The organism is Synergistaceae bacterium (assembly GCA_012728235.1).
Classification (GTDB): domain Bacteria; phylum Synergistota; class Synergistia; order Synergistales; family Synergistaceae; genus JAAYFL01.
The window spans coordinates 1-57,671 of the sequence record JAAYFL010000028.1 but is presented as its reverse complement, the minus strand read 5'-3'; the positions used below and the strand labels follow the sequence as shown (position 1 = coordinate 57,671).

General features: G+C 36.0%; 55 protein-coding genes and 1 tRNA gene. 15 read left to right on the top strand and 41 right to left on the bottom strand.

Features of this window, described 5'->3' with window-relative positions; all coding sequences use genetic code 11:
- Positions 1 to 61: 61 nt before the first annotated feature.
- From mltG to GXZ13_02100, 3 genes are all read left to right on the top strand, one after another.
- The gene (gene mltG, locus GXZ13_02110) at positions 62 to 1,081 is read left to right on the top strand and encodes an endolytic transglycosylase MltG (GenBank protein ID NLX74634.1); all 1,020 of its coding nucleotides are present in this window, start codon (positions 62 to 64) and stop codon (positions 1,079 to 1,081) included.
- Between the two features lie 176 nt (positions 1,082 to 1,257).
- Positions 1,258 to 2,628, top strand: coding sequence for a TldD/PmbA family protein (locus GXZ13_02105; GenBank protein ID NLX74633.1), 1,371 nt, complete (start codon positions 1,258 to 1,260; stop codon positions 2,626 to 2,628).
- Entirely contained in the window at positions 2,629 to 4,890 is a 2,262-nt protein-coding gene (locus tag GXZ13_02100) for a DNA translocase FtsK (protein ID NLX74632.1), read from the top strand.
- Between the two features lie 26 nt (positions 4,891 to 4,916).
- Here the strand turns inward: GXZ13_02100 and GXZ13_02095 are convergent, their stop codons facing one another.
- The gene (locus GXZ13_02095; protein ID NLX74631.1) at positions 4,917 to 5,111 is read right to left on the bottom strand and encodes a 50S ribosomal protein L28; all 195 of its coding nucleotides are present in this window, start codon (positions 5,109 to 5,111) and stop codon (positions 4,917 to 4,919) included.
- Positions 5,112 to 5,208: 97 nt separating this feature from the next.
- Between GXZ13_02095 and xseB the strand changes: the two genes are divergently transcribed.
- The 12 genes from xseB (at position 5,209) to rsfS (ending at position 16,373) form a co-directional block, all read left to right on the top strand.
- Positions 5,209 to 5,415, top strand: a complete 207-nt coding sequence (xseB, locus tag GXZ13_02090; protein NLX74630.1) for an exodeoxyribonuclease VII small subunit — start codon at positions 5,209 to 5,211, stop codon at positions 5,413 to 5,415.
- A gap of 10 nt (positions 5,416 to 5,425) precedes the next feature.
- On the top strand, positions 5,426 to 6,319 hold the full coding sequence (locus tag GXZ13_02085) for a polyprenyl synthetase family protein (GenBank protein ID NLX74629.1): 894 nt from the start codon (positions 5,426 to 5,428) through the stop codon (positions 6,317 to 6,319).
- A 33-nt stretch (positions 6,320 to 6,352) separates the two neighbouring features.
- Positions 6,353 to 8,224 (top strand): 1-deoxy-D-xylulose-5-phosphate synthase, encoded by a 1,872-nt coding sequence (locus GXZ13_02080; protein NLX74628.1) that lies wholly within the window; start codon positions 6,353 to 6,355, stop codon positions 8,222 to 8,224.
- Entirely contained in the window at positions 8,217 to 9,029 is an 813-nt protein-coding gene (locus GXZ13_02075; GenBank protein NLX74627.1) for a TlyA family RNA methyltransferase, read from the top strand. The genes GXZ13_02080 and GXZ13_02075 overlap by 8 nt, the downstream gene beginning before the upstream one ends.
- 27 nt (positions 9,030 to 9,056) lie before the next feature.
- The gene (locus GXZ13_02070) at positions 9,057 to 9,950 is read left to right on the top strand and encodes an NAD(+)/NADH kinase (protein ID NLX74626.1); all 894 of its coding nucleotides are present in this window, start codon (positions 9,057 to 9,059) and stop codon (positions 9,948 to 9,950) included.
- Positions 9,947 to 11,602, top strand: coding sequence for an AAA family ATPase (locus tag GXZ13_02065; GenBank protein NLX74625.1), 1,656 nt, complete (start codon positions 9,947 to 9,949; stop codon positions 11,600 to 11,602). The genes GXZ13_02070 and GXZ13_02065 overlap by 4 nt, the downstream gene beginning before the upstream one ends.
- Positions 11,603 to 11,807: 205 nt before the next feature.
- Positions 11,808 to 12,119: a 50S ribosomal protein L21 gene (gene rplU / locus GXZ13_02060; protein ID NLX74624.1), complete on the top strand. Its 312-nt coding sequence runs from the start codon at positions 11,808 to 11,810 to the stop codon at positions 12,117 to 12,119.
- A gap of 15 nt (positions 12,120 to 12,134) precedes the next feature.
- Positions 12,135 to 12,392 (top strand): 50S ribosomal protein L27, encoded by a 258-nt coding sequence (gene rpmA, locus GXZ13_02055; GenBank protein NLX74623.1) that lies wholly within the window; start codon positions 12,135 to 12,137, stop codon positions 12,390 to 12,392.
- 93 nt (positions 12,393 to 12,485) lie between these two features.
- Complete coding sequence (obgE, locus tag GXZ13_02050; GenBank protein NLX74622.1) at positions 12,486 to 13,844, top strand: GTPase ObgE; 1,359 nt, start codon at positions 12,486 to 12,488, stop codon at positions 13,842 to 13,844.
- 64 nt (positions 13,845 to 13,908) lie between these two features.
- The gene (locus tag GXZ13_02045) at positions 13,909 to 14,526 is read left to right on the top strand and encodes a nicotinate-nucleotide adenylyltransferase (protein ID NLX74621.1); all 618 of its coding nucleotides are present in this window, start codon (positions 13,909 to 13,911) and stop codon (positions 14,524 to 14,526) included.
- Entirely contained in the window at positions 14,527 to 15,948 is a 1,422-nt protein-coding gene (locus GXZ13_02040; protein ID NLX74620.1) for an LCP family protein, read from the top strand.
- 47 nt (positions 15,949 to 15,995) lie between these two features.
- A complete protein-coding gene (gene rsfS, locus GXZ13_02035) occupies positions 15,996 to 16,373 on the top strand; it encodes a ribosome silencing factor (GenBank protein ID NLX74619.1) in 378 nt (125 codons plus the stop codon).
- A 228-nt stretch (positions 16,374 to 16,601) separates the two neighbouring features.
- Here rsfS and GXZ13_02030 read toward each other — a convergent pair whose 3' ends face one another.
- The 40 genes from GXZ13_02030 to GXZ13_01835 form a co-directional block, all read right to left on the bottom strand.
- Positions 16,602 to 17,399, bottom strand: a complete 798-nt coding sequence (locus GXZ13_02030; protein ID NLX74618.1) for a triose-phosphate isomerase — start codon at positions 17,397 to 17,399, stop codon at positions 16,602 to 16,604.
- 27 nt (positions 17,400 to 17,426) lie between these two features.
- Positions 17,427 to 18,626 (bottom strand): phosphoglycerate kinase, encoded by a 1,200-nt coding sequence (locus GXZ13_02025; GenBank protein ID NLX74617.1) that lies wholly within the window; start codon positions 18,624 to 18,626, stop codon positions 17,427 to 17,429.
- A 2-nt stretch (positions 18,627 to 18,628) separates the two neighbouring features.
- Entirely contained in the window at positions 18,629 to 19,651 is a 1,023-nt protein-coding gene (gap, locus tag GXZ13_02020) for a type I glyceraldehyde-3-phosphate dehydrogenase (GenBank protein NLX74616.1), read from the bottom strand.
- A gap of 108 nt (positions 19,652 to 19,759) precedes the next feature.
- Entirely contained in the window at positions 19,760 to 21,721 is a 1,962-nt protein-coding gene (locus tag GXZ13_02015) for an amylo-alpha-1,6-glucosidase (GenBank protein ID NLX74615.1), read from the bottom strand.
- 25 nt (positions 21,722 to 21,746) lie between these two features.
- A complete protein-coding gene (gene whiA / locus GXZ13_02010) occupies positions 21,747 to 22,622 on the bottom strand; it encodes a DNA-binding protein WhiA (GenBank protein NLX74614.1) in 876 nt (291 codons plus the stop codon).
- Positions 22,609 to 23,718 (bottom strand): uridine diphosphate-N-acetylglucosamine-binding protein YvcK, encoded by a 1,110-nt coding sequence (yvcK, locus tag GXZ13_02005; GenBank protein NLX74613.1) that lies wholly within the window; start codon positions 23,716 to 23,718, stop codon positions 22,609 to 22,611. Before yvcK ends, whiA begins: the two co-directional genes overlap by 14 nt.
- 26 nt (positions 23,719 to 23,744) lie before the next feature.
- Positions 23,745 to 24,626, bottom strand: a complete 882-nt coding sequence (gene rapZ / locus GXZ13_02000) for an RNase adapter RapZ (GenBank protein NLX74612.1) — start codon at positions 24,624 to 24,626, stop codon at positions 23,745 to 23,747.
- A 148-nt stretch (positions 24,627 to 24,774) separates the two neighbouring features.
- Positions 24,775 to 25,854 carry a tRNA preQ1(34) S-adenosylmethionine ribosyltransferase-isomerase QueA gene (queA, locus tag GXZ13_01995; GenBank protein NLX74611.1) on the bottom strand — a complete coding sequence of 360 codons (1,080 nt, stop codon included), beginning with the start codon at positions 25,852 to 25,854 and terminating at the stop codon, positions 24,775 to 24,777.
- Positions 25,855 to 26,061: 207 nt separating this feature from the next.
- Positions 26,062 to 27,120 carry a Holliday junction branch migration DNA helicase RuvB gene (gene ruvB / locus GXZ13_01990; GenBank protein ID NLX74610.1) on the bottom strand — a complete coding sequence of 353 codons (1,059 nt, stop codon included), beginning with the start codon at positions 27,118 to 27,120 and terminating at the stop codon, positions 26,062 to 26,064.
- Between the two features lie 26 nt (positions 27,121 to 27,146).
- Positions 27,147 to 27,758, bottom strand: a complete 612-nt coding sequence (locus GXZ13_01985) for a Holliday junction branch migration protein RuvA (GenBank protein NLX74609.1) — start codon at positions 27,756 to 27,758, stop codon at positions 27,147 to 27,149.
- Positions 27,755 to 28,258, bottom strand: coding sequence for a crossover junction endodeoxyribonuclease RuvC (gene ruvC / locus GXZ13_01980; protein NLX74608.1), 504 nt, complete (start codon positions 28,256 to 28,258; stop codon positions 27,755 to 27,757). Before ruvC ends, GXZ13_01985 begins: the two co-directional genes overlap by 4 nt.
- A 19-nt stretch (positions 28,259 to 28,277) precedes the next feature.
- Positions 28,278 to 29,024, bottom strand: a complete 747-nt coding sequence (locus GXZ13_01975; GenBank protein ID NLX74607.1) for a YebC/PmpR family DNA-binding transcriptional regulator — start codon at positions 29,022 to 29,024, stop codon at positions 28,278 to 28,280.
- Between the two features lie 35 nt (positions 29,025 to 29,059).
- Positions 29,060 to 29,812: an NAD(+) synthase gene (gene nadE / locus GXZ13_01970; protein NLX74606.1), complete on the bottom strand. Its 753-nt coding sequence runs from the start codon at positions 29,810 to 29,812 to the stop codon at positions 29,060 to 29,062.
- A 112-nt stretch (positions 29,813 to 29,924) separates the two neighbouring features.
- Positions 29,925 to 30,890, bottom strand: coding sequence for an ornithine carbamoyltransferase (gene argF / locus GXZ13_01965; GenBank protein NLX74605.1), 966 nt, complete (start codon positions 30,888 to 30,890; stop codon positions 29,925 to 29,927).
- Positions 30,891 to 30,911: 21 nt separating this feature from the next.
- Positions 30,912 to 31,958 (bottom strand): flavodoxin-dependent (E)-4-hydroxy-3-methylbut-2-enyl-diphosphate synthase, encoded by a 1,047-nt coding sequence (gene ispG / locus GXZ13_01960; protein NLX74604.1) that lies wholly within the window; start codon positions 31,956 to 31,958, stop codon positions 30,912 to 30,914.
- 3 nt (positions 31,959 to 31,961) lie between these two features.
- Positions 31,962 to 33,011 (bottom strand): site-2 protease family protein, encoded by a 1,050-nt coding sequence (locus GXZ13_01955; GenBank protein NLX74603.1) that lies wholly within the window; start codon positions 33,009 to 33,011, stop codon positions 31,962 to 31,964.
- Positions 33,008 to 34,177 carry a 1-deoxy-D-xylulose-5-phosphate reductoisomerase gene (locus GXZ13_01950; GenBank protein ID NLX74602.1) on the bottom strand — a complete coding sequence of 390 codons (1,170 nt, stop codon included), beginning with the start codon at positions 34,175 to 34,177 and terminating at the stop codon, positions 33,008 to 33,010. Before GXZ13_01950 ends, GXZ13_01955 begins: the two co-directional genes overlap by 4 nt.
- A gap of 10 nt (positions 34,178 to 34,187) precedes the next feature.
- Positions 34,188 to 35,021, bottom strand: coding sequence for a phosphatidate cytidylyltransferase (locus GXZ13_01945; GenBank protein NLX74601.1), 834 nt, complete (start codon positions 35,019 to 35,021; stop codon positions 34,188 to 34,190).
- Positions 35,008 to 35,727 (bottom strand): di-trans,poly-cis-decaprenylcistransferase, encoded by a 720-nt coding sequence (gene uppS / locus GXZ13_01940; protein ID NLX74600.1) that lies wholly within the window; start codon positions 35,725 to 35,727, stop codon positions 35,008 to 35,010. Before uppS ends, GXZ13_01945 begins: the two co-directional genes overlap by 14 nt.
- Positions 35,708 to 36,379: a uracil-DNA glycosylase gene (locus tag GXZ13_01935; protein NLX74599.1), complete on the bottom strand. Its 672-nt coding sequence runs from the start codon at positions 36,377 to 36,379 to the stop codon at positions 35,708 to 35,710. Before GXZ13_01935 ends, uppS begins: the two co-directional genes overlap by 20 nt.
- Complete coding sequence (locus tag GXZ13_01930) at positions 36,376 to 37,209, bottom strand: hypothetical protein (GenBank protein NLX74598.1); 834 nt, start codon at positions 37,207 to 37,209, stop codon at positions 36,376 to 36,378. The genes GXZ13_01935 and GXZ13_01930 overlap by 4 nt, the downstream gene beginning before the upstream one ends.
- Positions 37,210 to 37,229: 20 nt before the next feature.
- The gene (gene murA / locus GXZ13_01925; protein NLX74597.1) at positions 37,230 to 38,492 is read right to left on the bottom strand and encodes a UDP-N-acetylglucosamine 1-carboxyvinyltransferase; all 1,263 of its coding nucleotides are present in this window, start codon (positions 38,490 to 38,492) and stop codon (positions 37,230 to 37,232) included.
- A 41-nt stretch (positions 38,493 to 38,533) separates the two neighbouring features.
- Positions 38,534 to 39,661 (bottom strand): UDP-N-acetylglucosamine 2-epimerase (non-hydrolyzing), encoded by a 1,128-nt coding sequence (gene wecB / locus GXZ13_01920; GenBank protein ID NLX74596.1) that lies wholly within the window; start codon positions 39,659 to 39,661, stop codon positions 38,534 to 38,536.
- A gap of 26 nt (positions 39,662 to 39,687) precedes the next feature.
- Entirely contained in the window at positions 39,688 to 40,566 is an 879-nt protein-coding gene (locus GXZ13_01915; protein ID NLX74595.1) for an undecaprenyl/decaprenyl-phosphate alpha-N-acetylglucosaminyl 1-phosphate transferase, read from the bottom strand.
- Positions 40,567 to 40,590: 24 nt separating this feature from the next.
- Positions 40,591 to 41,706: a uracil phosphoribosyltransferase gene (upp, locus tag GXZ13_01910; protein NLX74594.1), complete on the bottom strand. Its 1,116-nt coding sequence runs from the start codon at positions 41,704 to 41,706 to the stop codon at positions 40,591 to 40,593.
- Between the two features lie 27 nt (positions 41,707 to 41,733).
- The gene (gene meaB / locus GXZ13_01905; GenBank protein NLX74593.1) at positions 41,734 to 42,672 is read right to left on the bottom strand and encodes a methylmalonyl Co-A mutase-associated GTPase MeaB; all 939 of its coding nucleotides are present in this window, start codon (positions 42,670 to 42,672) and stop codon (positions 41,734 to 41,736) included.
- A 12-nt stretch (positions 42,673 to 42,684) separates the two neighbouring features.
- Entirely contained in the window at positions 42,685 to 42,918 is a 234-nt protein-coding gene (locus GXZ13_01900) for a flagellar biosynthesis protein FliR (protein NLX74592.1), read from the bottom strand.
- A gap of 113 nt (positions 42,919 to 43,031) precedes the next feature.
- Positions 43,032 to 44,003 (bottom strand): Gfo/Idh/MocA family oxidoreductase, encoded by a 972-nt coding sequence (locus tag GXZ13_01895; protein NLX74591.1) that lies wholly within the window; start codon positions 44,001 to 44,003, stop codon positions 43,032 to 43,034.
- A gap of 62 nt (positions 44,004 to 44,065) precedes the next feature.
- Positions 44,066 to 44,839, bottom strand: coding sequence for a polyphenol oxidase family protein (locus GXZ13_01890; GenBank protein NLX74590.1), 774 nt, complete (start codon positions 44,837 to 44,839; stop codon positions 44,066 to 44,068).
- 38 nt (positions 44,840 to 44,877) lie between these two features.
- Positions 44,878 to 46,182 carry a bifunctional folylpolyglutamate synthase/dihydrofolate synthase gene (locus tag GXZ13_01885; GenBank protein ID NLX74589.1) on the bottom strand — a complete coding sequence of 435 codons (1,305 nt, stop codon included), beginning with the start codon at positions 46,180 to 46,182 and terminating at the stop codon, positions 44,878 to 44,880.
- Between the two features lie 3 nt (positions 46,183 to 46,185).
- Positions 46,186 to 48,840: a valine--tRNA ligase gene (locus GXZ13_01880; GenBank protein NLX74588.1), complete on the bottom strand. Its 2,655-nt coding sequence runs from the start codon at positions 48,838 to 48,840 to the stop codon at positions 46,186 to 46,188.
- A 50-nt stretch (positions 48,841 to 48,890) separates the two neighbouring features.
- A complete protein-coding gene (locus GXZ13_01875; GenBank protein ID NLX74587.1) occupies positions 48,891 to 49,571 on the bottom strand; it encodes a YihA family ribosome biogenesis GTP-binding protein in 681 nt (226 codons plus the stop codon).
- Positions 49,568 to 51,895 carry an endopeptidase La gene (gene lon / locus GXZ13_01870; protein ID NLX74586.1) on the bottom strand — a complete coding sequence of 776 codons (2,328 nt, stop codon included), beginning with the start codon at positions 51,893 to 51,895 and terminating at the stop codon, positions 49,568 to 49,570. The genes GXZ13_01875 and lon overlap by 4 nt, the downstream gene beginning before the upstream one ends.
- Positions 51,895 to 53,217, bottom strand: coding sequence for an ATP-dependent Clp protease ATP-binding subunit ClpX (gene clpX, locus GXZ13_01865; protein NLX74585.1), 1,323 nt, complete (start codon positions 53,215 to 53,217; stop codon positions 51,895 to 51,897). Before clpX ends, lon begins: the two co-directional genes overlap by 1 nt.
- A 70-nt stretch (positions 53,218 to 53,287) precedes the next feature.
- Complete coding sequence (gene clpP, locus GXZ13_01860; GenBank protein NLX74584.1) at positions 53,288 to 53,872, bottom strand: ATP-dependent Clp endopeptidase proteolytic subunit ClpP; 585 nt, start codon at positions 53,870 to 53,872, stop codon at positions 53,288 to 53,290.
- Between the two features lie 43 nt (positions 53,873 to 53,915).
- Positions 53,916 to 55,301, bottom strand: a complete 1,386-nt coding sequence (gene tig, locus GXZ13_01855) for a trigger factor (GenBank protein ID NLX74583.1) — start codon at positions 55,299 to 55,301, stop codon at positions 53,916 to 53,918.
- 161 nt (positions 55,302 to 55,462) lie between these two features.
- Positions 55,463 to 56,140, bottom strand: coding sequence for an adenine nucleotide alpha hydrolase (locus GXZ13_01850; protein NLX74582.1), 678 nt, complete (start codon positions 56,138 to 56,140; stop codon positions 55,463 to 55,465).
- 148 nt (positions 56,141 to 56,288) lie between these two features.
- A tRNA-Gly gene (locus GXZ13_01845) sits at positions 56,289 to 56,363 on the bottom strand.
- 169 nt (positions 56,364 to 56,532) lie between these two features.
- Positions 56,533 to 56,883: a dinitrogenase iron-molybdenum cofactor gene (locus tag GXZ13_01840; GenBank protein ID NLX74581.1), complete on the bottom strand. Its 351-nt coding sequence runs from the start codon at positions 56,881 to 56,883 to the stop codon at positions 56,533 to 56,535.
- Positions 56,884 to 56,940: 57 nt separating this feature from the next.
- The coding region (locus tag GXZ13_01835; protein ID NLX74580.1) for a 4Fe-4S binding protein at positions 56,941 to 57,671 on the bottom strand (731 nt) is incomplete at its 5' end.

Below are 57,671 nucleotides of genomic sequence, written 5' to 3'. Positions count from 1 at the left end.
TATTTATGCCGATTAGTTTGTATAATCTACAGCAGTACAGTCTATGTTTATGGAGGATTTTATGAAAAATAAACTTTCTAGTGTTTTTGATATCATTTTCTTTTCATTCCTTTTTATAATATATCTAATCTATTCTATTTTAATTCCTGTATATCAACCGAACTTTTATTCATTGAAAACAGAAGAAAAAGAAGTGATAATCGTCCATGGGATGTCTGCAAAACAAATAGCTCTTACAATAAAAGAAGCAGAGCTAATAAAAGATACTAACCTATTAATTCAGTGGATGGTACGCTTGAATATTGATAAATCATTACGTCCTGGAAAATATTATTTGCATAAAGGACATGAGATAAATGTTGCTTATGAATTACAAAAAGCAAAGCCTGTTACGGAACGGTTTATGCTGGTTCCTGGAGTTAAATATGCAAGTCTTGTAAAAAGATTTATAAAAGATGATATAGATATTTTTACCCAGGAACTATTAAATAACAATAATTTTCCAGACAACATAGTCAAAATACTTCCTAAAAGCCCACAAGATAGAATAGCGTTTCTCCTACCTGAAACATATTCTCTATTAACTGAGAACGAAACTGCTAAATTTTTTATAAAAGAAGCATCAAAACTCTGGTTTGAAAAAGTAGGAGCAAGAATTCCTCAAGATTATACAAAAAAGGAGTTAAATGAAATAGCTGTTTTAGCTTCAATCGTCGAAGGAGAGGCTAAACTTGATGAAGAAAGACCAATACTTTCAGGTATTTTCTTAAATAGAATCAAAAAAAACATAAGATTACAATCATGTGCGACTGTAATTTATTCTTGGAGTAATGTAGGAATTAAAAAAGATCGCCTGTCTTATAAAGATTTAGAAATAGAATCCCCATATAACACATATCTGAATTATGGTCTTCCACCAGGACCAATATGTGTTCCGTCACTAAAATCGTGGCTAAGTGCCCTAAATCCTGAAGAAACAGAATATCTGTTCTTTTTTGCTACATCAGAAGGTAGGCATATTTTTAGTAAAACTTACAAAGAACACTTAGAAAAACAGAGGCTCTTACAAGAAATTCAATAATTTAATACAGTTAAAACTATTTTCATTTCAAATTCATTCCATTTTAATCTATAGATTTAGTGTACTATAATTAAAGGCAAATATTAGATTTTAAGGATAATAAAAACGAAAATGACACTTTTATTAAAAAACAATTAAAAGTCACTCTTTATTTTGTTTTGGAGGCAAAGATTATAATGGAATTTAAAAAAATTGCCATTCTTCATGAAAGGATAAAAGACACAATAAATGCTGGAGCTGACTACTCTGATATCTATATACAGTCTTCTTCTGGTCATGCAGCTCACTATGAAGAAGGGAAGATTGAAGAGCTTTCTTCTTCTACTTCAAATGGAAGTGGGGCTCGCATTGTATTAGATAATAAAACTTTTTATTCACATACCTCTGGGATAGATTTTAAAAATATTAATGAAGCTTTTTCAACGGTAATTGAGACTGCTTTAAATAAAAAAACAAAAGCCCTTGATAGTAAAACGATAGATATTATTGAGCCTTGTGAAAAAACATCTTCTCCAGAACCCGACATATTACAAAACCTAAATAACGAGATTAGAAAGGCTTCGCCCTTGGTAAGACAAGTTACGTTTAGATATTCAGTTTCTAAAAAACGCATATTTATTATAAAACCAGATGCTTCAGTTGTATCAGATACACGCGATTATAGTAGTTTCGTTGCACAGGTAATCGTTGAGCGGAAAGGCATTCTTTATTCGGGTTCAGAGCGTATGTGCAAGTCAGTTGCATTAGATAAATTTTGGGGGAGCTCAACTCCATCAAGCATAGCGAATATTGCTTTACAAAGAGCTTTGCTAATGACAAGAGCTAAGGCATGTCCAGCTGGAAGAATGCAAGTTTTATTTGCTGGGGAAGCAGGTGGCACTATAATTCATGAAGCTTGTGGACACGGTTTAGAAGCTGACATAGTCGATAAAGATTATTCAATATATAGAGATAGAATAGGACAATTGGTTGCCAACAAAAATATAACAATGATAGATGACCCAACTATCCCAAGCTTATATGGTTCTTACAAGTTTGACGACGAAGGGGTGCCTGCTCAGAGAAGCGTTCTAATTGAAAATGGAGTTCTTAAAAGTTATATTTCAGATATATTATCTGCAAAAAAATATAATGCTAAATCCACTGGAAACGGAAGAAGAGAATCTTTTAAATATGCTCCTGTTCCACGCATGAGCAATACTTTTATATTACCTGGCAATGCAACTTTCGAATCAATGTTAGATCGCATAAAAAACGGGATTTATGTAAAGAAAATGGGTGGGGGAGAGGTTAATCCGACAACAGGAGATTTTGTTTTTTTTGTTTCAGAAGGATATTTGGTTAGAAATGGCAAAGTGTCCTATCCAGTGCGTGGAGCTACACTCAGTGGTAATGGCCCGTCTGTTTTGAAGAATATTATAGAATTAGGAAATAATTTAGTGATGGATTCTGGAATTTGTGGCAAATCAGGACAAGGCGTACCTGTAACCGACGGACAACCATCTATGCTGGTCGACGGACTTACTGTTGGTGGGAGTGAGGCATAAATGTTTTTTAGTAGAAAGTCAGAGAAAAGATATTCAAACAAAACAAAGAATAAAAACTCCAAAGGATTTTTTCCGCATGTTAGCAAGGTGCAGGAAAAACTATTTTTCTTGTGTGTTCTTTTTCTAACTATTTATACAATAATGTCTATATATACGCCTTTGACTGGTTCTTTAGGGTGTAAAATTTCTTCCTTTTTGTTAACTCGTATAGGTGGTTCAATAGTTGTTCTTTTATTTTTTGTTTTTTATATATCTTCTCTAAAATTGCTATCACGTGCAATACCATATTTTCGCAGACAAATAATTGCGACTATACTAATTTTTTTAAATGTATCCCTACTTTTAGGTCTGTATTTTTTAACAAATAAGCCAAATAGATTAAACTTGAAATGGTTAAACCCTGGAGATTTTGGCATAGGGTTATCTAGATTATCTTTTGCTTTCCTTGGTGTAGTAGGCACATTTCTTTTAGGTCTCATATCTATATATATATCGCTAATTTTGTATGGTATTAAGCCTTATATAAAACTTCCATACATTACAAAGTTTATTCAAATGTTTATAGCAAAAATTAACAAAATAAAAGATAAAGCTACTAATCAAAATCACCCAAAAAATGTTATATCAAATGATGCATTTGATTTTGAAGGTGCACCAAATATTAATGATTTTGACAGAAATTCATATGACTATTTTAATGTACCAAATAAAAATAATCATCTAGATTTAGATAAGAAAAACATCAAAATCCGGCCTCAAACAAAAGAACTTGGAGAAGACCAAGTTTTAGATCCTGCGTTTAATTTAAATATTGAACAAAAAAACAAAGTAAAACAAGGAATTTTCCCTCCTCCAATTGAAGTTTTCGGAAATGAAGAGTCTAATGAAGGAGAGATGGATCAAGAAAAAGCAACGCCGTTTGGCAAAAAAATAATACAGACATTAGATCAATTTGGTATAGAGGCCTTTTTAGCAGACATACTGGTAGGGCCTACTGTTATTCAATTTAGAATACAACTAGCTCCAGGAATAAAAGTAAATAAAGTTGCAGCTCTGGGTAAAGATATTGCTCTTGCAATTGCTGTACCAAGTTTGCGTATAGAAGCCCCTATACCAGGGAAACCATACATAGGAATAGAAATACCAAATCCGATACGTAGAGGAATTCCCTTAAGGACAGTTATTAGCGACCACAATTTTCAGGATTCAAAACATTTGTTACCACTGCCTTTTGGTGTCGGTGTTAACGGCGGTTCTGTCGTTGTAGGATTAGAAAAACTACCTCACTTGTTAGTTTCAGGTACGACAGGCTCAGGTAAAAGTGTTTTTATAAATTCTTGTATTGTTGCTCTATGTTCAACACGCACTCCAGAAGAGTTACGTATGATTCTTGTAGACCCTAAACGCGTAGAAATGTCTGTATACGATAAATTACCGCACTTACTTACCCCCCCTGTGACTGATACAAAAAAAGCTGTACACGTGCTTGCTTGGGCAATTAGAGAAATGGAAAAACGCTATTCTACATTTGCAGATCTCCGGGTCCGTAATCTTGAAGATTATAATAAAAAAGTACGCGAGAAAGATAGACTGCCATTTATTGTTGTCATCGTTGACGAACTGGCTGATTTAATGATGACTGCACCAAAAGAAGTTGAAGATTATATTTGTAGATTGTCCCAAATGGCCAGAGCAACTGGAATTCACTTAATTCTTGCCACACAACGTCCATCTGTTAATGTTATTACAGGGCTAATTAAGGCCAATATTCCTGCAAGGGTCGCCTTCACCCTTCCGAGTAATGCAGACTCTCGAACCATTATTGATTGTGCAGGAGCAGAAAAATTACTTGGAAAGGGGGATATGCTATTTCTTTCAACAAAACACCCCAAACCAATACGCATACAAGCACCATGGATAGAGGATAGCATTTTAGCTAACTGGCTAAATTATTTACAAAATACTTTTGGAGAACCAGAATTTATAGAAATAACTAAACCAAGTTCGCAAATGGGGGGTATTGACGGAGATTACTTTGATGACGACCTGCTAGAGGAAGCTATTGAAATCATAATGAATACAGGAATAGCGTCGGCTAGCGGATTGCAAAGACGCCTTAGAGTAGGATTTTCACGAGCTTCTAGATTGATAGATATGATGGAACAACTGGGAATAGTTGGAGCTGCTGATGGTCCAAAACCCCGTGAGATCTTGGTTGATGAAAGAAAAGCAAAAGATTTATTTGAAGAGAGATTAAGTTAAGATAAACATTGTAAAAAAGGCCGCTTTTAAACGGCCCTTTGAACTTTACCGGAGCGGATGCATTTGGTACATATATGAAGTTTTCGAGTTTCACCGCCACCCACATTAACTCGTACATTTTGTATATTTACAAGCCAGCGACGCCTGGTGTGGCGATTAGAATGGCTAACAGCATTTCCTGCCGCCGGACCACGCCCGCAACAATCACAAAATTTAGACATCAAGTTTCCCTCCTCTTGTATAAGCCTAAAAACATTAACCAAGGTATTATAACATACTATAATAATTTTTTACAAATATTTTATTGGAGGAATAAATATGAATTTTAGTAAGAAAATGGAAGAACTGGAATCGATATTAAAAACCTTAGAAGGTGAGACTATATCTCTTGAGAGTGCCTTAGCTGAGTTTGAAAAAGGAATAGAATTAGTGAAAGAATGTAGGAACTTTCTAGAAAAAGCTAAACAAAAAGTATCAATACTAACAGAATCAGGAGAACTTCCCTATACAGAAAGAAAGGAATAAATAAGAAAAAATGAATGATATGATTGTGAAAAAGTCAATGAATAAATATCGTGCTCTATTTGAAGACTACCTTCTATCTACTTCATCGAAACGCTCTCAAGGTGTGCCTCGAGAGTTGTTTGAAGCCATGGAATATTCATTAACTGTAGGAGGGAAAAGGCTGAGGCCTGTTTTATGTCTAGCTACAGCAGAGCGCTGCGGATGCACCGCAATAAATGCACTGCCCATGGCTTTAGGCCTTGAAATGTTACATACAGCGACACTAATTCATGATGATCTCCCTTGCATGGACAATGACGATCTAAGAAGAGGGAAACCGTCCAATCATAAAAAATTTGGAGAGACATTAGCCATTCTCGCGGGTGATTCTCTTTTGGCACAATCAATTGAGTTCCCATTGCTAAATTTAAAAAACATTGAACCAGATAATATCCTTTTTGCAATACAAATATTTACCTCTGCAATAGGACCGGCCGGAGTTTGTGGAGGCCAAGCATTAGATATGGATATGCAATCTAATCATAATCCCGAATATGTTCGTGAAATTGCAAAGTTAAAAACAGGAGCTTTAATATGTGCAGCTGTAAAAACAGGTGCTATTTTAGGTACTAGGAACAAAGAAATCATAAAAGCATATAAGAATTATGGATTACATCTTGGCTCTGCGTTTCAAATAGTTGATGATATACTTGATGTCACAGGAACAACAGAAGAACTTGGTAAGAGCCGAGGGAAAGATATGATACAAGAGAAAAATACCCATGTATCTGTATTTGGCCTTGAAACCGCAAAGAAAATGGCTCTAGAAGAGTCTATTCTCGCTAAACAATCGTTGAGTCAACTGCTTGACGAGAATGATTTTTTAATAAAACTTCCAGACTACCTTATAAAAAGGACATATTAAATATATATAACATGCGAACAATGGTGATTTAAGATGAACATACTACAAACCGTAAGAGATTTTAACGGACTTAATGCCTTATCTAAAGATGAAATAGACCAGTTATGCTCTGAACTAAGAGAGCTTATTATAAGTGTTACATTAAAAAATGGAGGACACTTAGCTTCTTCTCTTGGCACAGTTGAGCTTACGGTTGCACTTCTTAAGGTCTTCAATCCAGATTACAATAAAATCATTTTTGACGTAGGACATCAGGCTTATGCATATAAAATTCTAACTAAACGTCTTAATGAGTTTAAAACGTTAAGAAAAAAAAGTGGAATAGCAGGCTTTCCACGAATGCAAGAAAGTCCATACGATTTCTTTACAACAGGGCACAGCAGCACTTCTATATCCGCAGCAATGGGGTATGCAAAAGCACGCGACCTTAAACAAGAATCTCATGAGGTTATAGCCGTTATTGGTGATGGTGCTCTCATAAACGGCGTTGCGTTTGAGGCTTTGAACTGTATTGAGAGCACAAAATCTAAAGTCATAATAGTACTTAATGATAATAAAATGTCTATAAATTCTCGTATAGGTGGCATGGCTAGCCATTTAGCACATCTTGCCGTTAATCCGGCATACAAGAAAATTAAAAATTTTATAAAACAACACTCTAGAAATTCAACAAAACCTATTTCTCTAGAAAATAGAATCGGCAAGATTAAAAATAAATTAAAGTCACTGCTCTTGCCTACAAATATTTTTGAAGAAATGGACATAAGCTATTGGGGACCATTTAATGGACACAACGTTTCAGAATTAGAAGAAGCATTTGAACTCGCAAAAAAATATGAAAAGTCTTTAATCCTGCATGTTATAACCCAAAAAGGAAAGGGGAACCAAATCACCGAAGAATTTCCAGATTACTACCATGGCGTAGATGCAAATAGTAGCTTAATCCGCCCATCTTTTCTAACAAAACCATCAAAAATTTCGTGGAGCTCTGCCATGGAAAAATCTTTAACAGCACTAGCTCAAACTGATCCTCGTATTGTTGTTTGTACTGCAGCGATGAAAGAAGGGACTAAACTTGGTAATTTTGCAAATAATTACCCTGAAAGATTTTTTGATGTCGGAATATCTGAAGAACATTTACTGATATTTGCTGCAGGCATGGCGGCTGGTGGATTAAAACCTGCAATATGTATTTATTCAACTTTTTTACAGCGTGCTGCTGACCAAGTAGTACATGATATTTGCATTCCTAAATTACCTGTATTAATTGGTATTGATAGAGCTGGACTAGTTGGAGCTGATGGAGAAACTCATCATGGGGTATTGGATGTTTCTTGGTTGAGAGCAATACCTGAACTTACGTTTGTTGCTCCTAGAGATATAGCTGACTTAAATTTTTTTGTTGCAAAATGGATTAATTTAAATCGACCAATAGTAATCAGATACCCTAGAGGGACTGCCCAAGAATTACTTTGTCGTAAAAACTCTCAATCTGTTGAAGAGTGGGGCATGGCTGAAATATTAGTTAAAGGAGATAGTATTTGCCTTATCGGTATAGGCAGCACTATTCCGCTACTTTTAGATGCCCAGGAGATACTGGCGTCGACATATAACATTAATGTAACTCTTGTAGATTTAAGGTTCATAAAACCCATAGATTTTTTTACAATAGATAAAATATTAAGTAAACATAACTTGATAATAACAGCAGTAGAATCCTTTCTCATTGGAGGAATTGGAGAGGCAATTGCTTCTTACGTAAACAGAAACGGATATAATTGTAAGGTATTATCCATAGGCGTTCCTGATAAATTCATTGCTCAAGCTCCAATAAAAGATCAATTTGAAGAATCTGGGCTAACTGTTAAAAATATTATCGAAATTTGTATAAATCATAATGGCTAAACTAATAAGATTAGATAAATTGCTGGTTGATAAAAAACTAGCGGCAAATAAATTAATAGCACAGAGCTATATAGAATCAGGAAGAGTATACATAAATGGAATAAAATCAGATAAAATTAATAGACAGGTTCCTCCAGATATATCTCTAAAATTGGATATTCAAGATAAAAAATGGGTGAGTAGAGGTGCCCTTAAACTTTTAAAAGCATTAAATGATTTTAAGATAGTTCCGGAAAATAAAGTCTGCGTAGATATAGGAGCTTCTACTGGTGGCTTTACTGATGTTCTTATTACAAAAAAAGCTAAGCATGTATATGCAGTTGATGTTGGCTATGGTCAACTTGCATGGAAATTACAAAATCATCCAAAGGTTTCTATCTTGGACCGTACAAATGCCAGATTTTTAACAACAGATATGCTAGATAAACAAAAGGTTGATATAATTGTATTGGACGTTTCCTTTATCTCCATAACCAAGTTGCTGTTTCCACTTGAAAAGCTTTTAAAAGAAGAAGGCGAGATGGTTGTATTACTAAAACCTCAGTTCGAAGCAAATAAAGATGAGATTAATGGGGGAGTAATATCGGAACAAAGTATTCACACAAGAATTATCGAACGTATATTTTATTTTATAGATAAAGAAACGAATTTAAGTCTCATAAATGCAACTTACTCACCTGTAAAAGGACATGAAGGGAACATAGAGTTTTTATTGCATTTAAGTAAAGAAAAGGTTTGGAAGGAACGGCCTACTGGCAATATAAATATTGATTATCTTGTCAAAAATGCATATAAATTCACATAGTTTATAAAGAAAGTCGGGCAGAATTAAATGAAAAGAAAAAAAGAAAATATAGGCCTACTTTTTAATACGCAAAAAAAAGAGGCCATACAAATGGCTGTGAAACTTCTTTCATGGGGTTCTTCTAATCATATTAATTTTATGTTGCCACAACAAGAAGCGGCATCTTTAAATCTAAATGAAACAGAAGAAAAGGTTTGGAAAGAAACCGTTAGCTTTGCCGTTGTATTAGGGGGAGACGGAACTTTTTTACGAGCCGCCAGATTTTCGTTAGGATATAAAATTCCACTTTATGGCATAAACTTGGGACGGCTTGGCTTTCTAGCAACAGGCAGTCCCAAATCAGCGATAAACGACATTAAAAAAATATTAATAAACAAATACTCTTTACAAAAACGTTCTCTCCTTAAAGGACACGTTATAAGAGACAATCAGATTATACATGAACTACATGCTCTAAATGACTTTGTTATTACTAATAGTGCCCTCGCCAGAGTAATAGATCTTGAAGTCACCATTGAAAACGAAATTCTCTCTCTCTATCTTGGAGATGGTTTAATAATCTCGACACCAACTGGATCGACGGCATATGCTCTTTCAACAGGAGGCCCAATAATACCGCCACATGTACCGTGCATGCTCTTAGCGCCAATATGCCCACACTCTCTTTATACTCGTCCCGTAGTTTTAAGCAGCAATGATATCCTGACGGTAACCCCAAAAGGAAACGCCAGAAACTTGGTCCTTACTCAAGACGGGCAAATTGGCTATGGCATTTTACCCGACGATATTATAAAGGTTAAGCTAGACTCAGACCTTCACGTATATACAATAGAACTTGAAGGTCGTAGTTATTATGACACTCTTAAGAAAAAATTACGTTGGGGTTTCAATGCTATTTCAGACGGAGGAGATATGGCTTGATAGAAGAACTTTTCGTCCGTGGAGTTGGTGGTATAAAAGAAGCCAAGCTAACCTTTAAGGGTGATTTTATTGTACTTACAGGAGAAAGCGGGGCAGGCAAAAGTAGCCTCGTAAGAGCAATGGAATTTATCACTGGCAAAAGAGCTCAAACAAATATGATTCATACTTTGGAAGATTCATGTTATATTACGATGTCTTTATCATCTAATAATAAAAAAGAAAACGATAATCTGCCAGATGTGTATAAATCACAGGATGGAATAACTGTGGTGGAAAGATCTTTTAGTAAATCAGGTAAAGGAAAAACTTCGATACAAGGTTTTTCTACTTCAATTAACATGCTATCCAACTTAATGGAAAAAAAGGTTGTAATACAAAGCCAGTTCTCTCAGCTTGACCTTATTGACCAATCAAAACAAATGGAATTATTAGACTCATTTGGAAGTGACTTGCTAAAAAAAACAGCAAGTGAACTTTATCATATATTTAACGAAACCATTAACATTGAAAAAGAACTACTTAACCTTAGAAAAAAACGCAGAGAAATTGAAAATACATATCAAGACTACGAAACTATTTTAGAAGAAATTAAAATACTAAACCTACAAGTAAATAGTGAAGAATTATGGCAGAAAGAACTGGCCGAACTGCAAAATACGTATGAACACAATATGACATTTAGAGACATTTCTCAAAAACTACAGGGCTCTCCTTCTAACGATGGAGTCTTGGATGAGTTAGAAAAGCTTTCCAAACAAACATATGACTTAACGACTGACGATAAATCTATCCATCATTGTATTGAAAAGATACTCTTCTCAACTCAAGAACTTACAAAAAAGCTTGCTGAAATTACACTTTCTGATCTTGAATTAAAAAAAATAGAAGAAAAGCACCTCCTCCTAGAAAAAAAGATAGGTTCGCTGAGAAAACTAAAAAGAACATTAGGTGTTTCTGATTCCAAAGATGTTATTGATTATGCAAGAAAAGCAACTTACGATATAGAATGGCTTAAAAACTCTAATAAGACGCTTGACGACTTGACAGACCAAGTAGAAAAACATAAAAGAGATATCTCTTCAAAAGCTCTTGCTCTTAGAGCACTTCGAAAAGAATCCGGAGAAGCGCTATCTAAAATTGTGAATAATAATTTAAAAGAAATGGCTATGGAATATGCTAATTTTGGAGTTGTAATTGATGGACATGATAAAGTTCGTGCTACTGGTGCTGACAGAGTCTCTTTCACACTTGCACTCCTAAATCAAGAGCCCCTTCCTGTTGCAAAGAATGCTTCAGGTGGAGAATTAAGCCGAATATTGATATCCTTACAATTAGCACTTGGAGACAACAACTTACCTGACACACTTGTCTTTGACGAAGTGGAAGCGGGACTTGGTGGTAGAACGGCCCTTCTCGCTGGATACAAACTTAAAGAGTTGTCCAAAAGATGTAGAACTATACTTATAACACATGAGGCTACTATTGCGGCTATGGCTGATCAACACTTTTTAGTAAAAAGGGTAGGAGATAACACAAGTATTGAAGAAGTTAGAGGAGTAGAACGCGAGCGTGAAATTGCAAGAATGCTAGCCGGGGATGAAAACTCAGCAGAAGCCTTAAAACATGCTAATGCCCTTCTTTATAACACCTAATACCTTTCCTTAGTCTAAATATTCTTCTATAATTACTTAAAATCTTATATGTTTCATGAAATTTAAAATATATATTTCTAATTTTAATTAAAAATTCTTGACATTTATATATAAAACCAGTAGAATGCACAAGTTATAGAACACGCTTGATGTGGGCTTTAAAAGCTTTTTAGCTGCCTAACATACAGCGGAGGGAGGAAAATCGATGTATGCAATAATTGAAACAGCAGGTAAACAGTATCGAGTATCAGAAGGGGACAAAATTCGTGTAGAAAAAATCGATGCAGAAAATGATGCAGAGATTACTTTCGATAAGGTTATTCTCTTAGGTAAGGATGACACCCCTCTTATCGGCACGCCTTATGTAGAAGGCGCATCTGTAACGGCGAAAATTCTTGAACACGGTAAAGAAGATAAGGTTATAGTTTTTCGATATCGTAGAAAAAAGAACTACAGAAAGTTTAGAAATCATCGCCAGCAGTATACATCTATATTAATCAAAAGCATTAATGCCTAAAGGGGGACAATAAACATGGCACATAAAAAAGGACAGGGCAGTAGTACAAACGGTCGCGATAGTCAGCCCAAATATCTTGGTATAAAACGTAGTGACGGACAATTTGTCAATGCTGGTACAATCTTAGTACGTCAACGTGGAACAAAATTTCATCCCGGCAATAATGTAGGTTTGGGAAGAGATTATACACTCTTTGCACTTAGAACTGGTAAGGTTCGCTTTTTAACTAAAGCAAAACGGAAGTTCGTAACTGTCGAACCCGAAACTCTTTAGTTCTTCAAAAATAAAGCTACTAAAGGGGGCCTTAAATTAGGCCCCCTTTAATTTTCAGATTACCCTAGAAGTTTTTAAAAATGAGGTATTTATATGAAATTTGTTGATTCACTACGAGTTTCTGCCAAGGCTGGAAGAGGTGGAAACGGATGTATGAGTTTTTTAAGAGAAAAATTTAAACCTAATGGCGGACCTGACGGTGGAAATGGTGGGCGTGGAGGTAGTATAATATTTGAAGCCACTACAAATATACAGACTCTCGCTGACCTGGAACATTTAAGAATCATAAAAGGAGTCAATGGTGTACACGGAAAAGGACGCCAAAAAAATGGTGCAGCCGGAACAGATACTGTCATCTTTGTGCCATGTGGTACTCTTTTTTATGACGCAGAAACGAACTTAGGACTTGCAGATCTTGTAGAGCCTGGAGATCGCTTTTTTGCTGCTATGGGTGGAAGGGGAGGACGAGGCAACAAACACTTCGCGTCTTCTAGAAGAAAAGCCCCCAGATTTTGCGAGAAAGGTGATTTAGGAGAAGAAGTTGAATTACGTTTAGAATTGCATCTAATAGCTGATATAGGGTTGGTAGGGTTACCAAATGTTGGTAAATCAAGTATTTTAGCAGCGATATCCAATGCAGAACCAAAAATTGCTGATTATCCCTTTACTACACTTTCGCCGAATCTTGGGGTATTAAACACTGGATTCGAACGGATTGTAATCGCAGATATTCCTGGCCTTATTGAAGGAGCCCATCTTAATAAAGGATTGGGCTTAGAATTTTTAAGGCACATAGAACGTACTCGACTTTTAATACACGTGCTTAGTTTAGAACACAATGATTTTAATCAACATATAGCGGATTTCGAAATAATTAGACATGAAATGAAATCATATGATAATCAATTAAAAGAACGCCCTTATATAGTAGTTGGAAATAAAATCGACGTATTGGATGATACTAATGAAGTTATAAAAGCTTTAGAAAAACATTTTAAAAAGAATAATATTAAGTTTTATCCTATCAGTGCATTAACTGGAGAAGGAGTTGTAGACTTAGTAAAACAGATAATAGAATTTTCCAAATCAAACCCCAGACCCCACAGTGAGGTACGATTATTTGCCGTTGAAGAGAAAATAGATAATACTTTAAAGCGTCAGAAAAACAAGATAGAAGTAATAAAACTCCATGGAGGCGGATTTCAAGTCATACATAGACAGCTCGAAAAGGCCGCAGAAAGATATGATTTAACCCAGGATGAAAATTTAGGACGCTTTATAATATTACTTAGAAAATATAAAGTTGAACAACTTCTTGAGGCAGCTGGTGCACAAGCCGGTGATACAGTGACAATTGGATATAGTGATTTTAATTTTTATCCTGGTTATTTTCCACCAGATATGGATGAAGATAATCAAGAAACAGATAGTAATGAAAATACAAGCGAATAGTATTAAACAAAATATGAAAAAATCAACTATCATTACCTACGGAGGCCACATGAAAAACTGCCCTATTAGAAAGATAGGAATAATGGGAGGGACTTTTGACCCTATACACTACGGACACCTTAGGGCTGCAGATGAAGCTCATGCTGCACTGAACTTGTCCGAAGTAATTTTTATACCAACAGGAGTTCCCCCACACAAAACAGGACAAAGGGTTACCTCTGCCGAAGACCGGTATATGATGACCGTATTAGCAACTACTGACTGTCCCTATTTTAGTGTTTCAAGAATAGAAATAGAAAGAAAGGGAACAAGTTACACTGCAGACACACTAAACATACTTAGTTTAATGCCAGAATATCAAGACGCGGAGTTTTATTTTATTACAGGCTTAGATGCAGTTATGAATATACTTACGTGGAAAAATACAGGTGACATTCTCAAAAAGTGTAAATTTGTAGCTGTTAGTCGCTATGGCTATACACATAAACATCTTCAAAATGAGCTAACAAAAGATTTTTTAAAGCTTATCATTCCCCTTGAAATACCTCTCTTGGCTATTTCAAGCACAGAATTACGCGAGCGAATTAGAAACAATAGAAGTATACGTTTTTTGGTGCCACCACTTGTTGATAATTTTATTGAAAAAAATAATTTATACAAAAAATCATATGGAGGTATATAGGTGAAGCTCAATAAAAAAAGTATTATTATGATTTTTTGTGCAATTCTTTCTCTAACTGCTGGAATAGGATTACGTTTTTATAATGCCCTTCACTCAACCTCAAGCGATATTTTAAAAGAGGTTCAAAAAAATATTGATAGTGAAAGTGCTCAGTATAGGATATTAAAGGAGCAAGGACGCTTTAATATTTTAGTTTTGGGAGAAGATAATGTTGACAGTTCAAGAAGATCTGACACCATCTTATTTGTAACTATCGATATAGATGATAAAAATGTACGCATATTATCTTTACCTAGAGATACAAGGGTAGAGGTTTCTGGATACGGCTACCAAAAATTAAACCATGCTTTTGCTTTCGGAGGGCCAGATCTTATAAAAGCTACTGTTGAAAAATATATTGACCAACCTATTCTATACTATCTACTTGTTGACTATGACTCTTTCCCTGCCCTTGTAGACGCTTTGGGTGGCATAGAAATTGATGTACCCAAAAAGATGCGGTATGTAGATCGAGCAGGAAAGCTAGACATCAATATAAAACCCGGGCTTCAGCTTATGGATGGGCAAACTGCATTACATTTTGTAAGATATCGTAAGGATGCATCTGGAGATATAGGGAGAGTACATAGACAACAACAATTTATCAAAGCCTTGGTTAAAAAAGCTTACGATCCAAGTAATATTATAAAAATTCCCAAAATAACAAAACAATTAATAAGGCTGTTTAAAACAGATATGTCGCCATTATTAGCTGTTCAGTTAGCAGGATTCATACAAAATGAGTTGCCTAGAAATCAGATATTCTTTTCAACTTTACATGGGACCCCAGACTTTATAGGTAAACTTAGTTACTGGATTGGAGATGTAGAAGAAGCAAAACAATTTATAAGTGAGCCTGTAGAAGTTCTCCTGTCTGGAAATGGTAAATTAAATAAAACTACAACTTTTGCTGGTGTATCAATGACATATTCTAATGCTACAGATGATATAAATAATCTTGGCACTGAAAATAGTAGTAGTAATAATAATATTATTAAAGGATCTGAAATTGATAACAAAGAGAATATATTAACAAACATAAAGTCCATGTCCGATTCTATAGCGGTATTAAATGGAACTGGCAAGGCAGGAATAGCCGAAAAAGTTGCGACTAAATTACAACAAATAGGAATAGATGTTATCCATAAAGGCAATGCAAAACACTTTGACTACAAGACTATGAATATCATATACCCAACAACAGCATCATTATCATGTATAAATACTGCCCAAACACTGGGTCGTTTGATGAATATTCCACAAACTCTCATTAGGCAAAACAAACAAGCTTATTATGCAACAATTATAATTGGACACGACTATGATCTTTTATTGTCCAGGCTAGATAGGATTATTGAAATTACAAGCAAAAAGACACATTAAGCAATTAAACAAAAATATACAAAAGAATATAAAAGGGATGATATTTTATGAATACAAACACATTAAGAGATGAATTTTTAGCCCAATATAAGCCTATAGCAGATGCCTTAATAGAAAAACACGCTTTATCCGTCACCTTACATGACTTATCCCAGGTGTCAGGGTTCACAGAGGCCTTTATTGTCGCAATTGCACAATCAGATTTACACGCGAAAACACTAAAAGACATTACAAGTAGAATATTAGACGATTTAAAATTACCACATAATATTGAAGGAGAAAACAGTTCTAAATGGTGCCTAATGGATGCTGGACACCTTGTAGTTAATATATTAAGCAAAGAAGGGAATGAGTACTATCGACTAGATTCTCTTTGGGGAGACGCTCCGGCAAAACACTTTGAAGACGAAGAAAATAAGCTTTGATATTTTTTACCTTTTACACATATACAAAGTTAATTTCTATTAAATAAATATTAGTTTTATAACCTACATTTAGAATCACTTTGAGTGAGAGAAGTGGGTATAAAGAATACAAAAATATAGCGGCCAACTTTATAAAGAAACAGAAAACATAAAAAGACCGCTATATTTAATATTAAATTAATGTCTTATAATATATCTTATGTTACGTTAATTCTATAAAATTATTATTTAACTTTTCACAGCTTTTTTAACTATATCAAAAAAACTATTAGGGTCTATCGAAGCACCACCGACTAGAACACCATCAATATCTTTTTCAGTTAAAAATGATTCTGTGTTATTTGTTTTTACACTTCCACCATAGAGAATAACACTCTTACTGGCTTCCTTTTCTCCAAATGATTCGGATATTAACTCCCTTATAAAAGAGCAAACATTTTGTGCATCAGAAGAAGTTGCTGTGATTCCAGATCCAATTGCCCATATCGGCTCGTAAGCTATTATTATTTTTTTGGAAAATTGATCAATTTTTATTTCATTTAGTCCCTCTAGAAATTGCTTTCTTATAACTTCATGTGTTTTTTGTGACTCTTTTTCTTCAAGATGCTCGCCTAAACAGAATACTGTTGTCAGATCTTCTTCAAGTGCAGCTGATATTTTTTTATTTAGAAATATATTTGTTTCATTAAACAAAGTACGCCTCTCACTATGTCCTATAATAACATGTGAACAGCCTGCTTCTTTCAACATCTGTGCTGAAATTTCCCCTGTATAAGCACCTTTTTTTTCCCAGTGCATGTTTTGGCCACCTAATATAATAGGTAGTCCTGTTTTTACTTTTTCATGGATAATATTTGATAGTGAGATTGAAGGTGGAAATATCGCTATTTTTATCTTTTCATCTTTTTGAGCTTTTATTACGCTCGTTGTTTGAAAAAACAACTCCGCAAATCGTAATATATAATCCGTGGCTTCCTTAGGTCCGTTAGCCATTTTCCAATTACCAGCAATAAATTTTTCACGCATCAACACACGCCTCCTAATAAAGTATAATTAGCAGCCTGTTTTCATTAATGGTTCTATTCCTGGAAGCATCTTTCCTTCAAAAAATTCCAGGCTCGCTCCCCCACCACTTGAGACATGAGAGACTCTGTCTTTATCTTGAAAAACTACTACTGCTGCAGCTGAATCTCCACCGCCTATAACAGTAAATGCATTATTTTTTGCCGTGGCCTCACCTAAAGCAAGAGCAATCGATCTTGTTCCATTTGAAAAACTCTGTATTTCAAAGACCCCCATTGGCCCATTCCAAAGAATCGTTTTTGCCTTTGATATTTCTTCTTTAAACAACTCAACTGTTAGAGGACCAATATCCAATCCCATTAAATCGGAAGGGATTTTATCAACTAATACTGTTTTACAGGGCGAGGCAAAACTACATTCAGCTGCGACAACAATGTCTATAGGTAGCAGCACCTTCACTCCTAATTCCTTTGCGTAAGACAATGTTTCTTTAGCATAGTCAAGTCGATCATAATCACAAAGAGAATTACCTATACAATATCCCGCAGCCTTTAAAAAAGTAAATGCCATGCCACCACCGATAAGTATTGTATCTGCTTTAGTTATTAAGTTTTTTACCGCTCCTATTTTATCGGACACCTTTGCTCCTCCAAGTATTAAGAGAAAGGGTTTTTCTGGGGTATCTCTTATAGAACCAAGAATTTCAATTTCTTTTTGCATTAATTTTCCGGCATATGTAGGCAATATCTTTGCAATTGCAACCGTAGATGCATGTGTTCTATGTGCCACACTAAAAGCATCCATAATAAATAAATCAAAATTTTCGGCAAGTTGTTGAGCAAAAACATAATCATTTTTCTCTTCCTCAGCATAGTAACGAACGTTCTCAAGAAGAAGAATATCTTTAGAATCCCAGTTAGAAACCGCTTCTAATACTTTCTCTCCTATACAGTCTTGCACAAATCGGACATTCCAGCCTGTTATCCTAGCCAACTCTTCTCCCATTGGTTCAAGAGAAAATTCTGGGTTACGAACACCTTTAGGGCGGCCTAGATGTGACAATATCGCCACTTTGGCATCTGCTTCGAGAAGGGACTTTATGGTAGCCAGGTGAGATATGATTCGAGTGTTATCACTTACTTTTCCATCGTGAAAAGGAACATTAAAATCCACCCGAAGTAATACTCTTTTACCCCTAACTTCGTTAGGGGTAAAAGCATTAAGACACACGGTTATAAGCCTTTCTTAAAAACAAAGTTTGCTAAATCGATAACTCTTTTACTGTAGGCCCATTCATTGTCATACCACGCAAGTACTTTTACAAGATTATCTCCAATAACTAAGGTATGATTTGGAGCAAAAATAGAAGAGTGACTGTCTCCTATAAAATCCATCGAAACCAAATCTTCCGTTTCATAACCAAGTATACCCTTGAGAACTCCATCGGAATATTCTTTCATAGCTCCATTAATATCCTCAACTTTTACTTTCTTATCTAAAGTTACAGTAAGGTCTACAACAGATACGTTAGGAGTTGGCACTCTTAGGGCTAATCCATTTAACTTGCCTTTGAGCTCCGGCATTACTTCAGATATTGCCTTTGCTGCACCTGTAGTTGTTGGAATTATAGACAAAGCAGCAGCTCGTCCACGAGCAAGATTCGCTTTAGGGAAATCTAGCGTTACTTGATCGTTTGTATAAGAGTGTATGGTGTTCATTAAACCAGAAATAATACCAAATTCTTCGTGCAGAACCTTACAAACAGGTGCAAGACAATTAGTTGTACAAGAAGCGTTCGAAATAATGTTATGAGTTTTAGCATTATAGATGTTTTCATTAACCCCCATTACCACCGTGACATGATGATTTTTTGCAGGAGCTGTTATGATAACTTTTTTGGCACCCGATGAAATGTGAGCTTCGGCCTTCTCGGCATTTGTAAATCTTCCTGTTGATTCAATTACCAAATCTACTCCTAAATCATTCCATGGAAGCCTTGTTGGATCTGCCTCAGAAAAAGTTCTTATTTTTTTGCCATTTACAACAAGATCATTTTGTTCTAAAGATACTTCTCCAGGGAAACGACGAAATACAGAATCATATTTTAAAAGATATTCTAAAGATGTAGGTGGAGTCAGATCATTGACTGCAACAATATCAAAGAGATTATCAACTTCACTATTAGCAAAAAAAGCCCGCATTGATAGACGTCCTATCCTTCCAAATCCATTGATAGCCACTTTATATTTTGACATAAAAAAGCCTCCCTAATTTATATATATTTGTTGCTTACTAATAGGAGGCACATTAAAGAATTCCCCTATTAGCAGGCGTACATTAACTAAAAAATTGTCTTTTATGCCCTATACAAGATCTTCGAAAAGCACTCTTAAAAGCTCTCCGTGGGCAGTGGCACTTAATACGTCTCCATGTGCCCTGTAAGGCATAATGCCGTCAAAATATTCTGCCACACCACCAAGACACCCATGTCTTAAGTGAGAATTAAAAGGTCTTATAAAAATCCAACCTAAGTCTTTTCTAGTAGGATTACATTTTAAATAGGCAGTAATAAAATGTCCTAGCAACCACGTCCAAGCCATTCCACGAAAACGCGCCTTTTGTCTCTGATCTAGTCTTCCTTCTGAACGGCCTTTAAACTTATCGTGATGCGGATCTAAGGTGCGTAGCCCATATGTTGTATACAACTCATCCCAACAAAGTCTTAATATTTTTTTGGAGAAATCATGTCCTTCAAAAGGACTATATGGCAATGATATAGCCAAAATTTGATTTGGCCTGATAGACATATCTTGTTGCTTGCTTTCAGGGTCAACAAAATCAAATAATCCACCCATTTCTGAACACCAGAAGACTTTATGAAATGATTCAACACATAAGGCGGCAATTCTAGAATATTTCTCTTTCAAATTACTTTCTTCAGAGTACTTTTCAGCTACTTTTATTGCATTGTACCAAAGAGCATTAACTTCTACTAAATAGCCAATCCTTGATACTATTTCTTTTCCGTTAATTACACTATGCATCCATTGTCTTGGTGTATCTGTTTTTTTTATACACAATAAGCCGTTTTCTTCGTAGGTTGTATCAAGCTCAGGAATTCCATACAAATATTTGTCTACTATAGAATGAATGGCATCTGTGATTAGCTTTTTATTATCTATTGTGATATTTTCGACATGATTTAGAAATTTATCGGCTGCATAAACAAACCAAAGACCACTATCGACACATTCGAAAATAGGGACTCCATCTGCAGTTAAATATTCGGGCATAATCCAACCACACTCTCTAGCTCTTTCTAACCATAGGGTTAAAGTCCTTTCAGCTAGTGATTCCCGTCCTGTTGCTAAAGTTAAACCTGGAAGAGAAATAAAAGTGTCCCTTGATCTTATTTCTACCGAAGGGTATCCAGTATATATTGTAGGAATAGAATCTGGCCTGTCGTCTACTAAATGATAGGAAGCAAAAAGCATATCTTGTTCCGCACTACTCAACGCAGGTAATTTAGCCTTTTTTATTACATGATCAAATCTTCCTGCAGCTTCTTTTTCCAGTAAAGCAAGCTCTTCCATGGAAAAAACAGTAGGCTCTGAAGAAAGAACAACATATAATGTATCGCCTTCAGCAATTTCTTTTGTCAAAGATCCTGGTGACCATAGTTTGTCGAGAGACAAAGCATCTTCACTATCGTCTTGTTTATAGTATATATTTTCAAACCATAAAGGCTTAGTTGACCATTCCCCTGACGTAAATGAACAATAGCTTTTTAGCCCTCTTCCTTCAATATTAAGGAGGTTTGTAGCTAGATTATTCACCTCAAATTTATCTTTTCCTAAATCTGAAGTTTGATTATTGGGTCTGTGTGCAAATAGAGGACGTAAGTCAAGCTTGATCTTGTCAGGTGCTGCTAGCAACTCATATTTTAGAATTGTGCAAGGTTTGCCTCGTGGCATAAAAATTGATTTTTTGAGAAGTATGCTGTGAATAACAAATAAGATGCTTGGAAAGGGATTACCTTGATATTCTTGTATATACCTATATCCATCCGGATATACTAAATCTTTATAGTGGTTTGTAGAAAGTAGATATTTTTTGTTTTGGTAAGAAACAGTCTCTTCGATTTTACTTATGAGTACAGAGTGTTGCGTATCTTCATTTGGGCGGGTAACTAAGAGTCCATGCTCTCTTCTTGTATTGGCTCCTATTACTGTTGAAAAGCTATAACTTCCTAATCCGTTTGAAACTAAAAACTCTCTTCCCGCCCCCTTTTCATAGGTATTGACATCTGCTTTTCCAAGATACATACTCACCATCTCCTTATCAGAAATATTATTTTCTTAATACTTCTTCCAATTTTCTCCATCTATATTTTACCGTACTTTTGGTAATTGGTCTTGATAAAAATTGTCCCAATTCACCCAAAGTTGCACTCGGGTTTTCTTTTCTTAGAAAAACTAGCTCTTTAAGATGCTCTGGTAAGGTCTCTACCAAACCTTGAGTTTCTAATTTTTTAATTGTTTGAAGCTGGTTTTGTGCAACCGCTAAGCTTTTGTTTATATTTGCAGAATCACAGTTTACAAGTTTGTTTGCCCTATTTCTCATCATTCGTAAAATTGCCGTTTCTTCTAATGCAAGTGTTGTTCGAACAAAACCCAGACGGGAAAGAAGTGTCACAATTTGTTGTTGATTTCTTAAAATTAACTCACGTGTTTTTATTCTTTTTCTTACTCCTATTGAAAATCCTGCAGATTTAAGTATACTTTGTAATCTATCGGGGATACTGTTGTTTTCTGGCAACCTTATTACAAGATAATAACCAGATTTAGGTAGATAAAGAGAGCCGCAACTACCCCATACCCCTCTGATCCAATTCCAATTGCGTTCTCTTCGTCCAAAACTAGATGATCTTAGTATAATATCTTTAGCCATGCTCTCTTTAATTCGGAAAACTGTCTTGCCTTTTATATTTGTATTTATTATTTGTATTACATCTTTGGCATTCATTGTTTTATTGAATGTTGGAATCTCTGAAAAAAGATAAAGTAGTCTACGAATTGTAAACAACCTACGAGACGAAAAAACGTAATAATCAGAATCTTTCCTATAATTTAGTCCATTAATTATTCCTGCAATTTCGTCTTCTACTGGCTTAATAAATGGGATAGTGAGCCATTCGTCCCACAAAATATGTTCAAGATGTTTCATTCACTTTACCAAATTTTACTCTGTTTTCTTCAGCTAACGTCATTATGCTGTCTGTCAAGTTATACGTATCATGCCTAAGATACTTATCGTCCTTTATATATATAAAATCACCGTATATTACCGTTACGCCTAATGACTGTAAATATTTCTCTTCTCGATCAGACAAATACAGTGGATCTGCTCCAATATTGCTATATCTTTTTAAGTATTCTTCTGAAATAGGAGCTTGATTTGCGATTACATAGTCCGGAACAACTCCTAAAACACCAGTAATCCAATCAATATGAGAAAGGATATTCATCCCCTCTGTTTCCTTTGGTTGTGTAACAAGATTTGCAATATAGACAATAGGCACTGATGTGTTTTTTAGTTGAAAAGCCAAGTCTTTTAACAAAAGGTTTGGCAAAAGACTTGTAAACAAACTCCCGGGGCCCAATACTATAAGATCCGCGTCATCCACTGCTTTGATGACACTTTCAAGGGGCTTTGCATTTGTTGGCTCTAACCAAAGTTTAGAAAGATTGCTGCCGTTATCAGATATTTCAAGTTCACCACTTACTATTTTACCGTCAAATGTTTCACCCTTAAGCGTGACTGTTTCAGTAGTAACTGGTAGAACTTGGCCTCTTATTGCAAGTAATTTATTAAGTTCTTGCACAGCCCGTTGAAAATCTCCAACCATTTCCGTAGCAGCTAGCAAAATAAGATTTCCTAGACTATGTCCTCTTAGCTCTCCTCTATCAAATCTAAAGTTAAGCAGACTGTTCAATGAGTTATCATTCTCTGCCAAAGCGACTATGCAATTTCGTATATCACCTGGGGGCAGCATCCCCCATTCGTGTCGTATTCGACCGGAACTCCCGCCTTCGTCCGTTACTGCTACTACAGCGGTGATATTCCTAGTATAGCCTTTTAAGCCGACTAAAAGTGTAGAAAGTCCTGTGCCACCACCGATTGTAACTATTTTAGGCCCCAATGAAAGCCGATAGTCCTCATTGTTAATACGAGGGAAATGTTTGGGGTTAATACTCATAAGAACAGAATATTTGCCAGAGTAAATTAAATAGGCCAACAATGCGACTATTAATATCAACATTAATATAAAATAAAGTAAGGAACTCACTAATGATTCTCCTTGCCGATATCTCGATGCTCTATAACTATTTTGTTGCCTATTTTCAACAGTTTAGATGCAAGTGTCTCCACAATAGCAACAGAACGGTGACGCCCTCCTGTACATCCTATTGCAATATGAAGTTGTTTTTTACCAGTATTACTGTAAATTGGCGCTACAAAAGTAAATAGATCTTCTGCCTTATCTATAAATTCATCAAATGCGTCTATTTTCTTTAAAAAATTAAGGACTTGTTTATCCTTGCCTGTTAAATGTTTTAGCTCATTTACATAGTTAGGATTATTTAAAAATCTAACATCTAAAATATAATCAGCGTCATGTGGTAGTCCATATTTGAAGCCAAATGAACTTATGACAATAATTGGTCTATCTGCATTAACATTAATACTGTCTAAAAGTTTTTTCTTAAAATCAAGCAAGCTAAATTCGGAAGTATCTATTATTATATCAGCCTGATTGCGTATAGGTCCTAAAAGTTCTTTTTCTCTTGTGATTCCACCGAGCAATGTCGTCCCTTTTGCCATCGGATGGCGACGTCTAGTTGTTTCAAATCTTCTTACTAAACATTCGTCTGAAGCCTCTACAAAGAGGATTTCAAAGTTATTAATGCTCTTTTTTAGCTCTACAGTAGCTTCTTTAAGTTCTATAAGTGGTTTCTCTCCCCGCACATCCACGACGGCAGCTACACCATTATTGATTGCAGATGGCCTAGTAGTAAGCACTTCTATAAGTTGTGGCATGAGGATTAGAGGTAAGTTATCTATAACATAAAAACCTTGATCTTCAAAAACGTTAAGAGCAGAGGATTTTCCAGCTCCTGACATTCCTGTGATAATTACAAAACGTTTTATTTTATTATTTTTAAGAATTTCTCGCATAAACAAAATCTTCTCCTTCAACGATGAAGTTTAAAAAGTTTATTTATATGGAGCAATCTTCATTCTTACATTAAGTATAACAGGTTATTTACATTACTCAATTCTGTAATATCGGGCAGTATAATTGCGTTATAACAAGCTAATTAAGAAATAAAGAGTCACCAAATGAAAAAAAACGATATCTTTCAGATATAGCTTCTTGATAAATTGACAAAAGATTGTCATACCCCCCAAAAGCGGCTACAAGCATTAACAAAGTGCTTTTGGGAAGATGAAAGTTAGTTATCAGGGCATCGACTACCTTAAATTTATATCCGGGAGTGATAAATAAATCTGTCTCTAAGCTTCCACTGCGTATTGTTCCAAAAACTTTAGCAAATGATTCTAGTGTGCGGACTACTGTAGTCCCTACAGCTATAATGCGCCCCCCCCTTTTTTTTGTTTCTATAATCATTTTCGCAGCGATATCTGAGACCTCACATAATTCTTTATGCATTATGTGTTTAGAAATAAGCTCCTCTTTTACTGGCCTAAATGTCCCCAGTCCCACTCTTAATGTTATACAGGTGCGTTTTATGCCTTTTGCATCCAATTTTTCCAGTAGTTCCTGTGTAAAATGCAATCCGGCAGTAGGTGAGGCGACTGAGTTCTCTTTTTCTTTTTTTGCATAAACAGTTTGATACTGTTCCGGCTCACTATGAGTGTTAGTGATATAGTGTGGTAATGGCAACCTTCCAAGCTTCTCCATTATCAAAAGAGGATTAAGAGAATCTTTAAAATAAACTTCTCTAACCCCGTCATCAAGCTTTTTACCAATAATAATTTCTGTACCATCTTCCAAAACAACGGCTGTCCCCATGGGGAGTTTTCTGCCAGGTTTAACAAGTGCTGTCCATGTTTTACCGGCACTTTCGTTTTCTATGGTTTTATTTTCATTTAGAAATAGCACTTCAACTTTTGCCCCACCGTTCTTTTTCACTCCCTGAAGGCGTGCGGGTAGAACTCTCGTATCATTAAGAACAAGAAGATCTCCGGGGTGTAGATGGTCTGATAAATTCTTAAATAAAACGTGCTTAAATGGGCTATCCCCCGCTCTGCTTGCAATTAACAATCGACAAGCATCTCTTGGTTCCACAGGATCTTGTGCTATAAGCTCTTCGGGTAATACATAGTCAAAAGATGAGGTCTGAGATAAGTCAATTGAGTTTTTGTTTTGCAAGGTTGTGCATTCTCCTTCTTTTGCAATATAACCTAATTACTACTAACAAGAATAATATTACATTTCTTAATAAACAAAAACAAATAATCACAATATAAAAATCAATCATGATCAGTGTAATTTTATATTATATAAAAATGAAGATATGAGAAAAGTTTTTTGAAAAAATATAGCGTTCCGTGAAATGAGCTTATAAAGTTATCTTTTCTATTCTAAATCATCTAAAAGTTGAGTTTGATTGTTATTAGAAAAGTGTTGTGGTATTGGAATGCACAAATACTCCCATGTGGCACGCGTAGCCTTTCTTCCCCTTGGAGTTCGCTCAAGAAGACCTTTTTGTATAAGGTACGGTTCATATATATCTTCAATAGTTTGAGCATCCTCATTTAAGGCCGCAGCCAGAGTGGAAAGACCTACTGGACCACCATCAAATAACTCAACAAGTGCTTTTAGAAACTTTCTATCCCCTTCATCTAAACCTTCCGCATCGATACCCAACATGTCTAGTGCAAACTTTGCATGGTCTCGTTCTATTTTCTTCACTCTTTTGACTTCTGCTACATCTCTAACTCGCCTTAGAAGACGAAGGGCGACTCTAGGGGTTCCTCTTGATCTTATGCCGATTTCTTCTGCTGCATTATTTAAAATCTCAATTCCTAGAACTGAGGCCCCTCTTTTTACAATATCAGTCAATTCTTTCGGAGAATAGAGACTAAGTTGTTCTACAATACCAAATCTAGCTCTTAATGGAGATGTTAATAGACCTAGCCTTGTAGTTGCACCTATTAACGTAAATTTCGGAAGTGAAAGCCTTATGCTTCTTGCTAGAGGTCCCTTGCCAACAATTATAGATAGGGAAAAATCTTCCATAGCTGAATAAAGAATTTCCTCAATATTAGCTGACATTCTATGTATTTCATCAATAAATAACACGTCATTCGGTTGTATGTTCGATAATATGGCTGCCAGGTCCCCTGCTCTTTCTAATGCAGGGCCCGTAGTTACGCGAAGCGTTCCTTTCATTTCCATAGCAATTATTCCTGCTAGGGTTGTTTTTCCAAGCCCTGGCGGACCATAGAAGAGAGTGTGATCTAAAGGTTCTTCGCGTAAAATTGATGCCTCCAAATAAATACTAAGCTTATCCTTAAGTGTCGATTGGCCTATAAACTCATCTAAGCATTGTGGTCTTAAAGATAAGACATCTTCTTCTTTTTCTAATCGGATAGACTCTATTAGTTTATTTGGTTGTGAATTGTCTTCAATCATTATATTCCCTCACATTAAAAACCTAACTAGTTACGCTGTAGTATTGACAGGGTAGCTTTTAAAAGATTTTCTTCCGTTAGCATACTTTTATCTTCATATGCAGATTTCGATAAAGATATAGCCTTCATTGATTCTGTAATTGAAAAACCTAAGCCAGTCAATGCATCCAATACAATTTTATCCAATGTAAATGCCGTTTGATTTATTCCAGAGCTATCATTTAGGTTTATATCAGGAAATTTCTTTGCTATTTTGGGTTTTAGCTCAAAACAAATCCTTTCAATACGCTTGGCACCGAGCCCTGGAACAGAGAGAACGGTTGTATTGCCTAAGGTTATGGCCTTTAGAATATCTTCAGCATCTAAATACTGTAGTATTGTTATCGCTAATTTACCACCAACTGTTTTAACTTTTACCAATTCTAAAAATAAATCACGTTCTCTTTCGGTAAGAAAACCAAAAATAGAAATTCCTGCTGCAGATACCTGTAAAAACGTATAACAAAAAAGATCATCTCCGACAGAAATCGTTCGGAGAAGAGAAGCTGTGCTAAACACCTTTATGCCAAATCCTGAAACGTCTAAAACTATGCCATCCCCTTCTATGAAAAGCACCTTGCCTTGCAACGTTTCTATCATTGCTGATACCCCCTTGCAAGATTAACATCGTAAGTTCTTGAATAAAGACCTGCTATAGCGATTGCTAGGGCATCCGCTGCATCATCTGGACTTGGTCTTTTTGTAAGGCCTAAAATATTGGCTACCATACCTTGCACCTGGCATTTTTCTGCAGCTCCATAACCACAAACAGCTAACTTGACATCTGATGGCTTCATTTCATATGGTTCTTTGCCCAATTCCGCTGCCATTAATAAAATAACGCCTCTTGCTTGCCAAACCATACCAGCTGTTGTTACATTACGACCAAAAAATAATTTTTCTACTGCTATTATATCTGGCTCATACTCTAATGCTTTTACTTTTAATTCGTTATATAAAACATGTAACCTTTGCGTCAAAGACAAATCGGTAGGAGTTTTTATTACACCATAACACTCACAAATTAATCTATCTCCCACCTGAGTAACCACTCCATATCCTAAAGTACCTAGACCTGGGTCTATTCCGAGTGACCTTATTTTATTTCCTATCAAATTATTATTCAATTTCTGCTAATATATCGTCCGGGATATCAAAGTTTGCATAAACAGCTTGTACATCTTCATTTTCTTCAAATCTTTCAACAAGTGAAATTAGTTTTTCTGCCTCAAATTTATCAGCAATAGCAACTGTATTTTGAGGAACCATTTCTATTTCCATTGACTCTAGGTTATAACCGGCATCCTTTATTGCTTGTCCAACAACGGAAAGGTCGCTCGGAAGACAGACCACTTCATAGCCTTCTCCATCAGAAGTTATATCCTCTGCACCTGCATCAATTGCGATAAGCATTAGCTCATCTTCATCTATTCCTTCGCCTGTTATATACAAAACTCCCTTACGATCAAAATTCCAAGCCACACAACCAAGCTCCCCTATGGAGCCTCCTGTTTTTGTAAACAAGAGCCTCATCTCAGAAGCTGTTCTATTCCGATTATCTGTCATTGTTTGGACCATTACTGCGACTCCATTGGGTCCATACCCCTCATAAATAACTTCTTCCATGGAGCCTCCAAACTCTCCGGTAGCACGCTTGATTGCCCTTTCAATATTATCCGTAGGAACATTTATTGCTCTTGCTCTGTCAATCGCAACTTTTAATCTGAAATTGATATTGGGGTCAGCACCACCTTCTTTTGCAGCAGAAATGATGGCTTTTATAGACTTTTGAAATGCTGCTCCTCTTTTAGCGTCTTGACCAGCTTTGCGATGTTTTATATTTGCCCACTTTGAATGTCCTGCCAAAAAAATCACTCCATATTATATTAATTTGTTTAAACCTAGGTTATATATTCAGGTATTCTTGCTATTATTGGAAATTCCCTTTTATGGCCAGATTTTTTAATTGCACTTTCAATCTTATTTTTTATTTCACATGTAGCATATCCGTCAAATAAATATCTATCTAATTGTTCATAGGTAAAGCCCATTTCTTTTTCATCAGACTGTCCTTCCCATAATCCGGCAGTAGGAACTCTTTCTACCAGCTTGCGTGGGACACCTATATGTGTAGCTAATGCTATCACTTCTCCCTTTAATAAATCTGCCAAGGGTAATATATCTACACCAGAGTCACCATGTTTGGTAAAATAGCCATATTCCAATTCATCTTTATTTGTTGCCCCACAGACCATATATCCATGTTGCTGGCCAATCGAATATAGAGTCGTCATCCTTAGACGAGGTTTTATATTAGCCTTAGCTATGCTAGTCAATGTGCCTAGTTCTCTTGTTAAAAAATTTAATATGGTATCGTACGTTTCCGTTAAATCAACTTTATACGTTTTAAATTTAAATTTTTCAGCCAAAAGATAAGCATATTCCTCATCTTTTGAGGAACTATGGCAAGGCATTAAAACTCCAATAGTCTTATCTGCACCCAAAGATTCGACTAAAAGCCCGGCGAGTAAGGCCGAATCTACGCCTCCACTTACACCTAGTACTGCACCGTTAATTCCATTTAAAGCAAACTGCTCGGTTATCCAACTTAATAAATAGTTATGCAGTTTTTCTACGTTTCTGTAAATTGACAAATGACAAGCCCCCTACTTACAACACAACAGGTTGTTTATATTTTATCATATTAAAAAGAGAGCTAAGAATTTGTTATTGTAGTATAAAGTTTTAATTTATAATGCCATTTATTTATAATAGTTCTTCTTTTTTACATATGCTTGCAACCATGACAGCTTTTATTGTATGCATCCGGTTTTCTGCTTCGTCAAATTGTTTTGCGTATTTAGATTCAAACACCTCTTCTGTTACCTCTTCGCCTTTGACAGCGGGAAGACAGTGTAGAAAGATTACATTTGGATTAGAAGTAGCCCTTATTAAATCCATATTAACCTGATATGGAGCAAGCATTTTCTTTCGATCCTCTTCTTTTTCATCTTCCCCCATCGAGACCCAAACATCTGTATAAATTATATCTGCATTTTTTACTGCAATGAATGGATCCTCAGTAATCTCGATGGTACTTCCAGAATTCAACGTATTTGCCATTTCTAAACATTCTCCAAGTAGTTTAGAACTAGGGGAGAGAATCTTGGGCGTCCCTATTGAGAAATTCATTCCCATTTTTACTGCACCAATCATTAATGAATTCGCCACATTATTTCTTCCATCCCCGATAAATGCAAATTTTAGTCCGTTCAGATGTCCAAAATTTTCTTTTATTGTAAGAAGATCTGCCAGAACTTGGGTTGGATGGTATTCATCCGTTAATCCATTCCACACAGGAACGCCTGCATATTTTGCAAGCTCTTCCAAATTGTCTTGACTAAAACCTCTATATTGAATTCCGTCAAAAAGTCTTCCTAATACTCTTGCTGTATCTTTTATATCTTCCTTGTGCCCTAATTGGATGTCATTTTTCCCAAGAAATTCAGGATGTCCACCCTCATCTATCACAGCTACTGTAAATGAACACCTTGTACGAGTTGAAGGTTTTTCGAAAATTAAAGCTATATTTTTTCCTGAAAGAAGAGAACCATATATTCCCTTTTTTTTCTTTATTTTTAATTTTTCTGCTAAATTTAATAGATATTCAATCTCCATTGGTGTATGGTTTTTAAGAGTTAGAAGATTACGGTTTTGAAGATTAATTTGCATGTTCGTTCCTCCTTATAAAATTTATATTTCTGATATTATTTTTTTTAAAATTTCTGGAAGTTTATCAATCGTTTCAGAACATATATGTTCTCCTTTCCTAAACAACAGAAATCCTTCCGGTGTGCCCGCTATTCCGATGTCTGCATCGGACGCTTCTCTTGGCCCGTTCACTTCACACCCCATAATTGCTATAGTTGTGCCATCTGGTAAGTTTTCAGGCAAGTTTTTTTGCACCAACCGTATCAATTTTTTAACGTCAATTCTTTTTCGACCACAAGTGGGACAGCTTATAAAATTATATCCTCTTTTTCTTATATGCAGTGTTCTAAGAATATGATATGCACACTCTACTTCTTTGACTGGAGGTTCTGTCAAACTAACACGTAAAGTATCTCCTATTCCCTGAGATAATAAAATGCCTATTCCTACTGCACTTTTAATAATCCCAGAATAGGCTTCTCCTGCCTCTGTTATGCCAATATGAATGGGATATGCATATTTTTGAGAAAGTAACTCATTGGCTCTTATGGTATCTAACACGTCCGTGGATTTAGCCGACAAAATAATATCATGAAAGTTATATTCAAGAAGGGTTGCCAGCTGTTTTTCAACTGCGTTAAAAAGAGCTATAGACCTATCTCCTTTTGCCTCCTTTATTTGACTATTACTTAATGAACCTGCATTTGCACCTATACGTATAACCGAATTTGTATCTTTTGCTGTTTCTACTATTTCTTTTATCCCTGTGGCATTACTCATATTTCCGGGATTTATTCTTATTGATCTACAGCCCAGCTCTAGTGCTTTAACAGCTAATATATAATTAAAGTGAATATCTGCCATAATTTTTAAACTTGATAATTCTATTATCTTTTTAAGGTTACCTGCTAAAGATATATCTGGAAAAGCGACTCTAACCAGTTCACATCCGCTTGTTGCAAGATCCTCCGTTTCTTTTAGACATGCCTTCAAATCTGAGAGTGGAGTTTTTAACATACTTTCAACTCTAACGGGGTTATTCCCTCCTATTTTTAAACCATCTATACTTACAGTTCTTTTACCGTACATACATTACCATCCCTTAAAAACTCTAAGCAAATCCTTAGCAGTTATAAATATTATTAAGGATATTAATATAATAAACCCAATATAGTGTATCCAGGTTTCGTATTTTTCTGGAACTTTTTTCTTAGTAATCATCTCTGCAATTATAAAGACAGCTCGTCCACCGTCTAGCGCAGGAAATGGGAACAAATTAAGAATACCTAAATTAAGGTTTATTACTCCCAAAAAAATAATAAAAGACCAAAATCCTTGTTTTATAGCGTTTCCTGCAATAACTGCAACACCTACCGGTCCTACAACATCAGAATATGCCTTGCCAGATATTATTTTTAGCAAACCTTTTATAATTTCTACTCCCATATTCCAAGAGTAACTCCAAGCTAGTACCACTGACTTTAAAATTGGATATTTATGAAACGGTGGTTGGACACCCAAGAGACGTTCGTTTCGTTCTTTATCTAGAGGTATGTCTATTCTCAGTTCTTTATTTTCACCATTTCTTGTAATAACAAATAAAAAACTATCGTCTATCGTTTTTTCTTGAAGCCTTTTTTTAATATCGGACCAATCTTTTAAATCTACTCCATTAATACTTTTTATAACATCTCCTTCTTTGAGGCCTGCAACAAACGCAGGCGTATCAGGTAAGACATTACCTATTACAGGTGAATCTACAACATAAACACCTTGACACGATAAATATATAACGGTAAGAATCCATGCCAAAAACAAATTTACAGCGGCACCCGACAATATAATGATTAGACGTTCCCAAGGTTTTTTATTGTTTAACGAACGAGTGCAATCATAATTTTCCTGCCTATCTATTTCGTTTAACTCCATATCTTCTCCGTCTAATTTAACGTAGCCACCAATTGGTAAGGCTCTAAATGACCAAAGTGTTTCGCCTTTTTGTTTATGAAAAATAGAGGGGCCCATGCCAAATGAAAACTCATGTACAAGAACATTTCTCCATTTTGCCGCAAGATAATGTCCCCCCTCATGTGATATCACACATATTCCAATAACAAGTAAAAACGCTAAAAAATTTATCAATAAGATGTCCTCCATTTTTGAATTAAGTCAGATGCAATTCTCTGTCCTTCATATACCAAATTCACAGCCTCTTCTAGTGAAACAGGAGACAAACCCTGCCATTTCGAAAGAGCCGATTCAATGATGATAGGTATTGCTTGATAGGGAATTTCACCTTTGAGAAAACCATTTACTACCGTTTCATCAGCTCCTATAAGAAGAGCAGGATATGCACCTCCTGCAGCAGCTACATCTAGTGCCAATTGAAAACAAGGAAATTTCTTTTTATCTATATCCTGAAAGCTTAGAGGTGTTTCACGTAAAAAGGGAGGATCAATCCCGACATCTATGAGATCTAGCCGTTCAGGCCAAGACATTGCTGAAGCAATTGGGATTCTCATATCTGGATACGATAAATGCATTTTTATAGTCCCATCTGTAAAGAGGACAATTCCATGTACTAACGAATCGGGATGTATAACAGCCCCCACTTTGTCTACGGGCAAATTGAAAAGTTGCATTGCTTCTATACACTCGATCCCCTTATTCATCAAAGTTGCACTATCAATCGTCACCTTTGCTCCCATTTTCCAAGTTGGATGATTTAAAGCCTCTTTTGAAGTTATTTTCTTCATTTGATTATCGGAATAAGTTCGAAAGGGACCTCCTGAAGCAGTCAAATAAATCTTTTTAATTTCATTATAATTTTCATTTTTTATACATTGCCAAATCGCATTATGTTCACTATCTATCGGCCGAAGCTGATCTGTCCTAGTTATGAGAGGCATCACCCAAGGCCCGGCAACAACAATGCTTTCTTTGTTCGCTAATGAAACATTTTTATCGAGTTTCAGAGCTACTTGCAATGCTTTTATTGCGCAAACGCCAGCAGATGCAAAAACTACATGATCAATATCACTGTCTGAAACAATCTCTTCTAATGATTTAGCTCCTATTAAGCATTCATACCCAGGAACGTCAAACTTTCCATCTACAGGATTTGTCAAGCAAATTCTATTAACATCGTATTTTTTAGCTATTTTCAAAAGCTTTTCTTCGTTAGATTGAGCGGCCAAGGCCTTGATTTTAAAATTTTCGGGAAATCGCGCACAGATGTCAAGAACAGAAGTTCCAATACTGCCTGTAGCTCCTATAAGTGCTATCCTCTGGAGATTCTTAACATACATTTTTATGTTATTATCCTATTATTTCTAATATCAAAAATGCTAAGGTTGCATTAATGAGTATGCTATCAAACCTGTCCATAAATCCTCCATGTCCAGGAATGGCCACTCCGGCATCCTTTACTCCCGCTTCTCGTTTTAACAAGGATTCTCCAAGATCTCCTATCTGGCCAGCAATTCCAAATAAAAGTCCCATTAGCAAAAGAGAGAAAAATGGAACCGAAGGAAATAAAAAATAAAGTAAGCCTCCACAGATAAAACTAGCAAAAACTCCTCCCCAGAACCCTTCCCAAGTTTTATGAGGGCTCACTTTATCACACAACTTAGTTCTGCCAAAGGTTGTTCCAACGAAATATGCAGCGACATCACATGACCAAGTACATAAGAATAAAGCTAAAAGCACAACAATCCCTAGTTCTCTTTCACGAATTATTATCATAAAAGACCAAGGCAAAACAATATATGCTATGCCAGAGATAACTGCTCCCATGTTTTCTAGAGCAAAGCTCTCGCCCTTCAACTGATGTTTAAGTATTTCTATAAACAATGCTATAAAAACAATACAAGAGATTGTACACAGTATTGAAGTAAGCGACATGTTGAGCGATGTTCCCAGTAATATAAATGCTCCGGATGCCAAAACAAGTGAAGCTGACAGATCGTGTTTTGTTGATTGAATTTTATAAAACTCTAGTAAAGATAACATGGCTGCGAGTGACACTATAACATTCCAATAAACGCCTCCAAAATATATTCCGCTTAAAATAATACCTACAATAAAAAAACTGCTGAATGTTCGTAGCATTAAATTCGTTTTAGATTTATTTTTTTTATTAAATTCTCCCATATCGTCTATTCCTCCTATAATAAGCGGCTATAGCATCTTCTAGGTCTTTTTTCGAAAAATCTGGCCAAAACTTTTCTATAAAATAAAGCTCACTGTACGAACTCTGCCAAAGCCAGAAGTTACTTAATCGTAGTTCCCCACTTGTTCTTATAATAAGATCAGGGTCCGGAAGATTATTTATATATAGATGTTCACGAAAAACATCCTCTGATATTGGCCCTTTGACACCGGATTTCAATATACTATTCACGGCATCAAGAATTTCTTGTCTACCTCCATAATTTAAACAAATAACGAGTTGTCTTTCTGTAAAGCACTTTGTTTTATTTTCCGCATCTGCCAAAATATCACGGATGTCCTCGGGCAGTTCTTCAAGCTTACCTGCAAAGCGAATTCTAGCTTCTTCCTTACACAACTCTTCTATTTTAGTTTTTATATAAAACCTTAAGAGGCCCATTAATCCCAGTACCTCTGCTTTAGGTCTATTCCAGTTTTCCGTTGAAAATGCATATAGGGAAACGTACTGTATGTTATATTCTTTTGCTGCACGAACAGCTCTCTCCACTGCCTTAATGCCAGCGTGATGGCCTAAAATACGAGGTAACCCTCGTTTCTTTGCCCATCTGCCATTACCATCCATAATGATGGCTATGTGTTTTATTTGTTGTTGTTCTTCTTCTTTTGATTTATCCAAACTTGATATCATTTGTTGTTTGTCCTGTCTTTTTTACTGAATCCCATTGCCTGCTAATTTCTTGTATGTCAATCCATGTTAAGTGTTTAGGACTCCCCTCTTTTTGTTTAGGAGAAGCAAAGCGCAACAAGTAACTCGGATGAAAGATTGGCATAATTGCGATCCCATGCCAATCGAACCACTTTCCTCTAATTTTTGAAATCCTTTCGTTTGTTTTAAGAATCCATTGAGCGGGAGTATTTCCCAAAAGAATTATTATGGCAGGGTCAATAAGTAGTATTTGAGTTTGTAAAAAATGATAGCAAGCAAGCATCTCTTCTGGCTCCGGGTCTCTATTGTTCTGAGGTCTGCATTTGACAATATTTGTAATATAGATTTCACTTCTTTTAATGTTGACTTGCTCTAATATTTTAGTTAATAATTGCCCCGCTCTACCTACGAATGGCACGCCCTGCTCGTCTTCGTCGCCTCCGGGAGCTTCCCCTATAAAAACTAACTTTGTATTAATGTCTCCGTCACCAAATACTACCTGATTTCTGGTTAAATTTAGTGAACAGTTCTTACAAGTTGTAGCCATCTTATAAGCTTGATTCATAAGAACATTTTTTGCGTGAGCTCGTTCTTCTGGTGTTAGCTCTAATATTTTTTCATTAGGACCTATCATAAAAATACCTCCGATACAATAACATCTATGTTGTTAATATTTAATCCAGTAAAATATCTTACACTGACCGCAACCCTCTCTTTTACGGACGATGCTATTTCCATAAACGTCATTTCTCCGATTGTAACTGAAATTTTAATTTCTATAGATAAGTTGTCTTCTTTTCTTTGCACGATATTAACCTCTGTTACTTTGGAAACTTGGTCCGTACGGGTAGCAACAAAACAAACAAGCTGCTTGACCGCCTCAGGCTCAATATGGACTTCTCCGTAGAAGCTAAAGGGCGGTCGTACTATGGTTTTTTCGCCTTCGCTATAATCCTTAGATTTCCAAAACACTCTAAGTTGACCTACTAATTTCCCTGCGAAATTTTTCCTCACCAAAACGTGTGACACTGGGATTACGTGTTGTTTTTTACTTAGACGCTCTCTTCTTGCTTTTGCTATTTCTTCTGGTGTTGCAACGTCTTCTATTCTTAATATTCTTGAAAAATCACTAAGTCCTAATTTTCTTATTATTCTATGGACCATAGTATCTGAAGTACCAATTACCATGACCGAGCAAGGAGCCATTTTTTTAAAAAAAGACACAACCTCATCTTTGTGATCCTCAAATTCAAATAAAGCTCTTCTTATCGCGCTAATCTGGTTTCTTTCTGATTTAGCACTTTTGCCAGAAACGATGCTTCCTTTATGTATTATTAATCCGTCATCAATAATATAATCAGCTTCTAACAAGGAAGCTACAAGCTGAGCTCGTTGGCTTTTTCCTGTTCCGGCTGCACCAATGAACGCAAAAGTTTTAACTTTTGATAGAGGATTATTGTCTATCGTAGTCAATTTATTATCCACTACTCGTCTTCTAGTAAAGTTATGTTTGCACCCAAGGATAAAAGTTTATCGACCATATTTTCATATCCCCTCCAAACATGATGAAGGTCGCAAACTACGGTCTCTCCTTCCGCTGCAAGCCCCATTAAGATAAGAGCAGCTCCCGCTCTTAAATTAGAAGAATGTACAGTTGCTCCTGTTATTTTTGATACTCCAGTAACAATAGCAACGTTATCCTGTATCTCGATCTTTGCACCCATTTTTTTAAATTCATCTACATGAAGTAATCTTGAATCAAAAACACTTTCATTTATGACGCTAGTTCCAGGGGTTAATGTAAGCAGTGCCATCAATTGAGGCTGAATGTCCGTCGGAAAACCAGGATGTGGTAATGTCTTTACAGAAACTCCTCTTATTGAATCGTTCCACGATGCAGTAATTGCATCATTATTTATATCGATAGAAACATTAGCTTCCTCTAATTTTGTTATTATTTGCTCAAGATAATTAGGATTTATACCACTTACTGTTACAGAGCCCTTCGTTATAAGACCAGCTAATAAATATGTTGCAGCCTCAATTCTGTCAGGGATAATGTCTCCGGTAGCTGAGCATAAAGATTTTTGTCCTATAATTTCAATAACATTAGTGCCGTCACCTGTTATTTTTGCTCCCATTGATCGAAGCACATCTGCTAAGTTTAATATCTCTGGTTCAAGTGCTGCATTTTCTATATAGGTAGTACCTTTTGCCAGAGTTGCAGCCATCATTAGGTTTTCTGTAGCTCCCACAGAAGGAAAATCTAAAGTTATTTTGGCGCCCTTTAGCTCCTTCGCTGTTGCATAAACTGATCCATGCTCAAGTTCTATTGTGGCTCCCATCTTTGTTAATCCTTTAAAATGAAAATCTAACGGACGGCTACCGAGCACACACCCACCTGGAAGTGGTAGAACTGCTCTCCCATTTCTTGCAACTAGAGGGCCTAGTACGAGTGATGATGCTCTCATTTTTCTGACAAGTTCAACAGGAGCTTCTGATTTTAAAGTTTCTGGCACAAAAATTACCATAGTTTGGTCTTTATACTGTACGTCTGCTCCAAGGTTGCAAAGTAATGCGGACATAGTACGTATGTCCTGCAAATTAGGAACATTATTTAATCTTAAAGTTTGATCTTTAAGTAAAATAGAAGCGGCCATAATAGGCAATGTGGCATTTTTAGCGCCTTGTACATCTATACAACCAACCAGTTTATTGCCACCCTTTATTAACATTTTTTCTTGCATACGCAGTACACTCCAGTCTTTGGTGTTACCTATCTGTTAAATTAATTGTTAAAAAAGTATTTTTTTAAAAAACTTGCAATCTTAATTGATGCATTCCCATCTCCAAATGGCTGGCTGTCACATTTCCGCTTTATTTCCAATAAATAGTTTGCATCATCTAACAACCTGTTTGCGCTATCTAGAATCTTCTTTTTATTGGTTCCTACAAGAATCCCGCTACCATTTTCAATGGCTTCAGGTCGCTCTGTTACGTCTCTTAAAATCAGTACAGGCTTCTTTAAAGCAGATGCTTCTTCTTGAACTCCACCACTATCGCTTAATATAAAAACCGAGGCGTTCATACTCCAAACAAAATCTTGATAACTTAGGGGTTCGCACAATATAGCCCGCTTTTTATCGCCTAAATATTTTTTTATAGTATTACGTACCGTTGGATTTTTGTGCATCGGCACCAAAAGCCATAAATTTGTACGTTTTTCTAAAATTTCAGATAATGCAGAGCAGATATTCTCCAAAGGTGCACCCCAAGATTCTCTCCTGTGTGCGGTAAATAAAAGAAACGGCACGTCTTCAGGGATATTAAGGAGTTCGTGCGTAGTTGGCTTAGTGGTTTTCTTTACTGTGTATAAAAGAGCGTCTATTACAGTATTGCCTGTAACCTGTATGTTATCTAGAATCATTCCTTCTTTTATTAAATTCTCTTTAGCAAGTTCTGTAGGTGCAAAGCCCCACTTCGCTATTCTATCTGTTAGGACTCTATTCATTTCTTCTGGAAATGGCAACTTTATGTCGCCACTTCTTAACCCTGCCTCAACATGTCCTATTGGAATATCTCTATAAAACGCTGCAAGCGATGCTGCAAACGTCGTCGTGGTATCGCCGTGCACCAATACAGCATCGGTCATTGTTTGATCAAAATACTTACCAACGCCAGTAATAACGGTTGATGTTATATGATCTAAAGTTTGACAATCTTTCATTATATTCAGATTTAAATCAGCTGTAAGATTAAAGTATTTTAATGCCTGAATCAACATCTCAGAATGTTGTCCAGTTGCCAATATTTTTACATTAAAATTAGGTTCTTTTCTTAATGCTAAAACAACAGGAGCCATTTTTATAGCTTCTGGTCTTGTACCAACAACACACACTATCGTTTTTTTATTCAAAAATAAACCCACCTGTCGTGCCTAAATTAAATATATTTTAATATTATTTTGAAGCCTATAGTAATAATTAATAAGTGCGCTGAACCCATTAACAGCAATGTAGTCAGCTTAGAAAAACCTGTGTCTTGAAGCTTATGATGAGTATGTCCACGATCAGCGACAAAAGGAGATTTTTTTGTTAAAACCCTTCTTGCCATAGCTACAATAGTATCAGTTACAGGTATCCCACCAATGAATAAAAGTATAAAAGCTAATTTTATAAAGTTAATCCCAAAAAAATTGGGGAATATACTCCATACAATATGTGATGCACAAATATATCCCAAAAATGTGCTACCACCATCTCCCAAAAATGTTCTAGGGTTAGGGAAATTCCACAGAAAAACACCAAATATCAATCCTGCTATAGGCAACCAGATGTTTAATTTGCCTGTTGCAAATGCAGCTATGGAAGTTAATAGTGAAATCATAAGACAAAGACCATCCATACCATCTATCAAATTATAAGCATTTGTTACACCCGCTATCCAAATAACAATTAGAAGTCTCTGCCATACAACTATTGGCAAAGGATACGAAACCCAAGCAGCTGCTGCAAGATGAAAAAATAGTCTAATTAAAGGAGGCAGTGGCTGCATATCATCCATATATCCAATTATAAAGACAAACGTGCCTCCTGTAGCAATAAATGGAAGTTCTACACCTCTATTGCCAACGAATAAAGCCCATAATAGATAGCCTCCCCAGAGGACAATTCCGGCTCCACGCGGCATGAGAAATTTATGATGTTTTCTTCCGCCAGGTTTATCAAGCAATCTAAATTTTTTAGCAAGGCCTATTGATACCGGGGTTGCTATAAGTCCCCACAAAAAAGTTACTAATGTAAATAGATAAATAGAGAGCACTCGACCACCTTAGCTTTCCTTCGTCTACTTTGTACCAAATAATCTGTCGCCTGCATCTCCCAAGCCAGGCACAATATATCCATTTTTATTTAAATGACTGTCTATTGCAGCAACATATATATCAATATCAGGATGTTTTTCATGAAAATGAGCAATGCCTTCAGGCGCAGCTAGCAAAGATAAAAGCATTATTCGCTTAGCTCCCTCTTTTTTTAAATGATCTGCAGCTGAAGATGCAGAACCGCCTGTTGCTAGCATGGGGTCAACTAAAAGAATATCTCTTTCTGAAATATCTCCCGGCAACTTGCAATAATAATCTACAGGTTGCAATGTTTCAGGATCTCTATAAAGACCAATATGTCCGACTTTTGCATTAGGTATGACTCTCAGTATCCCATCTACCATCCCCAACCCCGCTCTAAGAACAGCTACAATAGCAAGTTTTTTCCCAGAAAGGGCAAGTGTTTCTGTTTTTTCAATGGGAGTTTCGACCTCAACTTTTTCTAATGAAAGATTCTTCGTTGCTGGAAAAACTAAAAGAGTTGAAATTTCTTGAAGTGCATCTCTAAAATCTTTTGATGAAGTATTCTTATCCCTTAAAAGACTTAGTTTATGTTGTATCAGGGGATGATCAACCACAAAGGTTTTTCCAGGAGTTGTTTTGCAAGAACAAGAGGACATGGAAGATTCTGTATGACACTCTCGCTCAAGTTTATTTATTTTCTCTACTCTAATTTCATGTTTGCCATAATCAAAATCTGTTGTTAGCCATATCTCTGTGATTTCTAAAGCCAAATCCAGAGGGGTCACACGACTGCCTAGCACAAGTATATTTGAATTATTATGTTTCCTGCTCATTTGAGCGGTATAATGATCGTGACATAAAGTTGCACGAATCCCCTTAACTTTATTAGCGACCATACTCATACCTATCCCTGTACCACAAATAAGGATTCCCCTATCAGCTTCATTGTTCGCCACAGCCATTGCCGTTTTAAAACCCCAATCGGGATAGTCCGTACTCATATTTTCATTCATTGTTCCGCAATCAATTGTTTCATGTCCTTTTTCCAAAAGATATGTCTTTATTGTTTCTTTTAACGCAAATCCTGCATGGTCAGCTCCTAATGCAATTTTCAATTTTTCTTCCTCCATCTGTTGTCTGTTTTATTTAATGATTTCATTAATTAGGGTTTCTGCTACGCTATAAGGATCTATTTTTCGATTTATTATATCTTCTATTATTTCATTATTTATTCTTTCTTTAAAGTTTGATTCTATAAGAGTCTTTAGCATTTCATTGAATATTAGTTTTATTTCTTCTTTCTGGCGTATATAACGTTTCTCTTTACCTGATTTTGTTGTTTTAATAAACTTTTGATGTTCTAAAAATATTTTTTTTACTTCTTCAAATCCAGTATTATTTAGAGATGAAACCAAAGAAACTTTTGGATTCCAAGTGCGCTTTTCTAATATATTCAACATCCCGTGAAGTATCGATGCCATTTTAGTGGAACCATCTAAATCTGATTTATTTACTATAAAAACATCAGCGATCTCCATAACACCAGCTTTCATTATCTGGACATCGTCCCCCATATTGGGAGCCAACACTAGGCATACCGTATCAGCTATTTTTACAATATCTATCTCCGTCTGTCCGACGCCAACGGTTTCAATTATAACAACATCGTACCCACATGCATCTAAAATAAGCACGGCATTTTTCGTTTCCTTACTTATTCCTCCTAAATAACTTCTTGTAGCCATACTTCGTATGAAAACATTAGGATTAAGAACGTGCTCTTGCATCCTAACTCTATCCCCTAATATAGACCCTCCTGTGAATGGGCTAGTAGGATCTATTGCTATTACAGCAACTTTTTTATTCTCTGCCTTAAAAAGATTAATCAAACATGCAATCATTGTGCTTTTCCCAGCTCCCGGGCTGCCCGTTAACCCGATGACATGCGCTTTACCTGTTCTACGATATATTTTTTTCATTATTTCCGTAGCTTCTTTGCCATTATTTTCAACATACGATATTAAACGACCTATCGCACGCTGTTCTCCATTTAATGCAAGATCTAAAATTGGTTCATGCAAAAAAAAACACCTCTAATTTTTAAAAAGGATATTAATACCTGCAAATGAATAAAAAGCTAGTCCAACAGATGCTGCAAAGATAAAACCTAAGACTAATCTCAGATAAATTAAAAATATAGGTGTTGACGACCATTTGCCTGTTTGTATTTTCATTACGATATTTGCTATGAAAAGAGAAAGAAAAAACAGCAACAGCGCAACAAGTGCTTGTATGTTAACGAGAGGAACATTCTTAAAATAACTCACCTTACTTCAGTCCTTTCATTATACAAAGGCTACTTTTACTCAACAAAAAAGAGAGGAGTATTCTCCTCTCTTTATAATAATCCTTATTTAATATAATGTCATTGTCTTATTACTTATATTACTGCAAATCCTTCTGACAATTCTTCGTTCTGCTCATGAATCTGTCTAAGTATTGCAACACAAACTTCTAAGGCTCTTTTCCCATCTTTTATCCCTACTAAAGGCTGCCTACCATCTCTAACACATGATATAAAATGCTGAAGTTCTAGTTTTAGAGGCTCAGCTTTAGTAAATACAGGGTGTTCTATAACCTCAACCACCTTGCCATTACTTTGTTTTATATTACGTTGGACCGTTATGTCCTGGGTTTCAAAATTAACCGTGGTATAACGCTCTGGCTCAGATATCTGCATTTGGCGAAGGCGTTTTTCAGAAACCCTACTAACCAAAATTTGAGCCATTGCGCCATTTGCAAACATAAGCTGTGCCGAAGCAATGTCTTCATGTTCTGTCCTAATGCATCTTCCTATAGCAGATATTGATACGAGCTCTGAATTTATCATTGATAATATAATATCAACATCATGTATCATAAGGTCAAGAACCACTCCCACATCGCTGATTCTAGGAGAAAAGGGCCCCATTCTATGTGTTTGAATAAAGTTGGGATTGTGGACAAAATCTCGTGCATGCTGAACTGCACTGTTGAATCTTTCAATATGTCCAACCTGTAATATTAAATCTTTTTTTACGGCAAGTCTTAGTAGTTTCTCTGCTTCATCAACTGTGGTTGTAACAGGTTTTTCTACAAGCACATTCACTCCGTGCTCTAACGCTGTTTTAGCCACTTCGTAGTGCATGCTAGTCGGAACTACAATGCTCAACGCATCAGGTTTTGTCTGTTTAATAAAATACTCTATGTCAGTGAAAGAAGGTACCGATATAGGATCCCCTACCGCATGTGCTCTGTCTTCGTCTGTATCAATTACACCTACGAGTTTTGCTCCCAATATCTCTGTATAAACTCTAGCATGATGCATTCCAAGGTGACCAACACCTACCACACCAACTTTAATTTCTTCCACAAAAAACACCTCTATAAAAATATTTTCTATATACTAACTAATAATATTCTCACCTGTTTGCGTTAGTTAGTGGCACAATATCCCAAAAGAAACAGCCGTCGTTTTTTATCTCCAGCCCGATATGAATAATAACGGTTACTATTACATCTCGTACATTCATCAAAAACATAAATATTAGATTCTTTTATCCCATTATCAATCAGCTGTCTTTTAATCTCCATTGTTATATCAAAAAAAATGTGATTGTCAATTCTTAGTATATTATCTATATCAAATTGCCTTACCGCCTTAACAGTATCTTCATCCTCGCTATTTCTACTATAACACTCCTTACATATAGATGGACCTATCCAAGCCCATATATTATTGCTAATAGTAAAGCCTTTGTATTTTTTGCGTAAGAAAACAAATGAAGCCCTAGTTATTCCTTGAGTCGTTCCCCAGAAACCAGAATGAAGAAAGAGCATCCATGGCAATGGATCTGTACCTGCAATCACAACAGGAGTGCAGTCAGCAAATTGCAAACTAAAACAACAATCGTTTTTTTCTTCAACAAATATTCCATCTGCTTCCGGCTTTTGTGGCAAAGCATTAAAAGATTTAGCCTCAATTATATTTATGCCATGTACTTGTTTGGGTGCTACAAGTCTTTTATTATTAAAATGCTTAGATATTTTCTCCCATAAAATTTCTTGGTTACCTTCGGCAACGTCACTTAGCTTATTTTTAAGAAAAAGGGTAACAGAGAAAATACCTTCCAATTCCTTCGGCATAAGAAAATCAATACATTCACTATCATGATAAGTATTTATATAAAATGGTAAATATTCGGTCACTAGTCTTCTCCTATTATCTTGTTTTTTGCAAGGTAACCCTATATTAAATCAGCAATGTTATTCTTGAGAAATCCTACTAAATAAAGACTTCCACAAGATATAGTTATACCTTTCAGAGAAAGAGCCAACCTTACAGCTTCCAAAGGATTTTCATTTGTAGACAAGACATCAAGCCCTATTTTTTGCGCTTCCCTTGCTAAATTAAACGCTTTCATACTTCGAGACATACCTGGCACTTCTGTACATATAAGAGAGCAATTTAGTTTTGATAATACAGTTAGTGACTCTTTTATATCTTTGTCTCTCATCATGGTAATAACAATGTTAACATGTGTTTTTCCAAAAAGCTCTGCTACAGTATTCACTAATTCCTTCATTGCAGCCGGATTATGTGCACCATCAAGAATAAAGATAGGTTTTTTTGATATTAATTCGAAACGTCCTGATATCTTGGCTTTTGAAACTCCAATCTTTTTTGCTTTATCATCTATCTTATTAAATTTTTGTTCCAATATGTCTGCTCCAATAAGTGCAAGAGTAGCGTTCTTAGTTTGATGAAAACCTATAAGAGGAGTGTGATACAAAACTGCCGAATTGTTTTTTTCTAATATAAAACTTGTACCATCTTCAGATAATTTTGTTGTATTAAAGGTACAAATATCACTCAATATGTTGCTCTGTGCTCCCACTTTTTTTGCTTGCTGTAAAAAAAGACTATTTAAATAGTCATCTCCTCCTTGAAAAACTGCGGGAACGTCTTTCCTTAATACTGCAAATTTCTCATTAGCAATTTCTCTCAAAGAATTTCCAAGGTATTCAGTGTGATCTATGCTGATTGAAACTAGAAGTGTTAATATCACGTTTTTTAGTATATTTGTAGCATCAAGACGCCCTCCCAATCCAGCTTCTACAACTGCGATATCGACTTTTTCTTCAGCTATTATAAAAAAAGCGATTGCCGTTATTATTTCAAAATATGTGGGAGGTTTTTCTGAAAGAGAGCTATCCTCTTTGATCAATTCTTCTACTTTTAATAAAGAATTTTGCCATCTATCTGGTGAAATTTTTTTGCCGTTAATCACAAGCCTCTCACCAGGAGAAATTAAGTGAGGGCTTGTATAGACGGCAACTGTGTACCCTGATTCTTTCAGTATAGAGGCAATCGTTACAGAAGTAGAGCCCTTACCATTTGTTCCTACAATGTGAATGGCTTTAAACTTACGTTCCGGATTATCAAGTAATAAAAGTAGCCTGGAAATACGACCAAGACCTGGATTGATCCCCGGTCCGGCCAACATTGCAAGTTTTTCTTCTAATTCGTTAAAAGAATTAATCTCTGACACAATTTATACCGAGAGACTCGTCAAATTCTCCCTTATCCTGTCTCTTTTCCCTTTATTTTCATCAAGAGTTCTCTTTTCTTTCTCTATTACTTCTTCTGGTGCTCTCTCTACAAAATTTGTATTCGATAATTTTGTCGTACTTTTGCTTATTTCCTTTTCAAGTTTTTCAAGTTCACTCTCAAGTCTGAAAATTTCTTTATCTACATCTAGCAAATCTCCAATTGGCAAATATATTTCTATTTCATTAAGTACTGTTGCTAAGCTACGAGCAGGTTTTTCTGTAGAATATTTTATGGAATCTACTTTAGTCAATAAACGAATTTGGTTTTCTGTTACTTTTAGCATTGAAAGTTTCTCTGAGTTATGTACAGAAAGCACAACCATAGAAATTGTCTGTTGAGGGGAAATCCTCGCTTCTGCTCTTAGATTTCTTATAGTACGAACTACTTCTTGAAGAAAACTCATATCAGAGAGAGCTTCTTCATCAAATTGTTCAACTCGAGATTTAGGCCAAGGAAGATGCTCAATTATATCTGTTCCAAAGGGGAAGGCTTGCCACAGTTCATCTGTGACAAAAGGAATTATGGGGTGTAACATTTTTAGTATGTCTTCGAAGACAACTAGTAAAATCGCCTGTGTTGTCTTTCGCCTTCCTTCTCCTTCTTCTCCACGAAGAGCGGGTTTAGATAATTCTAGATACCAATCACATAATTCACCCCAAGTAAAGTCATACAAGAGCCTTGCATATTCTCCAAAAAAATAGCCATCAAGAAGTCTAGTTACGTCATTAATTACTTGTGACAAACGAGTAAGTATCCATTTGTCTTGCAAATACAAATCTTTTCCTTCCCAATTTTGTCCGTTTACCACGTCGTCAAGGTTCATTAACGCAAAACGACTAGCATTCCAAAGTTTATTTATAAATAATCTATATGTAGAAATACGATCCGTAGAAAGAAAAATGTCTCTTCCTTGAACAGTTAATGCTGCCATTGTAAACCTTAAGGCATCTGCACCGTAGTCTTTTACTATAGTTAAGGGGTCGATGACGTTTCCTTTAGATTTGCTCATTTTTTGTCCCTTTTCATCCCTAACTAGAGCATGAATATAGACATCATGAAAGGGAACTTCTCCATCCATTGATTCAAGGCCAAACATAATCATTCTAGCAACCCAGAAGAAAATGATATCAAATCCTGTTATCAACACTGATGTAGGATAAAATTTCTTAAGCAAGTTTGTTTTCTCGGGCCACCCCATTGTTGAGAAGGGCCAAAGCCCGCTAGAAAACCAGGTATCCAGGACATCCTCATCTTGCCTCAAATTAGTAGATTTACATTTAGGACATTCTTTTGGAGTATCAGTTTCAACAATTATTTCTCCACAATCATCACAATACCAAGCAGGAATACGATGCCCCCACCAGAGTTGTCTTGAAATACACCAATCTCTTATATTTTCCATCCATTGGAAATAAACGTCTGTCCATTGTTCCGGAACGAACTTTATCTTGCCTGCCTTTACTGCACTTACCCCTGCGTCAGCAAGCTTTCGTGTGCTTACAAACCACTGTTCAGAAAGGTAAGGCTCTATAATCGTATGGCAACGATAACACTCCCCTACTGAATGTTTAATGTCTTCAATATTAAGCAGAAGTCCCTCTTTTTCTAAATCTTCAACAATTTTTTTTCTGGCTTCAAAACGATCCATTCCGGCATATTTGCCTAAGTCAGGAAGCATCACGCCATATCCATCAATAACTTGTATTTGCTCTAGATTGTGTCTAAGTCCAACTAGGAAGTCATTAGGATCATGTGCAGGTGTTATTTTTACACAACCTGAACCAAACTCAGGGTCAACCATATTGTCTTCAATCACGGGGATAACCCTATTAATAAGAGGTACTAATACTTTTTTGCCTACCAAATGTCGGTTTTTTTCATCTCTCGGGTGTATAGCGATAGCAGTATCTCCCAATATTGTTTCCGGTCGTGTAGTCATCACTACAATGTGTCCTGCTTCACCTTCAAATTTATAGGCTACCTCATAAAATTTTCCATCATGTTCGTGGTGCTCAACTTCCAAGTCAGAAAGGGCTGTTTGACACCTAGGACACCAATTAATTAGGTATTTCCCACGATATATAAGACCCTTTTTATATAAATCAACAAAGATTTTTCTAACAGCTTCAGAAAGACCATGGTCCATCGTAAAACGTTCTCTATCCCAGTCACAGGAAGCTCCCAATTTTTTAAGTTGATTAATAATTGTGCTTCCATATTGTTCTTTCCATTTCCAGACTTCCTTTACAAACTCGTCGCGGCCCAGATCGTGACGGCTAATTCCGTTCGAAAGGAGTTTTTTCTCTACAACATTTTGTGTTGCAATGCCGGCATGATCCGTACCTGGCATCCATAGGACCTCAAAACCTTTCTGTCTTTTGTACCTACACAAAATATCTTGCAATGTATTATCTAACGCGTGACCTACGTGAAGAGAACCTGTTACATTTGGTGGTGGAATAACTATTGAAAAAGGAGGCTTTGGAGACTCCGGATCAGCTACAAATAACCCCTTATTTATCCATGTCTGATACCACTTGTCCTCTATGGGAACCGGATCATAATTTTTCTCTAAAATTATTTTTTCTGATGCCATAAATTGCTCCTCCTCTTAGAATAGCTTGTAACATTATCTGTAAAATCAGACTAATTTATAATATCTTTCTCGACTGTTTTTTGCTGTCTTAAATTACGTTTAGCTGCTTCTCTTTCTTCTTTAAAGTCTAGTAGTTGCATTTCCTTTAACACATCAACTATTCCCTCTCTTAACAAGGCTGACTCCTTGTCTTTTACACTAGACGTTATAAATGGAGGTAAAACAGAAACTATACCTTTCTTCATGTGTTCCTGATAAAATCCTTTTTTTCTACCTTGTGAAATTTTATCTCCTTTTGTAAAAACGACTAATCGCGGCATATTCATGCTATCAAGCCAATCTATTAGTTCATAATCATTAACAAGTGGACCGTGACGAAAATCTATCAGATGAACAACGTATGAAATATTTCTATCTTCATTAAAATAGTCATCAATAAGTTTCCACCAGGATTTTCTTTCTTCAAATCCTCGTTTGGCATATCCATATCCGGGGATATCTACCAAGTTAAACGCAATTCCTTCTTTTGTAGATATTTTATAAAAATTGATACTTCTTGTCTTGCCTGGTTTTGAACTCACCTTCGCTATTTTCTTCCCCAACAATAAATTGATAAGCGATGACTTCCCCACATTAGAGCGACCAACAAATACAATTTCTGGGCTATCTGACGGAGGAAGTTGTTGTTTATTAAAAGCGGTGCAAAACAACTCTGAATTCCAACCGCTCATTTATGTTTATCCTTACTTAAAGCCAAATCAAAAACATCATCAATTTTAGAGACAAAAAAAACTTCTATATCTTTTAACATCCAATCATCCAACTCTTTGACGTCCTCTTTATTATCCAATGGCAAAATTAACTTTTTCACACCTAGCCTTTTGGCAGAAAGGAGTTTTTCTCTAACTCCGCCAATTGGCAAAATATCTCCATGCAGTGTCATTTCACCAGTCATGGCATAAGATGTATCAACCAATCTTCCTGTTAGGGTTGAGCATATAGACAGGGCCAAAGTTACCCCAGCTGAAGGACCTTCCTTTGGGATAGCTCCCTCTGGAACATGTATATGAATGTCCATATCATTCCATTGAAATTTCGCTAGATTATAAGCGGCGGCATTAGAACGAAGATATGCAAAAGCCGTTTGCACTGATTCTTTCATTATGTTCCCTAAGTTGCCAGTATATGTAATATTTCCCTTCCCTTTCATTGTTACTGATTCTATCAGCAGTACAGAACCGCCTGATTCGGTCCAAGCAAGCCCCAGGGCTGTCCCTAAAGAATAACCTTTAGGTATTCTTGTTTTATGAAGTTTAGGTGCTCCCAACATTTCAATCATATCTTTTCTTGAAACAGTAAACTTCTTTTCTTTAGTTTCTTTTACGTTTTGCACTATATTCTTTGTGATTTTTCGGGCTATTTTCGAAAGCTCTCGATCTAGATTACGCACCCCGGCCTCCAAAGTATAAGAAGAAATTATTGTTTTTAGTATTGAATCCGGTATATGCAGCTCATTTTTAGTTAATCCATGTTCTTTCAAAATTCTTGGTAGAAGATGTTTCTTGGCTATGCCAAGTTTTTCCTCCGCTAAATAACCTGGCAGAGATATTACTTCCATTCTATCTAACAATGGTCTTGGTATTGTTTCAATCGTGTTAGCAGTTGTTATAAACATCACCTTGCTTAAATCAAAAGCAACCTCAAGAAAATTATCTGTGAATTTTGAATTCTGCTCGGGATCTAATATTTCAAGCAGTGCTGAAGCCGGATCTCCTCTAAAATCAGAACCTACTTTGTCAATTTCATCCATTAGTAATACTGGATTATTAACGCCAGCCTGTTTTATTTTCTGTATTATTCTACCAGGCAGAGCGCCTACATATGTCCGTCGGTGACCACGAATTTCAGCTTCATCACGCAATCCTCCTAAAGACATACTAACAAATTCTCTACCCATAGTCCTTGCTATGGAACGTCCTAATGAGGTTTTTCCCACACCCGGAGGACCTACGAAACAAAGCACTTGTGCTCGCATGTTATCTTTTGCATGTTTTTTAACCGCCAAATATTCAAGAATTCTCTCTTTGGGTTTTTCTAGACCAAAATGATCTTCTTCTATAATTTTTTCTGCTTTCGAAAGGTCAAGATGCTCTTCAGAGGAAATATTCCAAGGCATCGCAAGCAACCAGTCAATATAAGACCTAGCTACAGTCGCCTCTGGTGAGATAGGTGCCATTCTTGCAAATCTATTTATCTCGTGTTCCAATTTTGACTTAACTTCTTCGGGTAAATTTAATTCTTCTGCTTTCTTTCTTAATTCAGTTGTCTCATTTGCCGGATCAAAATCTCCCAGTTCTTCTTGAATAACCTTTAATTGCTCACGCAAATAGTATTGACGTTGTCCTTTATCTAATTCTTTGCGGACTTTCTCGTGTATACTATGCTCCAATGCCAGCAACTCATTTTCATACATTAATATTTTGAGAAGCTTTTCCATTCGCTCTATAACGTCAATCTCTTCGAGTATTATCTGTTTTTGTGTAAGCTTAAGAGCGCTATGCGAAGCAACAAAGTCTGAAAACACATCAGGATCTTTTATTTCCTCAACAGATCTCAGCATTTCTTCCGACAATTTAGGATTTAACCTTACATACGTCTCAAATTCAGAATACACCGTTCTTCTTAATACCTCTGCTTGTACTTTGTCCGGTGCGCTTACAGATTCAACTCGTTCAACTTCCACATCTTTTAAAATTTCAGCAGGCAAAAATTTCCTTACTTTAGCTCTAGATACACCCTCAAGAACAACTTTAACTACACCTTCAGGCAAATTAACAGTCTGTAATACTCTACAAATTGTTCCAAATGTACTCATATCCTCAGGTTTTAAAATAGTGTTTTTATGATTTTTTCTAATCGAAAGGAAAACGTATCCATCCGTCTCGCTTGCACTCATTAGTGACGCAATCGAAGAAGGCCTCGTTATAAAAAGGGGTGCTATAACACCGGGGAAAAAGATTATCTCATGAACGGGAAGAATTGGAATAATTTGCATTAAAGAGCCTTTCTTTCTTCTTTTTCGGTCCTTATAGGTTTTACTTTCCCCTCTATAACTTCTTTAGAGATTGTAAGCTTTGATATATCGGAAGAGTCTCCGGAAAGTTCATATTGAATATCGAGCATTAACGATTCAAGAATTGTCCTCAATGCTCGTGCACCTGTATTAAGCTTAGCCGCCTTCTTTGCGATAGTTTTTACTGCATCTTCAGTGAATTCTAAGTAAATATCCTCTAACGAAAAAAGCTTTTTGTACTGTTTTAACGGTGCATTGCGAGGTTCCAACAAAATCTTAACAAGAGCCTCCTCTGAAAGAGGCTCCAACGCAACAAGCACAGGCAATCTTCCTATAAATTCAGGAATAAAGCCGTATGATCTCAAATCGTCTGGTTCGACCATTTTCAATAGGTCATAACTACTCCCCTTATCTTTCTTATTAGAAAGGGTGGCTCCGAAACCCATAGACTTTTCGTCTGTTCTTTTTGCGATTATTTTTTCTAGTCCGTCAAAAGCTCCGCCGCATATAAAAAGAATATTACTGGTATCAACCGGAACCATCTCTTGATTAGGATGCTTGCGGCCGCCTTTTAGAGGGATATTAGCAATAGTGCCTTCAATAATTTTAAGCAATGCTTGCTGAACTCCCTCGCCTGAGACATCTCTTGTTATTGAAACTGACTCAGACTTTCTGGCTATTTTATCTATTTCATCAATATAAATAATGCCTCTTTGTGCAGAAATAATATCGTAATCTGCTGCTTGTAATAAGCGTAATAATATGTTCTCTACGTCGTCACCAACATAACCGGCTTCTGTAAGAGTAGTTGCATCCGCCATGGCAAACGGCACATTCAATCTCTTTGCAAGTGTCTGTGCAAGAAGGGTTTTACCGCATCCCGTAGGTCCTACCAACAAAACATTGCTCTTAGGCAGCTCTACTTCATCTTCATCAGAGATGGGATTCATGATCCTCTGATAATGATTATAAACAGCAACAGACAAAACTTTTTTAGCATGCTCCTGCCCTATAACATACTGATCTAAGAAAGACTTAATAGCTTTAGGATTGGGCAGTTCTTTCATTGATGGCAAAGAGGTATAGTCTGGCTGATCATTATTTTTATGCTGAACTGTAAAGTCCGGAGTGGCATTTTCATCCCGCATTATTATGTTGCATAGTTGAATGCAGTCAGAACAAATATATGTACCAGAAGGTCCGGCCACTAGTTTAGCAACTTCGTCCTGACTTTTCCCACAAAAAGAGCAACGAAATTTTTTTCTCAAATTACGCTCCGGTTTATTAATTTCTGAATTAGACATTTTTGATGCACCTCTGTTGTTAAAATACTATTGTTATACATTCACTGAAGCATGTATTAGTTGCGATTACTTATCTTTTTTCTATAACCTTATCTACTATCCCATATTCTACTGCTTCCTCTGCAGACATAAAGAAGTCTCTATCCGTATCGACTTGTATCTGTTTCATGGATTTAGCAGTATGAGAAGCCAGTATTTCATTTAATTTGTTTTTTATTTTGAGAATCTCGTTTGCTTGAATCTGTATATCTGAAGCCTGTCCCTGTGCGCCCCCTAGTGGCTGATGAATCATCACACGTGAGTTGGGAAGCGCTATTCTTTTGCCATTTGCTCCAGCTGCAAGAAGGACTGCAGCCATGCTAGCTGCCTGTCCGGTACAAATTGTTGATACCTGCGGTTTTATGTACTGCATTGTGTCATAAATGGCTAGCCCTGCAGTTACAACCCCACCAGGGCTATTGATATAAAGAAAAACATCCTTTTCAGGATCTTCACTCTCCAAAAATAGCATTTGTGCCACTATTAAATTTGCAACAGTATCATCTATAGCTGTACCTAAAAATATTATTCTGTCTTTTAACAGCCTACTATAAATATCGTATGAGCGCTCGCCTCTACCTGTATCTTCTACCACCATAGGAATGAGATATGACATGTAAACACCTCTTCTTTATTTTTTATTAAAATAAGTGAAAGTCTTATTCCTCTTTTTTATTTTTACTTGCTTTCTCTTCTTTTTTATCAGCGTTTTTTGATTTAGTTTCCTCAATTTCTCTGACTTTTACTTTTGTCATAATGAAGTCAACTGTCTTACGATTTTTAATTCTTGTTGCTATTTCATAAATATAGTCATTATTGGAATAAGCGTATTCCTGTAATTTTTTATAATCAATACGGGAATTTAAAGCTATGCTTCTGAGTTCAGCCTCGATTTCTTCTCCTGTCCAATTAATGTCGTTGTCTTCTGCTATAGCTTCCAACACAAGAGATCTCTTAACACCTTGAACTGCTGCATGGCTCAATTCTTCTTCATATTTTTCTTTGGTAATTCCACTTTTTTCGTAAAATTCCTCCATCGACATACCGGATTCTCTTTTCAAGCGCTCTTCTTGATCTGTCTTCATTGCTGCTTTCTGTCGCTCTATTAATGACTCAGGTAATTCAACCTCTGTTTTTTCTATTATTTGTGTTAAAGCCGAATCTTTTAGCGTATCTTCACTCTTCTGTGCGGCCGATATCTTTAGCTGCTTCATAATTTCGTCCTTAAACTCAGAAACAGTTTTATTTTGCCCTCTGGTTATTTTGGTTACTGTCTCATCATTTAGCTCAGGAGTTACTTTATTCATTATTCCCAATACTTCGATGTTATACACCATAGTTTTTCCAGCGAGTTCTTTGTGCTCGTTATCCTTTTCAACAGGGAATTCTATTTTTACAGTTTCTCCGGGTTTCTTGCCTATTAGGCCCTTCACCACTTCAGGACGCATATTTGCCTCTCCCAAGTGAATTTCGATTTTCTTATCCTTTTCCAATTCTTTTATCGTTTTTTCTGCATCAAGAATGCTTGTCGTAAATTTTACGGAAAGATGGTCATCTTTATTGATTTCACGCTCTTCATATGAAGGTTCAAGTTCGCTGTGAGCTTCAAGAAGTCTTGTCACGTTCTCTTCTACCATTTTCTCAGTTGGGATGTAAACTGTTTTTTCTGCTTCTATGGTTTCAAGATCCGGCAAAATTACCTCCGGTGAAACTTCAAAGATTACGGTAAATTCATAAGGCTTATCTTCTTCAATCGGCTCCGGTTTTAGATCGGGTTCTGCTATAAGCTTAAACCCATATTCGTTTACAATTTCATCCAATGAAGTAGATAAAATTTCTTCCAAAGCTTCCTCTAACACAACCTTTTTCCCAAAATAAAGATTGATTGTTTTAAAAGGTACCTTCCCTTTACGAAAACCCTTTAAGTTTGTTTTCTTCGAAAGTTTGTTATATGTTTTTTGAATGGCTTTTGTTACATCTTCAGCCGTAAAATTAGCTTTAACTACCACTTTATTTTTTTCCTGTGAAACTATTTCTGTACGCAATGACAACTTCCCCTTTCGGATATTAACTGCTTAATGACAACAACCGCAATATTTTACCACATAAAACATCTTTGAACATGGCATTATACGTATCTTAACGTTGTAAAAACGAAATAACCAACAATAAAGAGAAATTAAGTATTCGATATTTCTTTTATTAATCACTTAGAACTTGCAAGAGGGGAATAAAGTAGCACAGAAACATGGTTTTCTCTATATATCATATTTCCGAATCTGAATAATACAGGTTTTTTAAATATAGGCCCGTCCGATGTAAAAGTATGAAATTCTCCGCTCTCTCCACAAGGGTCTATTCCATGAACTATAAGCTTCTCCACGAGATTTATCGTTAAGGCTTTACCTAATAGTTTCCCATCCATTCTACTAGTATCGATAGTCGTAATATGTGTTATAAAACCACTATTGATAAACTCATACACCAACGAAATTCTCGGTTCGTTTAGCAACGGGAAAAAGGGCTCTATTCCGACGTTCTTACATCTTTCACTGCACCAATCAATATGCTCTTCTATATCTATATCACCGAAAATACAAACGTCCACACCCTCATTTTTAAACTTTTCAAGAACAAGCTCAAAATTTGAAGTGTATTCGTCCCCCTTCGTCTTAATTAGCGTCATTTCAATACCCAAAGATTCTCCTACCTGCTTCAGCAAAGGTTCAGGTATAGAGTGAAACCATGAACTATCTTTCTCCTCGTTATATGTTGTTATGAGAGATTTGGGCATGAAACCACATATTATGGCTCTATGTAGGGCTAGAGCACTGTCCTTGCCACAGCTGTAAGAAACCACACAATTTTTCAATCCTCTGTTTATGAGCTTCATAGCTCTATCTTTATAAGTAAGCATAATAAATACATTATAAAACATATATTAAACAAAGAGGATTAATTTAACAAAAAGAAAGTTTTTATATAGATTCTTAATTGTGTTGTTTGAAAATATGGAGAAAGATTGAATGATATGGAGCGGACAACGGGATTCGAACCCGCGACCCTCAGCTTGGGAAGCTGATGCTCTACCACTGAGCTATGTCCGCAATAATGAGTGCATGTAGGGTATTATATCTGCCAGTTATTATTTTGACAATAAATATTACTTTTTTTATTGCAAAAAAACATATAATAGATTTATTGAAGACTTGTTAAACTAAAAGTAAAAGAGCTCTTGGAGATATTTTTTCTAAGAGCTCTTTGTTACTAACATACTTATTTTATATTTTCATGACTATGATCGCAGATAGTACCTGTAGATTTTAATTCTCCCAGCAAATAAGAGTTTACTGCCGCATCCGCATCTCCTGAGGATCCTAAAACAACCTCTATCTCATGCTCGCTGAATATTTCGACAGCACCGCTTCCCATCCCTCCTGAGATAATTACGTTTACACCCAACTCGTTTAAGAAGTTTGGCAAAAATCCTGGCTTATGTCCGGGATTAGGTTTATTTTCTGTTGATAGTACTTTTCCATTTTCACATTCAAAAAGCTTAAAAGTTTCACAATGCCCGAAATGCTCAGCTACTTCGTTATTATTTGTTGCTACTGCTATTTTCATCACGTTTGTTTCCCCCTATTTATAATTGAAATATTCTGCGGTTCATTTTTTTGTTAAAAGCTAAGACGAAAATATTTGCATGGTTCGTCTGTAAACATTTCTCACTGCAGTTCCTGATGAACATGCCATTTCCACTATGCTCAACCCTGAGTTTAATGCCCTTGTTGCCAAAGAATCATAAGGAATATTGCCGACGAAAGGGATTTTGTTCCTGTCACAGTAATCTATGATTTCTCTTGTTTTTTCTTTATTTGCGTCGTATTTATTAATACATACAGCAATTTTTACTCCGAAAGACTGAGAGACCTCTATTACCCGCACCATGTCGCTTATTCCTGATATGGAAGGTTCTGCAACAACCAGCACCATCTCCACACCGCTTATAGATGCAATAACAGGGCATCCTATTCCGGGAGAGCCATCTATTATTGCAAAGTCAGTGTCCTGTGCTTCATTATTTAGTTGTTTTTTAACTTCTGAGACAAGCAACCCTGTTGTTCCATTTCCCATTTTTAATTGGGCCGTCGAAAAAACCTTTTCTTTATCTTTGTAGAGGTTAAGACTTCCTGCAACATTGGGATAAAAAGAGATGGCATTCACTGGACATACTAATTGACAAACGGCACAACCTTCACAGGCAAAAGGGTTAACTACATGTGTTTCATTTTTCACTGAAATTGCATCAAATCTGCAGTGCTTTAGACACTCTCCGCAGTTAATACAGAGAGTAGAATCTATTGCTGCTTTTGACATGCCTATATAATCTTTTCTTTGTGGATCCTTTCTTTCTC

Bases quoted from the DNA above. Each gene is read 5' to 3' on its own strand.
- GXZ13_01985 (NLX74609.1), bottom strand. From the start codon at position 27,758: ATGATAGAAACGTTGCAAGGCAAGGTGCTTTTCATAGAAGGGGATGGC.
- GXZ13_01935 (NLX74599.1), bottom strand. From the start codon at position 36,379: ATGATAGGTCCTAATGAAAAAATATTAGAGCTAACACCAGAAGAACGA.
- GXZ13_01875 (NLX74587.1), bottom strand. From the start codon at position 49,571: ATGAGCGGTTGGAATTCAGAGTTGTTTTGCACCGCTTTTAATAAACAA.
- GXZ13_02075 (NLX74627.1), top strand. From the start codon at position 8,217: ATGGCTAAACTAATAAGATTAGATAAATTGCTGGTTGATAAAAAACTA.
- yvcK (NLX74613.1), bottom strand. From the start codon at position 23,718: ATGTTGATATTAATAGTCGCATTGTTGGCCTATTTAATTTACTCTGGC.
- GXZ13_02095 (NLX74631.1), bottom strand. From the start codon at position 5,111: ATGTCTAAATTTTGTGATTGTTGCGGGCGTGGTCCGGCGGCAGGAAAT.
- GXZ13_01880 (NLX74588.1), bottom strand. From the start codon at position 48,840: ATGGCATCAGAAAAAATAATTTTAGAGAAAAATTATGATCCGGTTCCC.
- GXZ13_02085 (NLX74629.1), top strand. From the start codon at position 5,426: ATGAATGATATGATTGTGAAAAAGTCAATGAATAAATATCGTGCTCTA.
- mltG (NLX74634.1), top strand. From the start codon at position 62: ATGAAAAATAAACTTTCTAGTGTTTTTGATATCATTTTCTTTTCATTC.
- lon (NLX74586.1), bottom strand. From the start codon at position 51,895: ATGCAAATTATTCCAATTCTTCCCGTTCATGAGATAATCTTTTTCCCC.
- GXZ13_01945 (NLX74601.1), bottom strand. From the start codon at position 35,021: ATGGGAGAATTTAATAAAAAAAATAAATCTAAAACGAATTTAATGCTA.
- xseB (NLX74630.1), top strand. From the start codon at position 5,209: ATGAATTTTAGTAAGAAAATGGAAGAACTGGAATCGATATTAAAAACC.
- clpP (NLX74584.1), bottom strand. From the start codon at position 53,872: ATGTCATATCTCATTCCTATGGTGGTAGAAGATACAGGTAGAGGCGAG.
- argF (NLX74605.1), bottom strand. From the start codon at position 30,890: ATGCAAATTAATCTTCAAAACCGTAATCTTCTAACTCTTAAAAACCAT.
- GXZ13_02105 (NLX74633.1), top strand. From the start codon at position 1,258: ATGGAATTTAAAAAAATTGCCATTCTTCATGAAAGGATAAAAGACACA.
- GXZ13_02030 (NLX74618.1), bottom strand. From the start codon at position 17,399: ATGCGTGAAAAATTTATTGCTGGTAATTGGAAAATGGCTAACGGACCT.
- GXZ13_02015 (NLX74615.1), bottom strand. From the start codon at position 21,721: ATGTATCTTGGAAAAGCAGATGTCAATACCTATGAAAAGGGGGCGGGA.
- murA (NLX74597.1), bottom strand. From the start codon at position 38,492: ATGCAAGAAAAAATGTTAATAAAGGGTGGCAATAAACTGGTTGGTTGT.
- GXZ13_02100 (NLX74632.1), top strand. From the start codon at position 2,629: ATGTTTTTTAGTAGAAAGTCAGAGAAAAGATATTCAAACAAAACAAAG.
- GXZ13_02070 (NLX74626.1), top strand. From the start codon at position 9,057: ATGAAAAGAAAAAAAGAAAATATAGGCCTACTTTTTAATACGCAAAAA.
- obgE (NLX74622.1), top strand. From the start codon at position 12,486: ATGAAATTTGTTGATTCACTACGAGTTTCTGCCAAGGCTGGAAGAGGT.
- whiA (NLX74614.1), bottom strand. From the start codon at position 22,622: ATGAAACATCTTGAACATATTTTGTGGGACGAATGGCTCACTATCCCA.
- ispG (NLX74604.1), bottom strand. From the start codon at position 31,958: ATGTACGGTAAAAGAACTGTAAGTATAGATGGTTTAAAAATAGGAGGG.
- GXZ13_02080 (NLX74628.1), top strand. From the start codon at position 6,353: ATGAACATACTACAAACCGTAAGAGATTTTAACGGACTTAATGCCTTA.
- rplU (NLX74624.1), top strand. From the start codon at position 11,808: ATGTATGCAATAATTGAAACAGCAGGTAAACAGTATCGAGTATCAGAA.
- clpX (NLX74585.1), bottom strand. From the start codon at position 53,217: ATGTCTAATTCAGAAATTAATAAACCGGAGCGTAATTTGAGAAAAAAA.
- rpmA (NLX74623.1), top strand. From the start codon at position 12,135: ATGGCACATAAAAAAGGACAGGGCAGTAGTACAAACGGTCGCGATAGT.
- uppS (NLX74600.1), bottom strand. From the start codon at position 35,727: ATGATATCAAGTTTGGATAAATCAAAAGAAGAAGAACAACAACAAATA.
- GXZ13_01950 (NLX74602.1), bottom strand. From the start codon at position 34,177: ATGTATGTTAAGAATCTCCAGAGGATAGCACTTATAGGAGCTACAGGC.
- rsfS (NLX74619.1), top strand. From the start codon at position 15,996: ATGAATACAAACACATTAAGAGATGAATTTTTAGCCCAATATAAGCCT.
- ruvB (NLX74610.1), bottom strand. From the start codon at position 27,120: ATGATTGAAGACAATTCACAACCAAATAAACTAATAGAGTCTATCCGA.
- gap (NLX74616.1), bottom strand. From the start codon at position 19,651: ATGTCAAAATATAAAGTGGCTATCAATGGATTTGGAAGGATAGGACGT.